Origin of the sequence: Bradyrhizobium sp. AUGA SZCCT0283, assembly GCF_018130385.1 — a bacterium.
Taxonomy (GTDB): domain Bacteria; phylum Pseudomonadota; class Alphaproteobacteria; order Rhizobiales; family Xanthobacteraceae; genus Bradyrhizobium.
The window spans coordinates 108,759-166,429 of the sequence record NZ_JAFCLU010000015.1; the positions used below are offsets into that span (position 1 = coordinate 108,759).

The window sequence follows — 57,671 nt, forward strand, 5'->3', positions numbered from 1 at the left end:
CCGGTCTGCTTCTTGTGCGTGTACTTGACTTCAGCGCGCTTGGTGACCCGCTCGCGGAACGCCACCTGCGGCGCACCGATGTTGGCGTCGACCTTGTAGGTGCGGCGGAGGATGTCGACCTTGATGTCGAGATGGAGTTCGCCCATGCCCTTGAGAATGGTCTGGCCGGACTCCTGGTCGGTCGACACGCGGAACGACGGATCTTCGGCCGCGAGCTTCGCCAATGCCACGCCGAGCTTTTCCTGGTCGGCCTTCGACTTCGGCTCGATCGCGATTTCGATCACCGGCTCCGGGAATTCCATCTTTTCAAGGATCACCGGCTTGTCGGGATCGCACAGCGTGTCACCGGTGCGCGCTTCCTTCAGGCCCGCCAGTGCCACGATGTCGCCGGCATAGGCTTCCTTGATATCCTCGCGGTTGTTCGCATGCATCAGCAGCATGCGGCCGATACGTTCTTTCTTCTCGCGGGTCGAATTGATCACGCCGGTGCCGCTGGCAAGAACGCCGGAATAGATGCGGCAAAAGGTGATGGTGCCGACGAACGGGTCGTCCATGATCTTGAACGCGAGCAGAGCCAGCGGCTCCTTGTCGTCGGCCTTGCGGACGACTTCGTTGCCGTCATCGTCAATGCCCTTGATCGCGGGCACGTCGATCGGCGACGGCAGATAATCCACCACCGCGTCGAGCAGCGGCTGCACGCCCTTGTTCTTGAAGGCCGAGCCGCACAGCACCGGATAGAAGGCGCCAGTCAGCACGGCTTTACGGATCAGCCGCTTCAGCGTCGCCTCATCGGGCTCCTTGCCGTCGAGATAGGCCGCGAGCGCGTCGTCATCGAGTTCGACGGCGGCTTCCAGCATCTTCTCGCGGTATTCCTTCGCCTTGTCGGCGAGGTCGGCCGGAATATCGATGTCCTTGAAGTTGGCGCCGAGCGCCTCGTCTTCCCAGACCACGCCCTTCATGCGGACGAGATCGACCAGACCCTTGAAGTTGTTTTCGGAGCCGATCGGAAGCTGGATCGCAATCGGCTTGGCGCCAAGGCGGTCGACGATATCGTCGAGACACTTGTAGAAATCGGCGCCGGTCTTATCCATCTTGTTGGCGAAGACGATGCGCGGAACGCGGTACTTGTCGCCCTGACGCCACACGGTCTCGGTCTGCGGCTCAACGCCCTGGTTGGAATCGAGCACGCATACCGCGCCGTCGAGCACGCGCAGCGAACGTTCGACTTCGATGGTGAAGTCGACGTGGCCGGGGGTGTCGATGATGTTCAGACGCTTGCCGTTCCAGAACGCGGTGGTCGCAGCTGAGGTGATCGTGATGCCACGCTCCTGCTCCTGCTCCATCCAGTCCATCGTCGCGGCACCTTCGTGCACTTCGCCGATCTTGTGGCTCTTGCCGGTGTAATAGAGGATGCGCTCGGTGGTCGTGGTCTTACCGGCATCGATATGCGCCATAATACCGAAGTTGCGGTAGTTCTCTATGGCATGAACGCGGGGCATGGGCTGTTCCTTAAATCCGTTCTTCGCCGTTACCAGCGATAATGCGAGAAGGCACGGTTGGCTTCCGCCATCCGGTGCACGTCTTCACGCTTCTTGACGGCGTTACCCCGATTGTTCGACGCGTCGAGCAGCTCGGCCGAGAGCCGCTCCGTCATCGTCTTTTCGTTGCGCTCGCGCGCTGCAGTGATGATCCAGCGAATGCCCAGCGCCTGACGGCGGACCGAGCGCACTTCGACCGGCACCTGGTAGGTGGCGCCACCGACGCGGCGCGACCGCACTTCGATGGTCGGCATGACGTTTTCCAGCGCCTGCTCGAAAACCGGCAGCGGCCCCTGCTTGGTCTTGGTTTCGATCATGGCGAGCGCGCCGTAGACGATGCTCTCGGCGGCGGACTTCTTGCCGTCGTACATGATCGAGTTCATGAACTTCGTGATGATGATGTTCCCGAACTTCGGATCCGGGTTCACTTCACGCTTTTCAGCAGAATGGCGACGAGACATCGATTCTGTTCCTGATTACTTCGGACGCTTCGCGCCGTACTTCGAACGACGCTGCTTACGGTTCTTGACGCCCTGGGTATCGAGGACGCCGCGGAGGATGTGGTAGCGCACGCCGGGCAAGTCCTTGACGCGGCCGCCGCGGATCATGACCACCGAGTGCTCCTGAAGGTTATGGCCTTCACCCGGGATGTAGCCGATCACTTCGAAGCCGTTGGTCAGGCGCACCTTGGCGACCTTACGAAGCGCCGAGTTCGGCTTCTTCGGGGTCGTGGTGTAGACGCGCGTACAAACGCCGCGCTTCTGCGGCGACTGCTGCAGCGCCGGCACCTTCTTGCGTGACTTCTGCACCGCACGCGGTTTTGCGATCAGCTGGTTGATCGTCGGCATGTCAGCCTTCACCCTTTAGTTCGCGCGAAACCTTGAATGGCTTTCGCAAATTCTTCTCGGAACTAGCCGTTCCGTTCGGCCCGCCTTGCGTGAAAAAAACTTCCACGCAAAACGAAATCACGCCAACCACTCATCGCTGAGCGGAAAGCGCTTCGACGCCACAGAGGACCGCAATTGAAGACCGATCAGCTTTCGCTGTCCGGCCTGCTACCGAGGTCATGCATCCGAATTCACTCTCAAGAGAACGTGCTCAAGAGAACTAAAATCGTCCTGGCAGTGCCTAGCAATATGATCGACAGCGTTTGAGCGGCATTCGTCGAGGTTGGTGCCCGTCCAGGTCCTTTAGGAAACTTCCGTAAGGATTTGAAAGGGTGTTCCGTTCCGACGCTGGCGTTGCTCACCGCCTGTCGTTAAGTGGCCGTCTTCTATAAGCGGTGGATAGCTAAGTCAAGCGAAACGAGAACGCTGGAAATGCCTATGGCGTCTGCGGATTCAGCGCTTCCCGCGAATTCGGGAAGTCCGAAATGGCGCCGCCCCATCCTACCCTAGAGTCGGGCCAGTAGCAAATTTTACCCGGGTAAATATATCCAGAAACAAGATTCCGGCGGGCGCCGGCCCAGAGTCGGCTGTCTGGCTAAGCCTTTATTTGCCATTCGGGGGGCAAAACTAGCAATTCGAGGCCGGGATTCCCCATGAAGTATACCGACATCGCGATCATCGGCGGCGGCCTTGCCGGCTCGACCGCGGCCGCCATGCTCGGACGCGCGGGAATTCCAACTGTTCTGATCGATCCGCATCAGGTCTATCCGTTCGACTTCCGCGTCGAAAAAATCAGCGGCGACGAGCAGCTCGGCCGCTTCTACCAGACCGGAATCGCCGATTCGGTGCTTCGCTCGGCCACCCATGACGGCGAAAACTGGATCGCGCGATTCGGCTACCTGCTCGACAAGAAGCCGAGCCGCCAATACGGCATCATGTACGACGCGCTGATAGGCGCGATTCGCGCCGAAATCGCAGCCCCCGCTGAACTCATCTGCGCCAAGGTGACCGATGTCTCGACCAGCGCGGAGCGGCAGAAGCTCACGCTGTCCGACGGCGAAACGATCTCGGCGCGCCTGGTGGTGCTGGCCAATGGCCTGAGTGTCGGGCTGCGCCGCAATCTCGGCATCGAGCGCCAGATCATCAGCGTCAGCCATTCCATCTCGATCGGCTTCGACCTGGTGCCGGTCGGCCGCCCGGCCTTCGAATTTCCCGCCCTGACCTACTTTTCGGAAAGGGTAAAGGAGCGCGTCGCCTATGTGACGCTTTTCCCTATCGGAAGCCGGATGCGGGCCAACCTCTTCGTCTACCGCGAGGTCGACGATCCCTGGCTGCGCGAGATGCGGCGCAAGCCGGTCGAGACCATGAACGCCGCGCTGCCGAGGCTGCGCCGCATCATCGGCGAATACGGCGTTGCCGGCGACGTCACGATCAGGCCTGCCGACCTCTATGTCTCGACCGGCTATCGCCAACCCGGCGTCGTTTTGGTGGGCGACGCCTTTGCGGCCACCTGCCCGGTTACCGGCACCGGCACCGACAAGGTGTTCACTGACGTCGCCCAGCTCTGCAACGTCCATATCCCCGCCTGGCTTGCGACCGAGGGCATGGGGGCGGACAAGATCGCTTCCTTCTACGACGATCCGGTCAAGCAGGCGTGCGACGCCTGGTCGATGGCAAAAGCCGTCAGCTTCCGAAAAGTCACGATCGAGAACGGGCTATACTGGCGTGCGCAGCGCTGGGCGCGCTTCCTGGCGTGGTTCGGCGAAGGCTGTTTGCGGCGGATGCGAAACGGGATCAGCGCGGGGTCAAACCGCCGCGCTCACTCCTCGTCATCATCCTCGTCATCGTCTTCATTGTCGTCGTCGGCCTGACCGTCCGCCTGGTGCGGCGTATGGCCCTGGTCGTCCCAGAGCTTGCGATAGACGCCGTTGGCCGCGAGCAACTGCGCATGCGAGCCGCGCTCGATCGCCTTGCCGCCTGAAATCACGATGATCTCGTCCATCTCGACCACCGAGGTCAGACGGTGGGTCGACCAGATCATGGTGCGCCCCTCCGCCACGTTGAGAAGCGTACGGTTGATCGCGGCTTCGGTGGTCTGGTCGAGCGCCGACGTCGCCTCATCGAGCAGCAGCAGCGAGGGATTGCGGATGATGGCGCGCGCGATCGCGATGCGCTGGCGCTGGCCACCCGACAGCGTGTCGCCGCGCTCGCCGACCGGCGTGTCGTATTTCTGCGGCAGGCTCATGATGTAGCTGTGGATCTCGGCCTTGCGCGCGGCGGCCACGACCTCCTCGTCGCTGGCGCCTTCCTTGCCGAGCCGGATGTTCTCCCGGATCGACATGTTGAACAGCATGTTCTCCTGGAACACGACCGCCATGCTCTTGCGCAGGGATTCGCGGGTCACGCGGCGGATATCGACGCCGTCGATCGCCACCCGCCCCTCGTCCGGCGTGTAAAGACGCAGGATCAGGTTGAGCAGCGTGCTCTTGCCCGAGCCGCTGGGACCGACGATCGCGATGCGCTTGCCGACATTGAGCTTGAGGCTGAAATTGTCGAGCACCGGCGTCTCGCTGCCTTCGTAGGCGAAGGTGACGCGGTCGAAGGTGATGTCGTTGGTGATGCGCGGCAAATCGGGCGCGCCCGGACGATCGGCGCCGCGCGTCGGCTCATCCAGCAGTTCCTGGATGTGCCGCACCGCCGCCGCCGACTGGATCGACACCGGAATGAAATGCATCAGATGGGCGATGTTGTAGGACACCTCCCAGAACGCGCTCTCGAAGGTGACGAAGGTGCCGATGGTGATCTGGCCCTTGGTGGCGAGATAGGCGCCGATCGCCAGCACCACGAGGTGCAGCAGCAATACCGAAATGGTGACGGTGCGCTCCACCATCGTGGAGAGGAAGACGGCGGACGCGGTCTTGATGCGCACTTCCTGGTTGCGCATGGTGAACCAGCCGAGCGTGCGGCGCTGCAGACTGAACGCCTTGACCACGGCCTGCGCCGCCACGTTTTCCTGCACCGTGCCGAGCAGTGCCGATTCATTGAGCTTCTGCTCGTAATTCGCCTGCACCGCCTTCGGCGTCAGGATCCGCGGCCCGATCAGCGTGATCGGGAATACCAGCAGCGCGACCGCCGCAAGCTGCCAGTTCAAAAACAGCATCAGGACGATGCCGGCGATCAGTTCGAAGAACGGCAAGGCGGCGCTGTTGGCGAAGGTCTTGACCGAGCCTTCGAAGGCCGCAAGGTCGATCGAGAAGCGCGAAAGGATTTCGCCGCGCTTGGTGCGGGCGAAATACGAGGACGGCAGGTTCTGGACGTGCTCGAACAGCCGGCTCCGCACGTCGGCAATGATGGACGCCGCCAGCCGCGCGTCCCAGCGCTCATACCAGACCGCGATAATCGAGGTGATGATGCCGGCAGCCGCGAGCACGCCGAGGATCTTGTAGAGCGCCTGAAAGTCCTCCTCGCCGAGCGCGTCGTCGATCAGGAATTTCAGGCTGAGCGGCATGATGACGTTGAACAGCGTCTCAACGAGAACGCCGAAGGTCACGAAGGCGAGCAGCTTCCGGTAATTGGCCAGATACGGCCGAACGAAGCCGTAGATGGTGGCCATCGCACCGGCGGCTTCCTTGGCGGTGAAGACGACAAGGTCCTCGTCATCATCATCGTCGTCGAACTCCAGCTCGTCCTCTTCGTCGTCCTTGTCATCGTCGGGGGGCACGCCGGTCGTCTTGCCACCCGCCGCGGGCGCGGCGGCAGCGCCGGGCGCGAGCTTCTTCGCAAGCTCAGGATCATCCGCTGGCGCGGGATTCTGCTCATCCGAGGGAGGAGGCTTGGGCGCCATGAAACCAACCGATGCTGCACGGCCGGCATGACCGCAAATCGAACGCGGCAGCGGCGAGCGCTACCGCTACGGATTCTATGCGATCGGGATCAATTCGGCAAACATTTGGCGCGACCGACGCTGATTCATCAGAGCCGGACGCGCCTAAAATACAACCGGTCGGACCTCAATCGTCCGACTCGACCTTGTCAAAAAACGAATAGCGCAGGCTGTCGGCGTCGGCGTACCACTGCCCCGGCCCCTTGTTGGCAGCCAGCGTCGCCGCCCACACCGCATCGGTGCAGTCGCGGCGGTGCATCGAGAGGTCGAATCCGTTGCCGAAGAACAATTCAGACCATTCCCACCAGGTGCCGAGCTTCTTCACGCCGCGCAACAGGTCATAGCGGTCGATCAGTGCGGGGGCCATGTCCGACGTCACCGACCCGAACACCAGGCCGGTCTTCACGACGCGGTTGAGCTCGCGCACCGCCCGCGGGACCTGCTTTTCGGCGACGTGACACAGGCTCGTCTCGAACACGAAATCGAATTCGTCGTCCTTGAACGGCATGTCGGCGATGGAGCCGAACTTGTTGTACTTTTTCAGCGCCTTCGGCGTTTTGGCGTGGATCGCTTTGTTGTTTTCGATACCCCAGGCATCGATGCCGCGCTCGCGGAGCGCGCCGAGCAGTTCGCCGCTGGCGGAGCCGGCAACGAGCAGCTTGTAGCCCTTGGTCCTGTTCCAGACGATCTTGATCAGGTCCGTCAGATAGGCTGGATCGGTAAACTGGCTCCAGACTTCGCTGTAGGGGCCGACGCCACGGTAATTCTCGAAATAGCTGCGGTCGATCTTGTCGGACAATACCCCCCCGCCCTGCTGCGCGCGGGCGCGGCGCAACCGCATCATCTCGGTCACAATGATATCGGTGGCGGCGTCGGAGGAGTCGAGCAGACCGTTCAGCGTCGAATCGAACAAATAGTCGCCGACCACCACGATCCCGGGGTGTTCCTTGGGCTCAGGACGGTGGTTGGTCATGACATCGCGCACCGGCAGGCCGCCCGGCAGCGCATTCACCGACGACAGCCAGCGGTGAATCTTGCCTTCCAGGAAATGCTCGCGGGCGTTGCCGAACGAAGCCGGCAGCGACTTGAGCGCGGCGTCGATCAGTTCCTGGTCGCTGAGATTGGCGAACGCCAGCGCATCCGAGCCGGCGATCAGCCAGTTGAGCACGCCGTGCCTGCCGACATCGTGGCGCGCGCCTTCGTTGTATACACAGCAGCCGCCGAACGCTTCCGACATGAACCAGGCGCCGGGGATTTTCTCGCCCCAGAACGGCTCGTCGAACAGGATCGAAACTCGCAGATAATGCGCTGGCCGGTCGAAATAGGCGACGTGCTTGACCATCGACTTGCGCAGCTCTTCGCCGTCCCAGCCCATGGTCGCGAGCCAGGAATGCGGCAGGCACATCAGCACGAGGTCGAAATCGCGCGTCTCCGGGCCCTTGCCGTTCATCATGTTGAGCTGGTAGCGGCCAGCGTCGGTCTTGCCGACCTTGAGCACGCGATGGTTGAGCTGAATGTCAGCGTCGACTTCGGAGCGCAGGCACTCGATCAGCTGCTCGTTGCCGTTCTGGATCGAATACAGGCCGATATAGCCCTCGACATCCATCACGAAGTTCTTCAGCGCATTCAGGCCGTTGGTATTGTGGCTTTCGGTCGCGATGTCCGATCGCGCCATCACCTTGAAGAAGCGCTTGGCGGTGGGATCGTCGACGAACTTGTCGAGCAATTCCTCGCAGGTCATGTAGGCCCAGGGATGCTCGTTGTCGTGCGCGCCGACGCCTTCGTAATACTCGATCGGCGACACCATGTCGGTGCAGCGCTTGCGGAATGCTTCGATGGCGGCGGCGGTCTTCGCGCCATATTTGCGGCGCATGCCCGGCACGTCGTTGAGCAACTCGCCGTCGAGGTGCACCTGCTCGGCGTCCATCGGTATCGTCTGCAGGCCGAAATGCTGGATCAGTTCCCGCAACGGATCCGGGCCGGTCATCGAATAATCGTAGATTTCGGCGACGCCGGCCTCGTACATCGCCGGCGCGGAATCGAATTTGCGCGAGACGATCTTGCCACCGACGCGGTCGGACGCCTCGTAGATCGTGACGCGGCAGAGATCGCCGAGCTTTTTCTTCAAATACCAAGCGCTCATCAGCCCGCCCGGGCCGCCGCCTACGATTGCAAGATCCAACATGTCTTTCCCGTCGCCCTCCGGCCCCCCTGCCTTCGAAGCAGCCGGTCTAAACCGCATTAGCAAAAGCGCTTTTCACCCTGAAGGGAAGATGAACAAAGCAGGTCCTCGCAACGCAGCAATGAAAGAAAGCAGCAAAATGGCCGCCTTGTGCCGGCCTTTTGTCTTCGCACCGTATTCTTGCGGAAGCCTTACTCCGCCAGCGGAAGGGCCAGCCGTTTCCGTCCCTGGAGCCGAAGCCCTGGGTGCGGCCACCTAACCGCTATGGAACGCCTTGCCGGCGAGCAGGCTGACCAGCTCCTGCTGGCGCGAGAGGCCGGTCTTGGACAGCACGGCCTTGAGCTGGCTGCGTACCGTCTCCCGGTTGACGCCGGTCGCGTCGGCAAGTGTATCGATGGTTTCGGCCTGGCCGATGCCCCGCGCCACGCGCGCTTCCGCCGGCGTCAGGTCGAATAGGCCTTGCAGGACCTCCGCGGTCGGCACCAAGGCGCGATCGACCGGCGTCACCACCAGCAGCGCGGTGGCCTGGGTGAAGATATCGCGTGCGGAACCGCGTACTGGGATGACATGCAGCACCATCGGGACATGACCGACCGTCGCGGCGACCGGTATGGACTTCACGGTCCGGCTACCGGCAAGAGGCAGCGCGCCGAGCGCTTCGGCGAGCAGCGCATCGGCGGCAACGTCCGTTATCGTCATGTGCTGGGCGCGATCCTGAAACAGCGAAGGCATCAGCGCATCGAACAGGCCGTTTGCCGCGAACACCCGGCCGGGCCCGCGCAACACCGCGCCCGGCAAACCCAGCGCCTGCAAGACGTCAACCTGAGCAAGTGCGCGCTCGAAGCCAAGGCGGTTTGCTGCAAGGGAAGCCCGGGCCAGATGCGGCCGCAGTCCATCCAGCAGATCGACGACCTCTCGCGGCACCGGGCCATGGTCCTGATGCCGCGGCATCACGATCGCGATTGAATCGCCGCTCGGCATCGGAATCAGCGTCCCCGCCCGGTAACCAATGCCGTGTTTGCGGTAGAAGTTGCAATAGACTTCGTTGGTCGCAATCTCCTCCTCCGAGAGGAGGTCATAGTCGGTGACGAAGCCCGCATGATTCAGGGCGATGGCGCGCGGCAGATTGGGATCGCGTTCGCTCCATCCGTCTTTCAAGAAAACCGGCATGAGCTGGTCATATTCGACAGAATTGACCGCGCTTGTGTAGCCGTCCCGCACGCCGAATAGAAAGCCGCCGTTGCCGCCGACCGCTGCACCGAGTTCGCCAAGCAGAGCTGGCCAAAGCGAAGGTACCAGCCCGGCTTCATAAATGCGGTCGATCAGACGTTCTGAATCAATGGATGCGTTCATGGGGAATCGAAGGGACTGTCAGGCCAGACATCACGCCGTGACTTGGTAGCACGTGTCACCCTTATGGGTGAAGCACGGGTCACGCCGTTGAAAAAGCAAAAGCCGGCTTCGCAGCCGGCTTTCTTGTTGATTGGAACTTCTTGTTGAGCAGTACCCGGCGGAACCCCTACTCCGCCGGCGGCAACGCCAGCGGTTCCGCTTCCGGCGCGGTCGGCACGATCGCAGCCTGCTTCTCGCGCTCGTCGAGGATCAGCTTGTCGCGCTTGACCGCGACTTCGCGGATCTTGGCCATCGAGGCGCCGGTGCCCGCCGGGATCAGCCGGCCGACAATGACGTTCTCCTTGAGGCCTTCCAGCGGGTCCACCTTGCCGTTGACGGCGGCTTCGGTGAGCACGCGGGTGGTCTCCTGGAACGAGGCCGCCGAGAAGAACGAGCGGGTCTGCAGGCTCGCCTTGGTGATGCCGAGCAGAACCGGCGTTCCTGTGGCGGGCTTCTTGCCCTCTTCCTTGGCCTTGACGTTGAGCGCGTCGAACTCGATCTTGTCGACCTGCTCGCCCGAGATCATGTCGGTGTCGCCCTGGTCGGTGACCTCGACCTTCTGCAGCATCTGACGGACAATCACCTCGATGTGCTTGTCGTTGATGAGCACGCCCTGCAGCCGGTAGACTTCCTGGATTTCGTTGACCAGGTAGGCAGCAAGTTCCTCGATGCCCTTGATCGCCAGGATGTCGTGCGGCGCCGGATTGCCTTCGACGATGAAATCGCCCTTTTCGACGATATCGCCGTCCTGCAGATGGATGTGCTTGCCCTTCGGGATCAGGTACTCGCGCGGCTCCTCGGTCTTGTCCATCGGCTCGATCGAGATGCGGCGCTTGTTCTTGTAGTCGCGGCCGAAGCGGATGGTGCCCGCGATTTCCGCGATGATCGCCGCGTCCTTTGGCTTGCGGGCCTCGAACAGTTCGGCCACCCGCGGCAGACCGCCGGTGATGTCGCGGGTCTTGGCGCTTTCCGTGGAGATACGCGCCAGGATGTCGCCGGCCTTGACCTTGGCGCCGATGTCGACCGACAGGATGCCGTCGACCGACAGCATGTAGCGGGCATCGCCGCCACGTGCGAGCTTCAGCACCTTGCCGTCCTTGCCCTTCACCACGATGGCCGGACGCAGATCCGCCCCGCCCCGCGACGCGCGCCAGTCGATGACGACGCGCTTGGCGATACCGGTGGATTCGTCGAGCGTTTCCGAGATCGACTGCCCCTCGACCAGGTCCTCGAACCCGATGGTGCCTTCGACTTCGGTGAGCACCGGACGGCTGTACGGATCCCATTCCGCGATGCGCTGGCCGCGCTTGACCATATCGCCTTCGTCGACGTGCATGCGCGCGCCGTACTGAATGCGGTGGGTCGCACGCTCGGTTCCGTCGGCATCGGTGATCGCAACGACCATGTTGCGGACCATCGCGACCAGGTGACCTTCGCTGTTCCTCGCGATGGCCTTGTTCTTGATGGTGACCTTGCCGTCGAAATTCGACTCGACGAACGACTGCTCGTTGATCTGCGCCGCGCCGCCGATGTGGAACGTGCGCATCGTCAGCTGCGTGCCGGGTTCACCGATCGACTGGGCGGCGATGACGCCGACCGCTTCACCGTGGTTGACCGGCGTGCCGCGGGCGAGATCGCGGCCATAGCACTTGCCGCAAATGCCGTTGACGAGTTCGCAGGTCAGGGCCGAACGGATCTTCACTTCCTGGATGCCGGCCTGCTGGATGGCGTCGACATGCGTCTCTTCCATCAGCGTGCCGCGCTTGACCACGACCTTGTTGGTCGCGGGATCGCGCAGGTCCTCGCCCGTGGTGCGGCCGAGGATACGCGACGCCAGCGACGCGACAACCGTGCCGGCATCGACGATGGCGCGCATCTTGATGCCGAGCTTGGTGCCGCAATCGTCCTGCGTGATGATGCAGTCCTGCGCCACGTCGACCAGACGGCGGGTCAGGTAACCGGAGTTCGCGGTCTTCAACGCGGTGTCCGCGAGGCCCTTGCGGGCGCCGTGGGTCGAGTTGAAGTATTCGAGCACCGACAGACCTTCCTTGAAGTTGGAAATGATCGGCGTCTCGATGATTTCACCCGACGGCTTCGCCATCAGGCCGCGCATACCGGCGAGCTGACGCATCTGGGCCGGCGAACCGCGCGCGCCCGAATGCGCCATCATGTAGATCGAGTTGATGTCGGCGTCGGCGCCCTTCGGCGTCTTCTTGGTCGAGGAGATTTCCTTCATCATCTCCTTGGCGATTTCTTCGGTCGCCTTCGACCAGGCGTCGACCACCTTGTTGTACTTCTCGCCATGGGTGATCAGGCCGTCGTTGTACTGCTGCTCGAAATCCTTCGCCAGCGTACGGGTGGTGTCGACGATCTTCCACTTTGAGTGCGGCACCACCATGTCGTCCTTGCCGAACGAGATGCCGGCCTTGAACGCGTTGTAGAAGCCGAGCGCCATGATGCGGTCGCAGAAGATCACCGTCTCCTTCTGACCGCAGTGACGGTAGACCTGATCGATCACGCCGGAGATTTCGCGCTTGGTCATCAGCTTGTTGATGATGTCGTACGAGATTTTCGGCGAACTCGGCAGCAGGTTGCCGAGCATGACGCGGCCCGCGGTGGTTTCGATCCAGCGCTTGGCCTGCTTGCCGGTCTCGTCGATGCCCTCCCACCGGTACTTGATCTTGGTGTGGAGGTGGATGACCTTCGAATGCAGGGCGTGCTCGAGTTCGGCCATGTCGCCGAAGATCTTGCCCTCGCCGGGCAGGCCTTCGCGCATGATCGACACGTAGTAGAGGCCGAGCACGATGTCCTGCGACGGCACGATGATCGGCTGGCCGTTCGCCGGGTGCAGGATGTTGTTGGTCGACATCATCAGCACGCGCGCTTCAAGCTGCGCTTCCAGCGACAGCGGAACGTGCACGGCCATCTGGTCGCCGTCGAAGTCGGCGTTGAACGCGGCGCAAACCAGCGGATGCAGCTGGATCGCCTTGCCCTCGATCAGGACCGGCTCGAACGCCTGAATGCCGAGGCGATGCAGCGTCGGCGCGCGGTTCAAGAGCACCGGATGCTCGCGAATGACCTCGTCGAGAATATCCCAGACCTCGGGACGCTCTTTTTCGACGAGCTTCTTCGCCTGCTTCACGGTGGTGGACAGGCCCTTGGCGTCGAGCCGCGAATAGATGAACGGCTTGAACAGTTCGAGCGCCATCTTCTTCGGCAGGCCGCACTGATGCAGCCGCAGTTCGGGACCGACCACGATCACGGAGCGGCCCGAATAGTCGACGCGCTTGCCGAGCAGGTTCTGCCGGAAGCGGCCCTGCTTGCCCTTGAGCATGTCGGCCAGCGATTTCAAGGGCCGCTTGTTGGCGCCGGTGATGACACGGCCGCGGCGGCCGTTGTCGAACAATGCGTCGACGGCCTCCTGCAGCATGCGCTTTTCGTTGCGGATGATGATGTCGGGCGCGCGCAGTTCCATCAGCCGCTTCAGGCGGTTGTTGCGGTTGATGACGCGACGGTAGAGGTCGTTGAGGTCAGACGTCGCGAAGCGCCCGCCGTCGAGCGGCACCAGCGGACGCAGGTCCGGCGGAATCACCGGCACCACGGTCAGGATCATCCACTCCGGCTTGTTGCCGGAATAGCGGAAGGCCTCGACGATCTTCAGCCGCTTGGCGAGCTTCTTGTGCTTGATGTCGGATTCGGTCTCGTGCATTTCCGCACGCAGGGACTGCTCGAGCTTTTCGAGCTCAAGCCCCTTCAACAGCTCGCGGATCGCTTCCGCACCGATCATGGCGGTGAACGAATCCTGGCCGTACTCGTCCTGCGCCTTCAGGTACTCGTCTTCCGAGAGCAACTGACGGTCCTTGAGCGCGGTCAGGCCCGGCTCCAGCACGACGTAATATTCGAAGTACAGGATCCGCTCGAGATCCTTCAGCGTCATGTCGAGCAGAAGGCCGATGCGGGACGGCAGCGACTTCAGGAACCAGATGTGGGCAACGGGCGCGGCCAGTTCGATATGGCCCATGCGCTCGCGCCGGACGCGCGACAACGTCACTTCGACCGAGCACTTTTCGCAGATGATGCCCTTGTACTTCATCCGCTTGTACTTGCCGCACAAGCACTCGTAATCCTTGATCGGCCCAAAGATGCGGGCGCAGAACAGGCCGTCGCGCTCCGGCTTGAAGGTCCGGTAGTTGATGGTCTCCGGCTTCTTGATCTCGCCGTAGGACCAGGACAGAATCTTCTCCGGGGACGCAATCGAGATCCGGATCTGGTCGAAGACCTGGGCCGGGGTCGTCGGATTGAAGAGATTCATAATTTCTTGGTTCATCGTCTTCTCCTCGCGTGCCGATCGTCACCGGCAGCAAATTCGAAATTCTTATTTGGCCGCGCCCCGCTCAACGTCCGAGCAGAGCGCGAATGTCCGGCCCATCTGCGAAGTTGCCTTCGCGGTTCGGGCCGGACATGGAATCCTTGCCGTTACTCGGCCGCCTCGGACGTCGGCGCCGGTCCCACCTTGGAATTGTGCAGGTCGACGTTGAGGCCGAGCGAGCGCATTTCCTTGACCAGCACGTTGAACGATTCCGGAATACCGGCCTCGAACGTGTCGTCGCCGCGCACGATCGCCTCGTACACCTTGGTACGGCCGGCGACGTCGTCCGACTTCACGGTCAGCATTTCCTGCAGCGTGTAGGCCGCGCCGTAGGCTTCCAGCGCCCACACCTCCATTTCGCCGAAACGCTGGCCGCCGAACTGCGCCTTGCCGCCCAGCGGCTGCTGGGTGACGAGCGAGTACGGACCGATCGAACGCGCGTGGATCTTGTCGTCGACCAGATGGTGCAGCTTGAGCATGTAGATGTAGCCCACCGTCACCTTGCGATCGAAGGCGTCGCCGGTGCGGCCGTCATAGACGGTCGACTGGCCGGAGGCGTCGAAGCCCGCGAGCTTCAGCATCTCCTCGATGTCGGCTTCCTTGGCGCCGTCGAACACCGGCGTAGCAATCGGCACGCCGTGGCTCAGGTTCTTGCCAAGCTCCATCAGCTCGTTGTCGTTCAGCGTCTTGATGGTCTCGTCGTCGCCATAGATCTTCTTCAGGGTCTCGCGCAGCGGCTTGAGATCCTGCTTCTGATAGTAGGCGTCGATGGTCTGGCCGATGCGCTTGCCGAGGCCCGCGCAGGCCCAGCCGAGATGCGTCTCCAGAATCTGGCCGACGTTCATGCGCGAGGGCACGCCGAGCGGATTGAGCACGATGTCCGCATGCGTGCCGTCCTCGAGGAACGGCATGTCCTCGATCGGAACGATCTTGGACACCACACCCTTGTTGCCGTGACGGCCGGCCATCTTGTCGCCGGGCTGGATCTTGCGCTTCACCGCGACGAAGACCTTGACCATCTTCATCACGCCGGGCGGCAATTCGTCGCCACGCTGCAGCTTTTCGACCTTGTCGAGGAAGCGCTGTTCAAGGCCCTTCTTCGATTCGTCGTACTGCTTCCGCATCGCCTCGATTTCGCTCATCAGCTTGTCGTTCGGCGAGGCAAACATCCACCACTGCGACTTCGGATACTCCTCGAGCACCGCGCGCGTGATCTTGGTGTCCTTCTTGAAGCCCTTGGGACCCGCGATGCCCTGGCGGTTTTCCAGCAGCTCCGCGAGGCGGCCGTAGACGTTGCGGTCCAGAATCGCCTGTTCGTCGTCGCGGTCCTTGGCCAGACGCTCGATCTCTTCCCGCTCGATCGCCAGCGCACGTTCGTCCTTGTCGACGCCGTGACGGTTGAACACGCGCACTTCCACGATCGTGCCCTGCACGCCAGGCGGCACGCGGAGCGAGGTATCGCGGACGTCGGAAGCCTTTTCGCCGAAGATGGCGCGCAGGAGCTTTTCTTCCGGCGTCATCGGGCTTTCGCCCTTCGGCGTGATCTTGCCGACCAGGATGTCGCCGGCGCGGACTTCGGCGCCGATATAGACGATGCCGGCTTCGTCGAGGTTCTTCAGCGCTTCTTCCGAGACGTTCGGAATGTCGCGGGTGATTTCCTCAGGTCCGAGCTTGGTGTCGCGGGCCATCACCTCGAACTCCTCGATGTGGATCGAGGTGAAGACGTCGTCCTTCACGATTCTTTCCGAGAGCAGGATCGAGTCTTCGAAGTTGTAGCCGTTCCACGGCATGAACGCGACCAGCACGTTGCGGCCGAGCGCGAGCTCGCCGAGATCGGTCGAGGGACCGTCGGCGATGATGTCACCCTTCCTGACGATGTCGCCGACCTTCACCAGCGGACGCTGGTTGATGCAGGTCGACTGGTTGGAGCGCTGGTACTTCATCAGCCGGTAGATATCGACGCCCGACTTGGTGGGATCGAGATCTTCGGTGGCGCGGATCACGACGCGGGTGGCGTCGATCTGGTCGATCACGCCGGAACGGCGGGCGGCGATCGCAGCACCGGAGTCGCGGGCCACCACGCCTTCCATGCCGGTACCGACGAACGGCGCCTCGGCGCGAACCAGCGGCACTGCCTGGCGCTGCATGTTCGAGCCCATCAGCGCGCGGTTGGCGTCGTCGTTCTCGAGGAACGGGATCAGCGCCGCGGCCACCGAAACGAGTTGCTTCGGCGACACGTCCATATAGTCGACCTTGTCGGGCGTGATGGGGAGCACTTCGCCGGCGTGACGGCAGACGATCAGGTCTTCGGTGAAACGGCCCTTGGCGTCGAGCGGCACGTTGGCCTGCGCCACGCGATAGCGGCCTTCCTCCATCGCCGACAGATACACGACCTCGTCGGTGACGCGGCCGTCCTTCACCTTGCGATAGGGCGTTTCGACGAAGCCGTACTTGTTGACGCGCGCAAACGTCGCCAGCGAGTTGATCAGGCCGATGTTCGGACCTTCCGGCGTTTCGATCGGGCAGATGCGGCCGTAATGCGTCGGATGCACGTCGCGCACCTCGAAGCCGGCGCGCTCGCGGGTCAGACCGCCCGGGCCAAGCGCCGAGAGACGGCGCTTGTGGGTGATCTCCGACAGCGGGTTGGTCTGGTCCATGAACTGCGACAGCTGCGAGGAGCCGAAGAACTCGCGCACCGCGGCAGCCGCCGGCTTGGCGTTGATCAGGTCCTGCGGCATCACGGTGTCGATGTCGACACTGGACATGCGCTCCTTGATCGCGCGCTCCATGCGCAGCAGGCCGATGCGGTACTGGTTCTCCATCAGTTCGCCGACCGAACGCACACGGCGGTTGCCGAGATGGTCGATGTCGTCGATCTCGCCCTTGCCGTCGCGCAAATCGACCAGCGTCTTGATAACGGCCAGGATGTCTTCCTTGCGCAGCGTGCGATGGGTGTCGGGCGCGTCGAGTTCGAGGCGCATGTTCATCTTGACGCGGCCGACCGCGGACAGGTCGTAGCGCTCACTGTCGAAGAACAGCGACTGGAACATGGTCTGGGCCGAGTCGATGGTCGGCGGCTCGCCCGGACGCATCACGCGGTAGATGTCGAACAGCGCGTCTTCACGCGTCATGTTCTTGTCGGCATGCAGCGTGTTGCGGATGTAGGCACCGACATTGACGTGGTCGATGTCGAGCAGCGGCAGCTCCTTGTAGCCCTGCTCGTTGAGCGCCTTCAGCGACTTCTCGGTGAGCTCCTCGCCGGCCTCGGCGTAGATTTCACCGGTCTTCGGATTGACGAGATCCTCGGCGAGATAATTGCCGACCAGCTCTTCGTCCGACAGACGCAGTGCCTTGAGGCCCTTTTCCTGCAGCTGGCGCGCCGCGCGCACGGTCAGCTTCTTGCCGGCCTCGAGCACGACCTTGCCGGTATCGGCGTCGATCAGATCGTTGATGGTCGAATAGCCGCGGAAACGGGCGGCATCGAACGGCACGCGCCAGCCTTCCTTGGCGCGCTTGAAATTGATCTTCTTGTAGAAGGTGGACAGGATCGTCTCGCCGTCGAGACCGAGCGCGTACATCAGCGAGGTCACGGGAATCTTGCGGCGGCGGTCGATACGCGCGAACACGATGTCCTTGGCGTCGAACTCGATGTCGAGCCAGGAACCGCGATACGGAATCACGCGCGCGGCAAACAGTAGCTTGCCGGACGAATGGGTCTTGCCCTTGTCGTGGTCGAAGAACACGCCGGGCGAACGGTGCATCTGGGAGACGATGACGCGCTCGGTGCCGTTGACGACGAAGGTGCCGTTCATGGTCATGAGCGGGATATCGCCCATGTAGACGTCCTGCTCCTTGATGTCCTTCACCGACTTGGCGCCGGTTTCCTCATCGATATCGAACACGATCAGGCGCAGCGTCACCTTGAGCGGCGCAGCATAGGTCATGCCGCGCTGGCGGCACTCGTCGACGTCGTATTTCGGCGGCTCGAATTCGTAGCGGACGAATTCCAGCATCGAGGTGCCCGAGAAATCCGAGATCGGGAACACCGAGCGGAACACCGCCTGCAGGCCCTCGTCCAGCCGGCCGCCCTGGGGTTCGTCAACCATCAGGAACTGGTCATAGGACGCCTTCTGAACCTCGATGAGGTTCGGCATCTCGGCAACTTCCTTGATGTGTCCGAAGAACTTGCGAACGCGTTTGCGACCGGTGAATGTCTGCTGCGCCATTGTGGCCTCTCATTTTCGTCGCCCTTGTGGGCGAACCTTCCGAAGCGCGACTGCCGTCGCCCCCGGGTTGAATTTCGAATCGCTCAAAAGGAACAAAGCTCAATTTCAGGAATTAAGTCCTGAATCCGCACTTTAGACCTTCAAAACGCAAAACGACGCGCGGGGCGCATGACTGCACCCGCCCGTCTCAACTTGCCGCTTCACGGACTGAAAAAGCCCGAAATCTGACTGTCTCCCAACGGCTTACGCCGGGAACCCTGCCGTTCCCACCGCCTACCGCGTTTTCCTGCTGCCGCTCCGATATGGGGCGGAATCGTGGAGATTCGAGGGGCTAACCCCGCGAATCCCCACACTTTTCTGTGTAGTACGCTTACTTCAATTCGACCTTCGCGCCAGCCTTTTCGAGCTGGGCCTTGATCTTGTCGGCCTCTTCCTTGTTCACGCCTTCCTTGACCGGCTTGGGCGCGCCTTCGACGAGGTCCTTGGCTTCCTTGAGGCCCAGGCCGGTGATGGCGCGGACTTCCTTGATGACTTCGATCTTCTTGTCGCCGGCGGCAGCGAGAACGACCGTGAACTCGGTCTTCTCTTCAGCCGGAGCGGCAGCAGCGGCAGCCGGACCGGCGACCGCAACGGCGGCAGCAGCGGACACGCCCCACTTTTCTTCGAGGAGCTTGGCGAGCTCGGCAGCTTCGAGCACGGTCAGGCTCGAGAGGTCGTCGACGATTTTCTGTAGGTCAGCCATTGATCAGTTTCCTTAAACGTTTGGTTCGAACCAGGTTTGATTTGCGAAGGGTCAGGCCGCTTCGCTCTTTGAGGCATAGGCCTGGACGACGCGCGCGAGCTTGGCCGCGGGCGCAGTCGAGAGCTGAGCGATCTTGGTCGCCGGCGCCACCAGGAGGCCGACAAGCTTTCCGCGCAGTTCATCGAGTGACGGCAGCGAGGCAAGCGCCTTCACACCGTTCACATCCAGGACGGTTTTACCCATGGAGCCGCCGAGAATGACGAACTGCTCGTTCGCCTTGGCGAATTCCATGGCAACCTTCGGCGCCGCTACCGGATCTTTTGAAGTCGCGATCACGGTCGGTCCCTTCAGCAGGGAACCGATGGCAACGACGTCCGTGCCTTCAAGAGCAATTTTGGCGAGACGGTTCTTCGAGACCTTCACCGACGCGCCCGCCTGCTTCATCTGCATGCGCAGCTTCTGCATCTGGGCCACGGTGAGGCCGGAATAGTGGGCGACGACTGCGACACTGGTGGTCTTGAAGACCTCGTTCAGCGCCTCAACCGCGTCCTTTTTTGCCGCTCTTTCCACAGCAAGCTCTCTCCGGTTGGCGGCCTTCGCTTAAGAGCGAGACCGCCGGGTTACACCCATCGTCCCACCCAAAACCTGACCTCTAGACACCAGTCTCAAGGACACGCCGGGCAGGACGACATTGATACGCCTGCCCTCCCGAACCAGATGGCGCGGGGTGTCGAGGTTCGAACCAAATCAGCCATGGCGCCGCGCGAGGCAGCGTTGAAGCGAAATCCGGTCTTCACCCGTCTATGCAGGCTGTAAGATTAAGCCGTTGGAGAAATTTGTATTTCCATGCAAATTTCGACTCGGGCGCCTGCAGTCTCGGACAGGATCGAGGCCATCCGGCAAGCCGAAAGACCCCTGCCGCAATCCACCGAAGCGATGAGTTTTCCTTCCTTTCGAGCAATCCATGCGGATGTCCTGAAAGGAATGATCTCCTACCGTATCGGATTTTCGGAATGCGAGCACGGACGTGCCAGCAACCGCCAGCACGCCCGGAAGCCGCTGTTTACCGAGTCTCGTCCGACTTGCCAAGAGCAAAATTCAGACCAGATCGCGAACCGCTTTGGCCGCGAATTTGGGCCCGAAATGGCCCGGAAATTTTCTTTGGCCAGTTCCGTCACACCCGGGCCGCCTCGCTCGTCTTGGCCACAGGAGGTTCCCATGCGGCGTCTGATAGCAGCCATTCTCGCGATACCCACCCTCTTCAACGGGCTCGCGATGCTCATTGCCGGTCCCCTCTGGTACGAAACCGTTCCGGGGCTATCCGAAACCGGTCCATTTAACCCGCATTTCGTCCAGGACATCGGCGTGGCGTTCCTCGTGGCCGGCCTCGCGCTCGCCGCGCGGGCATGGCGCCCCCGATACTGGCCGGCTGCCGTTGCCGGTGCCGGCTTCCTGGCCGCGCACGCTCTGATCCACCTCGTGATGATTGCAGGCGGCCACGACCATCACGCCGCGTTCGACCTCGTGGCCGTCGTCCTGCCGTCGGCAGCCGCCCTCTATTCCGCCTTCCCCAGCCAAGGAGAAAATCATGCGTAGTTGGATCGCGCGCCGCACGCTGCGCGCATTTGCCAAGCGTTACGGGTACGACGTCAGCTATCTCCAGATGATGCTGGACCAATCCCCCGCCGCCTTCTTCAAGTTCGCGCCCGTCATGAAGGCGGCCGCCCATCGCGAGGCGGTCCCGATCGACGCCAGTTTCGCAGCCAAGATCGTCGGCGCATTGGCCGAGGATTGCGGCCCCTGCACGCAACTGGTCGTCGACATGGCGCTGGAAGCCGGCATGGCGAAGGACCAGATCGAAGCCGTTCTTCGTCGCGATGCGCGCGCGATGAACGACACGACCCGTCTCGCGTTCAAATTTGCGGATGCCGTAGCGCGCCGTTCCACCGACGACGAGGAATTTCGCGACGCCGTCCGCGCCCAATGGGGCGAGAAAGGCGTTATCGATTTGACGCTGGCGTTACAACTGGGCCGCATGTTCCCGATGGTGAAGGCGGGACTCGGCTATGCCAAGGAGTGTCGCCGCGTCACGGTGGATGGACATAATGTCGATGTCGTCAAACAGGCCGCATGACAACGACCCGCTGGCGCCCCATCGCGGGCGCCTGCTCGGGCTCGCCTATCGCATGCTCGGAAGCCGCAGCGACGCGGAAGACGTGGTGCAGGACGCCTATCTCCGCTTTGCCGGCGCGCAGGACGTGCACAACGCGGAAGCCTTTCTCGTCACCGTCGTGACCCGGCTTTGTCTCGATCGCCTGAAGAGCGCAAGAGCGCAGCGGGAAGTCTATGTCGGGCCGTGGCTCCCGGAGCCGGTGTGCGACGCGGAGGGCCTGTCTGCCGATGCCGCCACCGAACTCGCCGACGATCTCTCCTTCGCGCTGCTGCTGGCGCTGGACCGGCTGTCGCCGCTGGAACGCGCGGCCTTCCTGCTTCACGACGTCTTCGACACGCCATTCCCCGAAATCGCCGCCATGCTCGACCGCACCGAGGCATCCTGCCGGCAACTGGCCTCGCGGGCCCGCCGCGCGGTGCGCGACAACCGCCCGGCGCCTGCGAAGGCGCCGGGCAATCACGCCCGCCTGCTGCAGGCTTTCGGCGAAGCGGTGGCCAGCGGCAATGTCGCGCGCCTCGCCGAACTTTTGCGCGCAGATGCGGTGGCGCTCACCGACGGCGGTGGACGCAAGACCGCGGCACGCAATCCGATCATCGGCGCGGAAAAAATCGCGCGCTTCTTCATCGGCATTGCCGCCAAGAACGCCGGTCACGACATCCGCATCGAGCCTGCGGTCATCAACGGCGCCGTCGGCGCCCTGCTCTATCTCGACGGCGAGCTCGATCACACCATGAGCATGGCGATCGACGGCGAAAAGATCGCCGCGATCTATATCGTCCGAAATCCGGACAAGTTGCGTCATCTCCCTGCTGCCGGGATGCACTGCTGCCGTCAGCCGAGCGGCACCTCGTGAGGCAGCGGCTTGCCGGCGAAGAACGCGTCGAGATTGGCCAGCACGCAGTCCTGCATCGCCACATGCGACTCCAGCGTATGGCCGCCGATATGCGGCGAGAGCACGACGTTGGGCAGCGCCGTCAGCGCATCCGGCGCATGCGGCTCCTTTGCGTACACGTCAAGGCCCGCGCCGGCGATGGTCTGGTCGGTCAGCGCCGCGACCAGCGCCTGCTGGTCGATGACAGAGCCGCGCGAGATGTTGACGACGTAACCGTCCTTGCCGAGCTTCTTCAGGATACTGGCATCGACGGCGTGATTGGTATCCGCGCCCGCCCGCACTGCGATCATCAGGACGCTGCACCATTCGGCCAGCGCATCGAGCGTCGGAAAATACCGATAGGGAACATCGTGCCTGCTGCGGCTGAAATAGCCGACTTCGGTCTCGAACGCGGCGACGCGCGCCGCAATCTTGCGGCCGATCTCGCCCATGCCGTAGACGCCGATTTTGCGGCCGAGCATCCCGGCTTGCGGGCGCATCATCGGCGACGGTTTTGCAGCCGCCCAGCTCCCGCCCCGCACATAGTCGTCCGCCACGAGCAGTCGCCGCGTGGCCGCCAGCATCAAGGTGACCGCGATGTCGGCGACCGACGCCGCGTTCGCCCCCGGGCTGTGACCGACCGCGATGTTGCGTTTCGCCGCCGCCGCCAGATCGACGCCGTCATAGCCGGTGCCGTAGCAGACGATGGCGCCCAATTTCGGCATCATGTCCATCGCGTCGCCGCGAAGCGGCGTGCCGCCCGCGGTGATCATCGCGCGAATGTCGGCGAGCTGTTCGGCGGAAAACATTTCATCGGGCGGCTTGCCCGCAGCGTTCAGGAGCTCAAACCGTTCGCCGAAACGCTCCATCTGGGCCTTTGGAAAACGCGAATAGATCAGGACCTTCTCGGGCATTGTTTTTCCTTCTTGGCAAGTCCGGCGCTGCGACGATTACGCAAATGCCACATCAAACGCAAAGGGCGGAATCGGTCACCCGATTCCGCCCTTCTTATTCACGTTGGCCGCAAGGGCTTAGCCGAGCAGCGTGCCCGGCTCTACCTTGACGCCCGGGCCCATGGTGGAGGAGACCGCCACGCGCTGGATGTAGGTGCCCTTGGCGCCAGCGGGCTTTGCTTTCGACACCGCATCCGCAAGCGCCTTCACGTTCTGCACCAGCTTTTCCTCGGAGAACGAGGCCTTGCCGACGCCAGCCTGCACGATGCCGGCCTTCTCGACGCGGAATTCGACCGAGCCGCCCTTGGCGCCCTTCACGGCGGTAGCGACGTCCATCGTCACGGTGCCGATCTTCGGGTTCGGCATCATGCCGCGCGGACCGAGCACCTTACCGAGGCGGCCGACCAGCGGCATCATGTCGGGGGTGGCGATACAACGATCGAAATCGATGTTGCCGCCCTGCACCTTCTCGACCAGATCTTCGGCGCCGACGACGTCAGCGCCTGCCGCCTTGGCTTCTTCCGCCTTGGCGCCACGGGCGAACACGCCGACGCGCAGCGTGCGGCCGGTGCCGTTCGGCAGGTTGACGACGCCGCGAACCATCTGGTCGGCGTGACGCGGGTCGACGCCGAGATTGATCGCGATCTCGATCGTCTCGTCGAACTTCGACTTGGCGCGTTCCTTGACCATCTTGATGGCATCCGCGAGCGGATAGAGCTTCTCGCGGTCAACACCCTCGCGGGCCTTCTTCAAACGTTTTCCGATTGCCATGGCCCGTTACCCCGCAACTTCCAGACCCATCGAACGGGCGGAGCCCTCGACCATCTTCATGGCCGACTCGATGGAATCACAATTGAGATCCTTCATCTTCTTCTCGGCGATCTCGCGCACCTGCGCTTTGGTCACCTGGCCGGCCTTGTCGCGGCCCGGAGCTTTCGAACCGGACTGGATCTTGGCAGCCTGCTTGAGGAAGTGGGACATCGGCGGCGTCTTCATCTCGAAGGTGAAGGAACGGTCCGCATAGATGGTGATGATCACCGGGATCGGGGTGTTCTTTTCTTCCTTCTGCGTCTGGGCGTTGAACGCTTTGCAGAATTCCATGATGTTGAGACCGCGCTGACCAAGCGCGGGACCGATCGGGGGCGAAGGATTCGCAGCACCCGCCGGCACCTGCAATTTCAGGTATCCGGTCACTTTCTTTGCCATGTATCGCTCCTGTTGTGCCGGCCGGGGCCGGCTGTTTCAGGGTCCGTGGTTCGGTTGAAGAGCGGCTGGCGACCGCCCTCTCCCTCCCACGGCCTCAATCAACGCGAGACAGAGCCTCGCGCCTTTCCGGTCAAACCTTCTCGACCTGACCGAATTCCAGTTCGACGGGCGTGGCGCGGCCGAAGATCGACACCGCGACCTTCACGCGCGAGCGCGCCTCGTCAATTTCTTCAACCACGCCGGAGAACGACGCGAACGGGCCATCGGCCACGCGGACGTTCTCGCCGATTTCGAACGACACCGACGCCTTCGGACGTTCGACGCCTTCCTGCACCTGGTGCAGGATCCGCATCGCCTCGGATTCGGAGATCGGCATCGGCTTGTTTTCGGCGCCGAGGAAGCCGGTGACCTTGGGTGTGTTCTTGATCAGGTGAAACGCCTCGTCGGTCAGTTTCATCTTCACCAGCACGTAGCCCGGGAAGAACTTGCGTTCGGCGTCGATCTTGCGACCGCGGCGCACCTCGGTGACCTTTTCGGTCGGCACCAGCACCTGTTCGAACAGATCCTCCAGCCCGCGCTGCTTCGCCTGTTCGCGGATCGATTCCGCGACCTTCTTCTCGAAATTCGAATAGGCGTGAACGATATACCAGCGCTTGTCCATCGTAAGGGTTCCGGTGCTCATCAGTGGACGCCCAGCAGGAAGGTGACGACGTAGCGGATGATCAAATCCGACATGAAGAAAAAGATGGACGCCAGCGCAACCATCACGAACACCATGATCGTGGTGATCGTCGTCTCGCGGCGCGTCGGCCAGGTGACCTTGGCGGTCTCCGAGCGCACTTCCTGCAGGAATTTGAACGGGCTGAAAGCCATCGTTGGTTACCGCGTCCTTCGTGAGACGATTGTGATTTAAGCGAAATCCGAACAGCCCTCTAGCGCCCAGCCCTCTCTCGAAGGATGAGCCGCACAGCGGGCTCGATTGTTCGGGGGAATTCAAAGCCGCGCCGGATATCCGCATTAACGGGCCAGCAGCAGGTGGCGGGTATCTACTGCCAGTCGGGCAAAAGGTCAAGGTACGGGGTGCCGCGGGGCTTCAAATGGCCCCTTTCGGGGGACCGACGAAAAAGACCACGAACCATTGGTTAATCCCCGGGTACAACCTTCCCTCAAATGCCCACAAGCCCGCGATCTGGATTTTAAAAGCTCCCTTCTATCCTGTGCGCTCCATAGGGGAGCAAGACGACCATGGCTCTGTTAGGCCAAGACCAGGAAAGACCCTCGGGCGAGACGGCATGGACCGTTCTCGACGCGGCGAACGACCTCGGCGACATCACCACGATCGATGCGTGCCGACGGGTAATCGACGCCGATCTGCGGGGCGAGCCTCCCGCCCGATCGGACGTGGCGGTCCTTACCGCATTCTTCAGCTAGCTTCGGGCCGGCGGCAGAAAATCTCGTCAACCCACTGATCGATCAATGAATTTTCCCAGATGAGCTACTGCCGTAGCTTCTCCTGGCCCGCGTCGAGGGCATCCCGGCCGGCCTGTCGAACCCGGTCAGCATATTCGGCACCGGCGTCAGCGAACTCGGCTTTGAGCGTATCGGACGCCTCGCGGACGCTTTGCGACACCGCCCCGGCACGCTCCTTCAGGTCTGCCTTCAGGCCGTCGCTCAAGTCGCCGACCCACTCGTCTTCGAGGCTGGACTTAGCCAACGCACCGGCCACCGTCGCGCCGATCGCAAGGCCTACGGCGCCGAGCACCAGCGGTTGCCTTTCGAGGAGGTCGGAAAGCGAGGACTGCGCCTGCTTCAGAGTTTCCTTCCTCGGCAAGACCCGGCCCATCCGGTCGAACATTTCCCGGGCGCCGGCCATGCCTTCGTCGAACCGCTCGCTCATCGTTTCCGCCGCGCCTGACATCGCATCGGAAGCGGCCGTTCTGGCGTCACGGACGGTCTCATTGATGCCGCGGGAGGCTTCGTCCTGCATTCGGGAGGCGCGGTTCCGCATGGAACCGTAAGTGTCGTCCCAACTAGAGGCCGCGGACCTTTGTGCGCGGGCGCCAAGATCGGCGAGCGGCGCGGCCGCTGACGTGACCGAACCGGCGGCGTTCTTCAGCTTGTCGCTGCCGATAAGCAGCCACAGCGCGCCACCTCCGATCAGGGCTGCGGCGAGCGGGTTTTCCCGGGCAGCGGCGGTCAAAACATCTATGAAACTACCTTGTGAAACGTTCATCGCACCATTCCCTTCACGGTGTCCTTGTCCTTTTCAAGCTGACGCAACGTTTCACGCGGCGCCAGATGGCGTGCGTCGAGCCGGCTCATGCCCACCGCAAACAAGATGGCTGCGAGCACCGCGGCAACAATCGCCGAGATCAGATAAGCGACCGGCTGCGACCATCCGCCGGCGATCAAAGCGGCGGATAACGCAAACAGCGCCATGACGATCGCGGGAATGACCAGGACAGCGCCGGCCGCAATGAGGCCGACGGCGCCACCGATTTGCTGAACCTTCTCGCCGAGTTCGGCTTTGGCAAGATCAACCTCGTTCTGGAACAGTTTTGCGAATTGCGACAGCGCATCGCCGAGGAGATGCGAGATCGTCCGAAGATCGGTTTTGGTGCTCATGACGCCTCACCTTTGTAGGATCCCGAGCTGTAGGACGACGGGTTGTAGGATGACGGGCTGTAAGAGGATGGCGCGTCCGATGATGGCGAACCTTGGCCCGAAGAGCTCTGGCTTCCCGATGCCTTCAGGAAGCGGACAGCGGCGAAACCAGCGAGCACCGACAGTCCGAGAAATGCCGCAGGCTGCCGCCTTGCAAAGTCCGTCGCGCCATCAACGAGATCGCGGAAGCTTCCGTTGCGGATTTTGTCCGCGGCATCGTCGACATATTCGGCCGCCGAATTGATGCCGCGCGCTGCGAACGGCACGTCGTTTTCGAATGCACGTGCCGCATCCCTGATATTGCCGGCGAAGCGGCCGACGAAATCGGCGCCCGAGCGCTGTTGTTCACGCGCCTGATCCTGGAAACGATCCGCAGCTCCAGCTGCAGCCTCCTTGGCGGCATCGGCCGCCTCCTTGAATGTCTCGCGTGCAGTGTCCGTCGATGCCCTCAGTACATCGCCGGCGCGCTGCTTGATCTCAGCGCCGGCGTCCGCCACTTGATCCTTCAGGTCCTGGGACGAGCCGGTATTCTGGTTCTGGGAAAAATTGGTATTACGGGTATTGAGGTCGAAATCGCTCATGGCGGTGTCTTTCTTAGATATGCGGGTTTCGGGAAGGATCGAAGGCCGTCGTCACAACATCGTCGGCCACCTCTTTCAGCCTCTCGGTTACGCCCTCGGTGATCCGGCTGGCGTGACCGCCGAGATCGGCCTCGGAAACGCTTCTTGCCGCGGCATCCGCCGCCGACAGCACCGTGTCCTTGGCCGCCTCAAATCCGGATTGCGCTGCGGTGCTGGCCGCGCGCTTGACGCGGTCGCTGGCTTTGCCGGCCATGCGCGCCTCGGCTGTAGTGCTCGGAAGGGAAGCGGCAAGGATCGCACCGATTGCTATGCCGAGGCCGCCGATCAAGGCAGCGTTATCCCGGATCACCTTGCTTGCCGTCGCAGGAGCAGCTGTCGCGGCGTTCTTCGCCGTCAAGCGAGCACGCTCCATACTCTCCTTTGCCATCTCCGAAGCGGCGTCCATGCCGGACCTGACCTTGCCGGCGACGGCATCGGCAGCCTGCGTCGCACGGTCCCTCAGATCATCAGCCATTTCGCTCGCCGCATCTGCCATTTCGCCTGCGGTTTCCTGAGCTTCACTGGCCATACCGGCGGCCTGACGCTCGGCATGGGACATTGCTTTGCGCATACCGTCGCCGAGGGATTGCGCGCGTTCCGTTGCCTCGTCGATGACCTCCCTCGCTTTCTCAATTCCCGGCGCTGCCGCTTCCGCGGCGCGATCGCGAACCGTCTTCGAACTCAAGGCAAGGCCGGCGCCGATCATCAAGAGCGGCAGCGGGAAGCCGCGGGCCAGGCGCATCGCGGGCACGGCGATCGCGGTGCCGGCGGCGATTGCCCGCATCGGATTATCCATGGCTTGTTGCTTCAGCGCATCCAGCCAGCCGTGGGTCTTGTGACTGATGAAGCCGCTTACCTCAGCCTTGATGTTCTCCGGTGAGACCTTGTAGCGGATGTCTTCTGCGGTGTCGGCGATCTGTTCTCGCAATCGGTCGACGGTTGCCGCAAGCTGCGCGCGGCTTTGCTCGGAGTCCCGTCGTAGCTCCTCCACGGATCGTGTCATGTCGTCACCGCCTGTGCGTTCGTGTTGTTTTGAGAACGAACTCAGGCGCTATTGAATGGTTCCTAACGCTCCTCGCGCGCCGCTGGATTGCGCGCGTCATCGATCGCCTTCGTCAGTTCGGCGCCGAGCAGGAAAATCTGCGCGGAGTAGTAGACCCAGAACATCAGGACGATCAGCGCACCCGCGGCGCCATAGGTCGAGTTCGGGGCCGCCTGACCGAGGTACCATCCGATCAGCGACTTTCCGGCGGTGAACAGCAGGGCTGTGACAAAAGCGCCCAGCAGAAGATGGCGCCAGCAGATCGTCGTATCCGGCAGCACCCTGTAGATCGCTGCGAACAACAGCGTGAAGATGACGAGTGACACGACCGTGTTAAGCGCACTGAGCACGACCTGGCCGGCAGACCAGTGTTCCAGGGCCGACAGCCCGGCGCTCGCGGCCAGCGAGACGATCAGCATGAAGCCCAGTGCGGCGACGAGGCCGAGACTGGCTGCCCGGCTTCGGATCATCGAGAAGATTGGCTCGTCCGTCGATTTGGCCTTGAACGTTGCGTTCAATGCCGTGCGCATCTCGCCGAACACCCCGGATGCCGTTACCAGCACCGTGACGATGCCGACGGCGGTCGCGGTCGCACCGGACGTTGGATCGCTTGATCGCGCCAGGATGGATTTAATGAAGTCGGCGCCGGTCGGCCCCAACAACCGGCCGAGTTCCTCACTGATCGCGGCGCGAGCGGCGTCCTGACCGAACGCCAGGCCAGCGATCGCAACGACGATCAAAAGCACGGGTGCCAGAGACGTGGCGGCATAGAAGGCAATGGAAGCCCCCCGGCTCAAGGCGTCGTTGGCCACAAAGCCCGCGACGGCGGCCTTCAATATCCGCAAGAGTCTCATTGGCCTTCCGTGACCTCCTTGAAAGCGCAGCAAGCCCGCAGCGCTGCAACGGATGGAGTTCATGGAAGGTTTCCTTACCGCACCAAAACTCGTCGATAGACGGCGGCCAAGGCGCCCGACCGCCTGGCCTCGGTCGACGGGAAAATTCGCCCCGGTCGTTCCCGAGCACCATGGTCCTCCGCGGCAGGCATGGCGGCCGGCCGGGCCCGGGCCCCCTACCTCGCGTCCGTTAGTTTGACATGGCTCAACCGGTCCCTTGGCGTCGCCCCCTACCATTGCACTCTGTTTGCCGGAATGGCATTGAGCGGCAGTCGGACCGCTGCGGAAAACTCGACACTTGTCGGACGTGGGCTGAGAGCAATGAAGGTCGAGCTGGCACTTCCACCGTCGAAGCGGGATTTGCGGCTGGACCTGTTCCGCGGCCTCGCCAACTGGCTGATGTTCCTCGGCCATGTCTCCACCAGTGTGCTGGCCTGGTTCTCATTCCGAAATTACGGCTTCAGCGATGGCGCCGATCTGTTCGTGTTCATTTCCGGCTACACCTCGGCGCTCGTCTTCGGCAGACGAATGATCGAGGGCGGCTTCGTCTTCGGAACGACGAGGCTGTTACGCCGCGTGTGGCAAATCTACGCCGCCCACATCCTGCTGTTCGTGTTCTATCTGGCTTCCGTCCATTTGCTCTCAAACGGCTTCAACTCGCCCGATCTCGTCGACCGATTCAATGTTGCCCCGCTGTTGAACGCGCCGGTCGAAACCATCACGCAAGGGCTGTTGCTCCGCTACAAGCCGGTGAACCTCGACGTGCTGCCGCTCTACGTCGTCCTGATGGGCGCCTTTCCGCCGGTGCTCTGGCTGATGCTCAGGCATCGCAACTGGGTGATGCTGGGATCTGTATTGCTCTATCTCGCGGCCCGGCAATTCGGCTGGAACCTGCCCTCCTATCCGTCGGGCGTTTGGTATTTCAACCCGTTCGCGTGGCAGCTTCTTTTCGTGCTTGGCGCATGGCTGGCGGTGGGCGGAGCCAGTACGCTGCATTTCCTGGTACGCTCCAGGGCAGTCCTCGTGTTCGCGCTGGCTTATTTGCTCTTTGCGGCCGTCATGACGCTATCCGGACTGATACCGGAGCTTGAGAAGTTGTTTCCGCGCGCTCTGTTCGAAGCCTTCAACCCGAACGACAAGACCAATCTGGCGCCCTATCGGTTCCTGCATCTCGCCATCGTGATCATCCTGGGCGCGCGGTTCATACCGATCGATGCGGCAGGGCTCCAGGCTGTCATCTGGAAACCACTGATCAAATGCGGCCAGCAATCCCTCGAAGTGTTTGCCGTCGGCATCTACCTCGCGTTCATCGGGTATTTTATCCTGAAGACGACTTCTGACGGGATTATCGCTCAATTGCTGGTTGGAATCGCCGGCATCGCAATCATGACGGCCGTCGCCTATTATCGGTCGTGGTCGAAGCGCGTTGAAAAGACGGCCCATGCCCACGTTGGTCCGCCGAACGTGGACAAATCCCAGGCGACCGCCGGCGAGCAGGTTCGGCCGGCTGAACGAGCAGTTGTTGGCGTCGCATGATAACGCGGGACGATGCGGCGTATGGGTTGATCGCCCGACAGCCCCTGAGAGGGTCCACCGGTGCCGTCGAAAATCGGCTTAAGTATTTGATTTAGCTGGCAGGAGTGGCAGGGCTCGAACCTGCGACCCCCGGTTTTGGAGACCGGTGCTCTACCAATTGAGCTACACTCCTGCAGGGAACCGGCGCATGCGCCGCTTCGCGCCGTTTCAAGCATAGGGCATGCCCCGATTGCAAGGGCGAAGCTGCTTTGCGCCCTATCCAAAGCAGAGCTTCTCAGCCAAACTTTGTCCTCGCCACAACAACAAGAGCAATCGGGAGAAACCATGAACGCGCAGACCGCCGCCCGGCCAACATCCGCCCCCCGGACCCCTTCTCTCCCCGACGCCAAGCCGGAAACCATCGGGCTCTCGAGCGTCCGCCTGCAGCGCATGTCGGACGCCTTCAAGCGCGAGGTCGACAAGGGAACCCTGCCCGGCGCGACGGTCATGGTGGCGCGGCGCGGCCAAATCGGCTGGTTCGATGCGATCGGCCGCCAAAATCCTGCGGCAGCCACGCCGATGGCGCATGACAGCATCTTCCGCATCTTCTCGATGACCAAGCCGATCGTTTCCGTCGGCATCATGATGCTGGTCGAGGACGGCCACTTCGTCCTGGGCGATCCCGTCGCAAAATTCATTCCGGAATTTGCCGAGCAGAAGGTCGGCGTCGAGAACAACGGCAAGCTCGACCTGGTGCCGGTGAAGCGGCAGATGACCGTGCAGGATCTGCTGCGGCACACCTCGGGCCTGACCTACGACCACACCGGCAACAGCCTCGTCCAGCAGCTCTACCAGCAGTCGCGGCTGCGCAGCCGCAAGATCACCAACGCCGAGCACGCGACCATGATCGCCGGCATGCCGCTGATCTGCCAGCCCGGCGCTGAATGGAACTACAGCCGCTCGACTGACGTTTTGGGACGCATCATCGAAGTCGTTTCCGGAAAATCGCTCGGCGCGTTTCTCACCGAACGCATCCTGGCGCCGCTGCAGATGGCCGAGACCGCCTTCCATACCTCGGAAGCGAGTGCCGGCCGCCTCGCCGAGCCGTTCCCGACCGATCCCTGGAACGGCGACAAGGTGCAGCTCTTCAACATGCTGGAGAAGCCCGCGATGGAATCCGGCGGCGGCGGGATGGTCTCGACATCGATGGATTATGCGCGCTTCTGCCAGATGCTGCTCAATGGCGGCGCGCTCGACGGCAACAGGATCATCGGCCGCAAGACGCTGGAGCTGATGGCCTCAGATCATCTCTCCGCGAGCGTGAAGGTCGACTCGCCGCTGATGCCGCCCGGCCACGGTTTTGGGCTCGGCTTCGCTGTCCGCACCCACCGCGGCATCGCGCCGTTCCCGGGTTCGCTCGGCCAGTTCTTCTGGAGCGGCATGGCCGGCACGTTCTTCTTCATCGACCCCGCCGAGGACCTGTTCACGGTGTTCATGATGCAGGGCCCCGGCCAGCGCGAGTATATCCGCAACATGCTGCGGGATCTGGTGTACGCCGCGGTGGAGTGAAGCCTCGCGCCCTGGGACGCGAGATCAACTGATCGTCGCACCGCCGTCGATCACGATGGTCTGGCCGGTCATGAAGTCGCCGGCCTTCGAGCCCATCAGCACCGCGGCGCCCGCGATCTCGTCGGGCACGCCGATGCGGAGCAGCGGCGAGCGAGCAGTTGAGGCTTTCAGCGTTTCCGGATTGTCCCACAGCGCTTTCGCGAAATCGGTCTTGATCAAGCCGGGCGCGATGCAGTTCACGCGGATATTGTGCTTGCCGTATTCGCAGGCGAGGTTGCGCGCGAGCTGCATGTCGGCGGCCTTCGAGATCGCGTAGGCGCCGAGCACGGTCGAACCCTTGAGGCCGCCGATCGACGACACGATCACGATCGAGCCGTCCTTGCGCTCAATCATCTGCGGCACCACCATGTTGATCAGCCAGTTGTTGGCGACGATGTTATTGTCCAGGATTTTCCGAAACTGGTCGTCGGAAATGCCGCCGAGCGGACCGTAATAGGGATTGGACGCGGCGTTGCAGACCAGCACGTCGATCTTGCCGAACGCACGGTTGGATTCGTCGACCAGGTTCTGCAAATTTTCCTTGCTGGAAATGTTCGCCGCGATCGCGACCGCCGTCCCCTTGCCAAACTTTTCGTTGACCTCCTTGGTCACCTGATCGCAGACGTCCTGCTTGCGCGAGGAGATCACGACCTTGGCGCCGTGTTCGGCCATGCGCTCGGCGATGGCACGGCCGATGCCGCGCGTGGAGCCGGTGATGACGGCGACTTTTCCCGACATATCGAACAAGCTCATGTCTCTCTCCCCAATGTTGGTCCAGCGCGATGCCGGTTTCATCTTGAATTCGAACTAAGCAGCGTTTGTTGTCCTCGACAACTCGAGGCTCAAGCGAGTTTCGTCGCCGGCGGCTTCACTTCAGGCCCTGCCGGCTGATGCATCGCGTTGTGCGAAGCGTCCGCGATCCAGGGCTGCTGGTTGACCATCGGCAGCCGCCAGCCGGTGTAATTGGCGCTTGAGAGATGATCGAGCCGCGTCACCGAACAATTGTCGATGTCGAATGCGAGGCCCTGTCCGGGCAACCCGCCAAGTGCGAGGCCGACGGCCGCCCTGATCGTGCCGCCATGCGCGACGACGATGACGTCCCTGCCCGCCTGCTCGGCGTTGATGCTTTCGATGGCGGCGCAGACGCGGTTATAGAGGTCCATGAAACTCTCGCCGCCGGGCGCGGGCTGGTCGACAGCAGTAAGCCAGTGGCTGCCGACCGGCAGGCTCGCGTAAAATGCCGCGCGATTCATGCCCTGCAATTGGCCAAGATGCTGTTCGGCGAATGCGTTCACGTGCGGCATGTCTGACGGCCTGGGAAAGCCCGCGGCCCAGATCGCCTGCGCGGTCTGGTGCGTGCGCTTCAGATTGCTTGCATACCAGACCGCATTGCGCGGCAGGATCTTTCCGACCGCCTCGAACACCACGCGATCGCTGGTGTCGCAGCCCAGATCCTTCTGCCCGTAAATGCAGCCGCCATCCTCGCGAACCGGCGCATGGCGGACCCACCACCATCGCGTCGCAATTACCCGCGGTTTGTCTGGATTGGACATCGCCAAAGCCCTTCAATACTGTTCGTTGTCGCTGTACGTCAGAGTACTCGTCGCCTCAAGTGACTTTGGCAGCCAAAGATTCTTGAGCGTTGATTCTTGGGCGTTTGAAATCTTGTTTGAATTCCGCAAGGCGGCAGACGCCGACGCGCATAACACGATCAGGGAGAAGCTCATGGGCCGCCTCGAAGGCAAATCCGTCGTCATCACAGGTGCTGGAAGCGGCATCGGCCGCGCCGCGTCGGTGCTGTTCTCCAGGGAAGGGGCGAAGCTCGTCATCGTCGACCGCACCGAGGGCGTGAAGGAAACCGCCAAGCTCGTCAGCGATGCCGGCGGCACGGTCGAAGCCGTGATGGCAGATGCCGGTTCGGAGACCGACGTGAAGGCCTTCATCGACAAGGCAGTGGCGAAATACGGCAGGCTCGATGCGATCTGGGCCAATGCCGGCGTCAGCGGCGGACTGGTGCCGATTCCCGAGCAGACCGTCGAGCACTGGCAGGAAGTGTTGCGTATCAATTTGATCGGACCGTTCCTCGCGATCAAGCATTCGATGCCGCACATGATCAGGCAGAAGTCCGGCTCGATCGTCTGCACCGCCTCCGTCGCAGGGCTGAAGGCCGGCGCCAGCGGCCACCCTTACGGCGCCAGTAAGGCCGGCGTCATCAGCCTGGTGCAGACCACCGCCTATTCGCTGTCCGGCACCGGCGTGCGCATCAACGCGGTTTGCCCCGGCCTGATCGAAACCGGCATGACCAAGCCGGTGTTCGACCGCGCCAAGGAGCGCGGCACCCAGGACAAGATCGGCCAGCTCAATCCCCTGAAGCGCCCCGGCCAGCCGCACGAGCTCGCGGCGATGGGATTGTTCCTCGCCAGCGACGACGCCTCCTATGTCAACGGCCAGGCGATCCCGGTCGATGGCGGCCTCACCGCGTCGATGCCGTATACCGGAAAGCCGATCTGATTTTCGTCGGCTCATGATCACAACCCGTCGGGCGGAAAGCCGGATGATTCCGCCGCCAGCGCGCGGTGGCGGATGCGTTCGCGATAGAAGGCGTAGAGGCCGGACAGCACGATGATCGAGGCGCCCGTCACCATCATCGCATCGGGCACGTCGCCGAACACGAGATAGCCAAGCAGCATCGCCCACAGCAGCGCGGAATAGCGGAACGGCGCCACCGCGGAGATGTCGCCGGTGCGCAACGCCGTGATGATGCATTGGTAGCCGATCAGCAGCAGCACGGCGGCCAGCGCCTGCAGGCCAAGCGCGCCCGTCGATGGCGGCGTCCAGCCGCCGAGCGGAACCAGGATGACGCCGCCGGCGGCGGTCACGGTCACGGTGGTCAACAGGGTGATGAACAGTGACGGAATCTGCGCGGGGATCTTTCTCGTCGCGAGATCGCGCAGCGCGCAGAAGGCGACCGACACCAGCGCGAACAGCGAATACTGGCTGAAGCCGGCAAGCCCCGGCCGCACGATGATGAGCACGCCGATGAAGCCGGCCACGATCGCCGACCAGCGCCGCCAGCCGACCGGCTCGCCAAATAACACCGCGGCGCCGAGCGTGATGGCGAGCGGTAGCGCCTGGAAGATCGCCGAGGTGTTGGCGAGCGGCAGATGCACGACCGCCGCCATGAACGAGATGGTGCCGCCGATTTCGCCGAACACCCGCAGCGCCACCGGCTTTTGCATCAGCGTGCGCAGCGGCCGCAATGCGCCTTGATGCCACGCGAACGCCGCGACCAGCACGATCGCAAACAGCCCGCGCACCAGCATCACCTGGCCGAAGTTCATCTCGGACGACACCACTTTGGTGATGGAGTCGTTCGTGGTGAACGCCGCCATGGACACCGCCATGAGCAGGCTACCGCGGATATTCGGGGAAAGTGCCAATTCGTTAGGTCGCGCCGGCCTTCTGCGCGTATTCCCACGATGCCTTCGACAGCGGCACGGTGCGCGCCGCCGACTCGAGCGCCTTGGCGTTGGCCGCGGTGCCGTCGCGAACGCGCCCGGCGATGCCTTGCGTGATGCCGGCCAGGCGGAACAAATTATAGGCAAAATACCAGTTCAGGTCCGGGACGGCGCTGCCGGTGACGTTGCAGTAGATCTGCGCGGCCTCTTGCAGGCTCGGAATGTTGAGCGCCTTGAGATCGGCATTGGCGAGACCCGGCATGGTCCACTGCATCAACAGATAGGTGAAGTCGGCCATGGGATCGCCGAGCGTCGACAGTTCCCAGTCCAGCACCGCCTGCACGCGCGGTTCCGTCGCATGGAAAATCATGTTGTCGAGGCGGTAGTCGCCGTGGACGATCGAGGCGCGCGCCTGCGCCGGCACGGTCTTCGGCAGCCATTCGGCGAGCTTCTCGAATTCCGGAATGTGCTGCGTCTCGGAGGCGCGGTATTGCTTGGTCCAGCGATCGACCTGACGGGCGAAATAATTGCCCGGCTTGCCGAAATCGCCGAGCCCGATTTTTTCGGGATCGAAGACGTGAAGCTTGGCCAGCGTCTCGATCTTGCTGGTGAAGATCTTGCGCCTGTTGTCCGGCGTCTGGCTCGGCAGCGTCGGATCCCAGAACACCCGGCCCTCTTCCATCGACATGATGTAGAAGGCGGCGCCGATCACGGCATCGTCGGTGCATAGCGCATAGGCCTTGGCGACCGGAAAGCCCTGCTTGCCAAGCGCTGCAATGACGCGGAACTCGCGATCGACCGCATGCGCGGACGGCAGCAGTTTGCCGAACGGTTTTCGGCGCATCACGTACGAGCGAGCGGGCGTCTCGAGCTTGTAGGTGGGGTTTGACTGGCCACCCTTGAACTGCAGGACGCTCAGCGGCCCCTGATAACCCTCGACATGCTCGCGCATCCAGCCATCGAGGCTCACCTCGTTGATGCGATGACGCTCCTCGACTTCCTTGGTGCCCGAGAACTCTTCGTCTTTCCTGACGCCGTCCGCCACGATGACGCTCCCTCAAATTTCTTCTTGAACCTTGGGGAGCGCCATCAGAGCGTTCCCGTTAATGCGTAGCGTTTGCATACTTCCGAAGTTCAAGTCTGGCAATGGCGCGGTTATGGACCTCGTCGGGACCATCAGCCAGGCGCATGGTGCGCATGGAGGCATAGTCCCGCGCCAGGCCGGCATCGTCGGAAACGCCGGCGCCGCCGAACGCCTGAATGGCGTTGTCGATGATCTTCAGCGCCATGTTCGGCGCCGCCACCTTGATCATGGCAATCTCGAGCTGCGCGGTCTTGTTGCCGACCTTGTCCATCATGTCGGCGGCCTTGAGGCACAGCAGGCGATTCATCTCGATATCGGTGCGGGCTTCCGCGATGCGCTGTTCCCAGATCGAATGCTCGATGATCTTCTTGCCGAAGGCGGTGCGCGACGACAGCCGGCGTACCATCTTCTCCAGCGCCTCTTCGGCCTTGCCGATGGTGCGCATGCAGTGATGGATGCGGCCCGGACCGAGACGGCCCTGCGCGATCTCAAAGCCCCTGCCCTCGCCGAGCAGGATGTTCTCCTTGGGAACGCGGACGTTCTCCAGCAGCACCTGGGCGTGGCCGTGCGGGGCATCGTCGTAGCCGAACACCGGCAGCATTTTTTCGACCTTGATGCCGGGGGTGTCGAGCGGAACGATGATCTGCGACTGCGCCTGATGCTTGGCTGCCTTCGGATCGGTCTTGCCCATCAGGATCGCGACCTTGCAGCGGGGATCGCCGACGCCCGACGACCACCATTTGCGGCCGTTGATGACGTAATGATCGCCATCCTTTTCGATGCGGGTTTCGATATTGGTCGCGTCCGACGACGCCACGGCCGGTTCCGTCATCAGGAAGGCGGAGCGGATTTCACCGTCCATCAGCGGACGCAGCCATTTGCGCTTCTGCTCCTTGGAGGCATACCGCATGAACACTTCCATGTTGCCGGTATCGGGTGCGGAGCAGTTGAACACTTCCGAGGCCCAGCCGATGTGGCCCATCTCTTCGGCAAGCGGTGCGTATTCGAGATTGCTCAATCCCGCGCCGCGGAATTCGTCGTCCTCATGCGACGACGGCGGGATGAACATGTTCCAGAGGCCTTCGGCGCGCGCCTTCTTCTTCAGCTCTTCCAGGACCGGGATCACCTTCCAGCGAGGACCTTCCTCGTCCTGCTTCTTGTAGATCGGCACCGCCGGGCGGACATGCGTATTCATGAACGCCTGCACGCGGTTGAGCCATTCTTTCTGGCGGTCTGACATATTGAAGTCCATGGGACGCTCCTCACCTTCAGCTTCTGAAATCGTTGGGCCGCACTGTCCGCCCGCCTCGCATTCGCCGCAAGGCATTTTGCGGCTTCGCTGATGAGGGAGATGGTACGGATCGGGCCGGAAATGCGACACGTTCGCAAACGTGAATTGACTTTTCCAGCTCTTCAAACGATAGTTTCATACAACTGTTTGAATTGCAACTCCCCGAACGGGACCCAGCCATGTCGAGCGATCGGACCCGGTCCGCCATCCTTGCCGCCGCCGAACGGCTTTATGCCGATCGCGGCTTCGGAGACGTGACGCTGCGCGACATCGTCGCCGAAGCGAACGTCAATCTCGCCGCGGTGAATTATCATTTCGGTTCCAAGGACGAATTGATCGCGGAACTGTTCGTCACCCGCAGCCTCGCCACCAACCGCGAGCGGCTCAACGAGCTGAAGGCTGCCGAGGAAAAGGGCGGCGGCCACGCGCCGATCGACGCCATTTTGCACGCGCTGGTGGGCCCTACCCTGCGCGGCTGCCTTGGCCCCGACCGCGAAGGCTCGACGGCGGCGCGCTTCATGATCCGCGCCTCGATTGAATCGGTGCCGCCAATCCGCCGCATCAAGAACCGCGAGGTCGATCATTTGCGGAAATTCATCGCCGCGATGCGCCGTGCGATGCCCGGCCGCGACGACGCCGATCTCTATTGGGGCCTGCACTTCGCGCTCGCGATGTCGCATCACACCATCCGGGAAAAAGAGCGGCTGACGAAATTGTCGGAAGGACGATGCGACCTCAACGACGTCCAGGCGATCATCGACCGCGTGGTTTCGGTCTCGGTGATGGCGCTCACGGGCGGCGAGACGCCGGCAAAGAAGGCGCCCGGAAAAGTGGTGGCGCGCGAAGCGCGGTGAGGCAACTTCTCCACGTCATTGCGAGCGAAGCGAAGCAATCCATCGCTCAGCGCGGGGATGTGGATTGCTTCGTCGCTTCGCTCCTCGCAATGACGGCTGGACATACATTCGCCTTCTCGCGACATGAACTGCCCGAGGTTTGCATCTTCTTTCGCCCTCTTGATCAGAGGGCGCAGGGAAGACCGGGTGCACGCCGCACCCGCGGTCTCGCGTGCCAATGCACACGGCAAAAGCGCACACGAGCATACAGGTTCGGCGGAAACACTCCGGCCTTCCCTGCGCAATGGCTTTACGGCTTACTTCGAGCTCTCCCCGGTGAACGGCTCTTTTGCCACCGTCGCCACGCAGGAAATCAATCTTGCGCAACTTGACGCCAGCACCGCGGCGTCAGGACCACACGACTTCGCCGTACGCGATAGGCCACACACGTCAGTCGCAGCTCTCGCGTCCATCGCATCTCACCGCACGTTCGTGACGATGGCCAACGCCCCTCATCCGCCGTGAGACGGGCGGAGTTATGCGACTGATTTGCGTGAGAACGAAAGCGGAATATTTTTGAGTCCCGGGCTTGACACGATTTCTGAAAATCAGAAGTGATTTGCCCGTCGTGCCAATTGGTCGCGGGTTAACGCGACGTACCCGCCATCCGTCCGCAATAATCCCCCGCATGGTGGGCACACTTCCGCCTTCGCTCGATGAGCCAAGGCGGACCGTCTCCGCAAGTCGCGCTATGGATTGCTCGCTGCGCTCGAAATAACGATGTGGGGGCATCATGCTCCTTTGCCCACTCTACGCGGCTTACATCAAGGCGACGCAATCGATCTCGATATCGAACGGCGCGAACCATTCCGGGACGCAGACGAAGATGCGCGCCGGCGGATCTTCCGGAAAATAGCGCGCGTAGATCGCGTTGACGGCGGCGAAGTGGCGTGCCGAGGTGCAGTAAACATTGCACTTCATGACATTCTGCAGCGATGTGCCCGCAGTCTCCAGGCACAGTTTCAATTGCTCGAGGACGAGTTCGGTCTGACGCTCGATCGGGCCGGCGAAGAGCACGCCGGTATCGGGATCGAATGGCGGCAGGCCGGAAACGAACACCATGCCGCCGCCGCGCGTCACCGGCGAGACCGACGCGTTCCGCTTCGCAAGCCAGGACGACATCGGCTCGACGCGAATGACTTCCCGCTTCATCGTTGCGCCTCTCGAACGGACCGATCGAGGGTGCAGACTAGCGCAATCCGGCGCCAACATGCTTCGATTATGATGGAAGTGTCGATGTCGAGATCAGACGATCTTCTTTTCCTTCAGCGCTTCCACCTTGGCGTCGTCATAGCCGATCGTCGCCAGCACATCCTTGGTGTCCGCGCCCAAGAGCGGCGGGGCGCGATAGTCCTTTACCGGGGTGCCGGAGAAGGTGATGGCATTGCGGATCAGCGACAGGTCGGGCTGCAGGGGATGATCGACCTTGACCTGCATGCCGCGCGAGCGGACATGCGGATCGGCGAACACCTGCGCGAAATCGTTGATCGGGCCCGAGGGGACGCCGGCCTTCTCCAGCTCTTCCAGCCAATAGGGGACCGGCTTCTTCAGGAACAATCCGGCGAAGATCGCCATGATTTCCTTGCCGTGGACGACGCGGTCGTTGTTTTTGACGAAACGCGGATCGGTCGCGAGCTCGGGCGCGCCGAGCACGGCGCAGGTGCGCTGGAACTGGCCGTCATTGCCGACCACCAGCATCAACTCGCCGTCGGTGCAGCGGAACACGCCGGCCGGCATGCCGCCATTGCCCCAGGTGCCGCGCCGCGGCGGGGTCTGCCCGTTGACGAGAAAGATCTGCGCGTAATGCGACAACGAGGCGATCACGGTGTCGAACAGGCAAACGTCGACATGCTGCCCCTCCCCGCCATTGGCCTTGCGGTGATAGAGCGCGGCCAGAATGCCGATCGAGGAGTTCATGCCGGTCATGTAGTCGACGATGGAGGGACCGACCTTCATCGGGCCCGCGCCGGGCTCGCCGTCGAGATGGCCGGTGACGCTCATCAAGCCACCCATCGCCTGCAGGATCGCGTCGTAGCCGGCGCGCGGCGCGTAAGGCCCGGTCTGGCCGAAGCCGGTCACCGAGCAGTAGATGATGCCGGGGTTGATGGCCTTGATCGATTCATAATCCAGCCGGTAACGCTTGAGATCGCCGACCTTGTAATTCTCCATCATCACGTCGCAGGATTTGGCCAGATCACGGACAATGTCCTGCCCTTCCGGCGTCGCGATATTGACGGTGACCGATTTCTTATTGCGGTTGGCGCAGAGATAGAACGAGTTGTTGTTGTTCGCCTTGCCCTCGGGATCCCTGAGGTAAGGCGGGCCGAAGGCGCGCGCGTCGTCGCCGCCGCCGGGGCGTTCGATCTTGATCACCTCGGCACCGAGATCGGCCAGCATCTGCGCCGACAAGGGGCCTGCAAGCACCCGCGTCAGGTCGAGAATTTTGATGCCCGAAAGTGGCAGAGCCGACATGAACTTCCTCCGAATTTTTTGGCGTGGTCGCGCGGGAACGTGTCCGGGCGCTGCGAAGCCAAGCCGATACACTATTTTATGTGATTGAGCCCTGCATTACCGGCATGACGCCATCCGTTCGGCGCCCGCTTTACGCGCAGGTGGCCGAACGAGCCGTGGGTTTTCGGGGTCTTGATAAGGAAGCGGATGCGGCATTCCAGGCAGGGGGAACAGCCTGGACATCCCAGAAGCACGACGGCCCGCCGAAGCGGGCCGTCTTATCGTCAAACCGAGTTACCAGCCGGCCTCATTACCTGTGGGTGCCGGCCTTGGTGCGGCTGGCCCGCCACTCCAGGAATTCGCGATACAGGGGATCGCGGTCCTGCGGGGCAAGGGCGGCGGCCGGTGCAGCAACCGGAGCCGGCTGCGGTAGCGCGGCGCCTGATGCCGCGGCCGCGCCCGCGGGCAGCGGCATGTTGCGATCGAGCCATTCCTGCGCCGCCTTGAAGCGCGTCCAGCCCGACACCGTCGCACGTGGCGCCATTTCCTTCCACTTCGGATGGAACGGCGGCCGCTGCAACTGCGCGACCTTGTCGAACATGGTGTCCACCAGAAGCGACAGGCGGCGGTAGCGGTCGCTGTTCGGCGCCCAGTTATACGACGCCAGCACGGCTTCGGCGGCGACCGTCTCGACGTAGCCACCCTCCGCCACCAGGCCCGGGTAGTCCGCCGACGAAAGCTTGGACGGCAGATATTCCTCTTGCAGCGGCTTGGCATAGTCGACCGGCACCAGATGCAGATTGCGGTCGTTGATCTGATTCAGCCATTGCAACGGCTTGCCCTCGATCGCCACGATCGCGTCGACCTCACCCTTGCGCAGCATGTCCACCGCCAGCCGCGGCTCTTGATAGATCAGATGCGGCCTGATCCCGAGCCGGTCGAACACGTTGATCGCCGTCACGAAGGTCGAGCTGTCGGGCAAATCGACCACCACGGTCTTGCCGTCGAGCTCCCGCATGCTGGTAATCGTCCTCGGCGCCAGGACGTGCATCTCCTCGTTGAACATCTTGGCCACATAGACAAACTGGTTGCGGATGTCCTTGGCGAAGTCCTTGCGGTCGAGATAGGCGAGCGTGTCCTTGCGCACGATACCGGCGTCGACGCCCCGCAGCAGCAGAATATCCGCCACCGCCTGCACCGATCCACGGCCCATCACCGGCAGGATGCGCAGCGCCGTGCCGTTGTCGAGCACGGAGGCAAGATCGGCACCGACCTGGGCGTAGGTAGAGCCGAACGAGCCGGTCATCAGGCTCACGGTGTTGGCGTTGAGCTGGTTCGCCAGATCGCGCTTGGTGGCGGTGCCGTACTTGAAGATGGTCTTGAAGGAATCGCTGACGGCGCCGGCATCGACACCGCTTCGCACCGGGCCGAAGTGCTGCCATTGGCCGTTGGTGAAGCGCATCATCCGCATCTGCTCGATTGGCGCATGGTCGGACGGGCTGGTGTTGATCTGAATGCCCTGCACCATCATGGGAAGCTGGATACCTTTGAGCAAACGGGCCTGCCTCATGATGTTCTCGCGCGACAGGTCGTCGCCGCAGTTCTTCAGGACCTCGACCGTCAACTTGCCGACCAGATAGCCGAGGACGGCCTGGCCGTTGGTCTTGCTCACGCTCGGGACATAGCGCGCCATGAAGGCGCTCCATTCCCGGAACACCGCGTCGCCGGCCGACGCCGCGTCTTCGCCCTCGAGCCTGTATGCAGCCGACAACAGGCCTTCCGCATTTTGCGGGCCCGCCGGCTGAATCACGGCCGAGTACGAATTGGCGATCGAGGCGGCGAAATGGGTCGGCCTCCAGCCGAGTTCGGCGGTTCGCCGGATCGCCATGATCGCGAATTTTGGCGTGGTGAACTCAATGAATACGTCGGCGCCGGAGGCCTTGAGCTTGGCGAGCTGCGCATCGATATTGGTGTCCGTGACCTTGTATGGAGCCTCGGCCACGATCGCAATCTTGCCACCCAGGCCGTCCTTCAGGCCCTTCAAATATTCCTTGCCCATCCCATCCTCCTGATAGAGGACGGCGACCTTGCTGCGGGGATGGTTCTCCAGCAGATACTGCGCAAAAATTTGCGCTTCAGCCGTGTAGGTCGGCAGGAAGCCTATGGTCCAGGGAAACTCGTGCGGCTGGTCCCAGGCCGCCGCACCCGACAAGGCAAAAAGTTGCGGGACCTTTTTTGAGTTCAAATAGGGCTGGATCGCGGCGTTCGTGTTCGTGCCGATGGTCCCCAGGGCGAGGAGAACGTTGTCCTCCTCGACCAGCTTGCGGGTCATCGCCATGGTTTTGGTGGGCTCGTAGGCGTCGTCATAGGTGATCATATTGACCTTGCGGCCGTTGATACCGCCTTCGGCGTTGATCTTGTCCAGATACGCCGCGATGACCTTGGCGATAACGCCGTAGGCGGAGGCCGGACCGGTATAGGGCGCGGTGTTGCCGATCCGGATCTCGTTGGCGCCCGGGCTCGCCGCCAGGCCCTGCCCGAAAGCCGGCCCCGCCATCGCGGCCAGCACCAGTGCCGTTGCAGCGCCGCGCCGAGGCGCAGTGAAAAGCCGGCGCAATGCGTCACGGGCCACAGACCCGGACAATTGCACCGCCCAACGAGTATCGATCAAAGCCCGCATCTGCCTGCACCCCTAGAGCAATAAACCTGCGATTTTTCGAGCAGCGAGACGGATAACGTTTCAGCCCTACTCGCTGACATTGTGTCTCAATCGGATTGATTTTGTGTCAAGGCCAGTCGTTTACCAGAGCGCGGTTAGTCGATTGTGTGTTCTGCCGCGACAATGCAGCACATTAGCGTTACCGAATCGGGACTCGGTTGAGCCCGCGGATGTCGATTCGTCCTATGGTTGTAAACACGATACGCGTTGCGCCGCCGCTCAGCCCTGAAAGCACGACGGCCCGCCGAAGCGGACCGTCTTGTCGTCAAACCGTGTTACCGGCCGATCCGATTACCTGTTGGTGCTGGCCTTGGCGCGGCTGGCCCGCCACTCCAGGAATTCGCGATACAGGGGATCCTGCGGGGCAAGTGCTGCGGCCGGAGCAGACGGCGACAGTGCGGCGCCAGAGGCCGCCGACACGGCCGCGCCCGCCGGCAGCGGCATGTTGCGATCGAGCCATTCCTGCGCCGCCTTGAAGCGCGTCCAGCCCGACACCGTCGCACGCGGCGCCATTTCCTTCCACTTCGGATGGAACGGCGGCCGCTGCAACTGGGCGACCTTGTCGAACATGGTGTCTACCAGAAGCGACAGGCGGCGGTAGCGGTCGCTGTTCGGCGCCCAGTTATACGACGCCAGCACGGCTTCGGCGGCGACCGTCTCGACGGAGCCGCCCTCCGCCACCAGATTCGGGTAGTCCGCCGACGAAAGCTTGGACGGCAGATACTCCTCTTGCAGTGGCTTGGCATAGTCGACCGGCACCAGATGCAGATTGCGGTCGTTGATCTGGTTCAGCCATTGCACCGGCTTGCCCTCGATCGCCACAATCGCGTCGACCTCGCCCTTGCGCAGCATGTCTACCGCCAGCCGCGGCTCTTGATAGATCAGATGCGGCCTGATCCCGAGCCGGTCGAACACGTTGATCGCCGTCACGAAGGTCGAGCTGTCGGGCAAGTCGACCACCACGGTCTTGCCGTCGAGTTCTCTTATGCTGGCGATCGACTTCGGCGCCAGCACATGCATTTCCTCGTTGAACATCTTGGCCACATAGACAAACTGGTTGCGAATGTCCTTGGCGAAGTCCTTGCGGTCGAGATAGGCGAGCGTGTCCTTGCGCACGATACCGGCGTCGACGCCCCGCAGCAGCAGGATATCCGCCACCGCCTGCACCGATCCGCGGCCCATCACCGGCAGGATCCGCAGCGCCGTGCCGTTGTCGAGCACGGAGGCAAGATCCGCTCCCATCTGGGCATAGGTAGAGCCGAACGAACCGGTCATCAGGCTCACGGTGTTGGCGTTGAGCTGGTTCGCCAGATCGCGCTTGGTGGCGGTGCCGTACTTGAAGAGAGTCTTGAAGGACTCGCTGACGGTGCCCGGATCGATGCCGCTTCGCACCGGTCCAAAGAACTGCCAGTGGCCGTTGGTGAATCGCATCATCCGCATCTGCTCGATCGTCGCGTGGTCGCTCGCGCTGGTGTTGATCTGGATGCCCGGCACCATCATGGGAATCTGCAAGCCCTTGATCGAGCGGGCCTGCTTCATGATGTTCTCGCGCGAGAAATCGTCACCGCAGTTCTTCAGGACTTCGATAATGAGCCTGGAGTTCAGATAGCCGTAGACGGCCTGGCCGTTCGACTTGCTGACGCTCGGAACATAGCGCTCCATGAAGGCGCTCCATTCGCGGAACGCCGCGGGGCCGGCGCCCTGCGCATCCTCACCCTCCACCCGGTACATGGCCGACATAATGCCTTCGCCGTTTTCCAGGCCCGCCGGGGCCATCACGGCCGACACCGATTCAGACACCGAGGCGAGGAAATGCACCGGCTTCCAGCCGATTTCGGCATTTCGCTTGATCGCCATGGTAGCGAATTTCGGCGTGGTGAATTGCATGAAGATGTCGGCGCCCGAGGCCTTGAGCTTGGCGATCTGGGCGTCGATGCTGGTGTCGGTCACCTTGTATGCCGCCTCGGCCACGATCGGAACCTTGCCGCCGAGGCCGTCCTTCAGGCCCTTGACGTAGTCCTTGCCGAAACCGTCGTCCTGATAGAGCACCGCGATCTTGCTGCGCGGATGGTTCTCCAGGATATATTGCGAATAGATGTGCGCTTCGGTCTGGTAGCTGGGCAGGAAGCCCATGGTCCAGGGGAACTCGCGCGGCTGGTCCCACATCGAGGCGCCCGAGGCGACGAAGAGCTGCGGGATCTTCTTCGAGTTCAGATAGGGGTGGACTGCCTGGCTCGTGTTGGTGCCGAGGCTCGCCAATATAAAGAGAACATTGTCTTCCTCGACGAGCTTGCGGGTCGCCTCCATCGTCTTGGTCGGATTGTAGGCGTCGTCATAGGAAATGAAATTGATCTTGCGGCCCCTGATGCCACCCTCGGCGTTGACCTTGTCGAAATAGGCCGCCATGACCTTGCCGATCACGCCATAGGCGGAAGCCGGACCGGTATAGGGCATGGTATTGCCGATCCGGATCTCGTTGTCGGCCGGCCCCGCAAGCGCCCGCTCGGTCAGCGCCGGCGCCGCCATCGCAGCCAGCATCAGCGCCGTTGCCGCGTTGCGCCGGGGCGCGGTGAAAAGCCGGCGCATGGCCTCTCCTGTCCGAAACCGGGACAATTGCCCGATTCGCGGACGAGTAACGTCGATCGCAGTCATTGCAGGTCCCCCCTGTGAGCCCAGATTTTTTTTAAAATTATTTGAACGCGTGATGCGAGCGGGCAGCATTTCAACCCTACTCGCCTACTCGCCGACAATGTGTCTGAATCGGATTGATTTTGTGGCGACTCCACGCGTTCCGTAAGGCATGGTTAATCACCGCGCATTTCACCCTCAGAAATGCCCAGAAATTGACGTCAACGCATCACCGCGCGATCGCCCCCACCACCGAGCCGAGCGCAATGACGGCGGCCAGTGCTACGAGGGCGCCGACGATGCCGACCATAACGATGTCGCGGTAGCTGTCCCGGTGCGTCGATCCGCAGACCGCGAGCAACGTGACCACCGCGCCATTGTGCGGCAGGCTATCGAGCGTGCCTGCACCGATCACCGCGACGCGGTGCAGCAGCGCGGGATCAAGTCCTATCTCCGCCGCGCGCGTCATATAGGTCGCCCCGAGCGCGTCGAGCGCGATGGTCAACCCACCCGACGCCGAGCCGGTGAGGGCCGCGAGCACGTTGGTGGCGACTGCCAGCGATACCAACGGTCCTCCGCCGATGCCGAGCACGGCGTCGCGCACCACGGTGAAAGCAGGCATCGCCGCCACCACGGCGCCGAAGCCAACCAGGCTTGCCACGCTCATCGCCGGCAATACCGAAGCGTTGGCGCCAGCGTCCATGGTCGCGCGCAGGTCCGGCAGTCGTCGATGGCTGACCGCGAGCACGGTCAGAATCGCGCAGGCAAGCGCCGTGATCACGGCCCACACGCCACCGACAGCGGCGAGCGACGTCCCGCCCCAGCGGGCTTCGGCGAGAAAACGGGTGTCAAGTGCCGGCAGGATCAGCAACGACATCGCGAGATTGACGGCAATGACCATGACAAGGGGCAGCGCGGCGAACATGGCCGGAGGCGGCACGTCGGTCGTCTCGCCATGCCCGATCTCCGCCGGATCGAACTCGCGCGCGGTGGTGGCGCGTTCGCGTAACTTTCCGTCGGCGGCGAGACGGTCGGACGGCATCGGCGCGCCCTCGCCAAAGCCTTCGCCGTTCCTCCTTGCGATCGCCTTCTGGCGATTGAGCCACCACAGGCCGAAGCCAAACATGATCAGCGATGCCAGGATACCGAGGCCGGGCGCAGCAAAGGGCGTGGTGCCGAAGAACGGCATCGGTATCGCGTTCTGGATCGACGGCGTGCCAGGCAGTGCCGACATGGTGAAGGTCGAGGTGCCGAGCACGATGGCCGCCGGCATCAGACGCCGCGGGATGCCGGCCGCACGAAACAGCTCCTGCGCCATCGGCGCCAGCACGAAGAAGGCGACGAACAGACTGACGCCGCCATAGGTGACGAGCGCGCCGGCGAGCACGACCGCCAGCACCGCCCGCTGCGGGCCGAGCCGGTCGGTCATGAAGCTCGCGATCGCGGCGACCGATCCGCTGTCCTCCATCAGCTTGCCGAACAGCGCGCCAAGCAGAAACAGCGGAAAGAACTGCGCCAGGAAGCCTGCTGCACTGACCATGAAGGTCTGGGTCCAGTGGGCGAGCAGCGGCTCGCGGGAGAACAGCGCGGCAATCAGGGCCGCGAGCGGCGCCAGCAGCAGCACGCTCCAGCCCCGGAAGGCGAACGCGATCAAAAGGCCGAGCCCGATCAGGATGCCGAGAAGCCCTGACACCGTCATGACCTCAGCATTCCGCCAGCAGCGCGTCGAGATCGGTCGTGGATTGCTTGCCGATATCCTCGCCGTGGGCGTCGAGGAATGCGTCGGCGCTCTTGCGGCCCTCTTCTTTCAGCAGCGAGACGAACGCCCACTCGGCGTTCATCTTCGACGACGCACCGAAGTCCGCGAGCGCGTCGGTCATGATCCGGTGTGTGCGCATTCCGGCCCAGCGCGCGCCCTCGCCGTGTCCGGGGTCCGCCACCTGGCGCAGCAGCGCCATCATGCGCAATTCCTTCATCAGCGGCGAGTTGAAGGAAATCTCGTTGAGCCGGTTGAGGATCTCGTTTGCCGTGCGCGGCAGGTCTTGCCGTTCGCGCGGATTTATCTGCACCAGAATGGTATCGTGCGCATCGCTTTCGCGGACCAGCGGCGTAAGGGTCGGATTACCGGCATAGCCGCCGTCCCAATAAGGTTCGCCGTCGATCTCGACCGCATGGAACATGGTCGGCAGGCAGGCCGAGGCAAGCAGGACGTCGGCGGTGATCTCCTTGTTGCGGAAGATGTGGCCGCGGCCGGTCCGCACATTGGTCGCGGTGACGAACAGCCTGATCGGTGCGCGGGCCAGCCGATCGAAATCGATGCTCTCGTCGAGTATTGAACGCAGCGGGTTGAGACCGAGCGGATTGAGATCATAGGGCGAAACCACGCGGGCCATCAGGTCCATGGCGACATAGGCGGGCGACGTGTCGAGCGTCCAGCGGCCCATCAGGCGGTCGAGCGGCGAGCGCTGCAGCGGGCTGAACGCCGCAGCCTGCGACACGCGCCGCCAATAGGTATCGAGCGCGGCCCGCGCGCCTTCGGCGCCGCCTTGCGTCCATCCGTCCGCCATCAGGGCTGCATTCATCGCGCCCGCCGACGTGCCGGAGATCGCCTCGATCCGCAGCCACGGCTCCTCGATCAGCCGATCGAGCACGCCCCAGGTGAACGCGCCGTGGGAACCGCCGCCCTGCAAGGCGAGGTCCACAAGAACCGGCTCGCGCGCTGTTTTGTCCATCGTCATCCTCCTCGGCCGGAGATGAAACGACACCTTGGGTCAGGGCGAGCCCACAATGCCTCGTCTCGCCCCTTCGTACGATCGACGCAGCAGCGCGAACAGGCTGCCGCCCGTCGCCGCGCCCAGGAGGTAGGCGACGGCGACCAGCAGCGCGAGCGGCACGCGGGCATTGAAGCCGAGGAAGGACATGGTGACGATCTCGAAGTTCTGCAGCGCGAAAACGATCGTCGCGGCGGCGAACAGAATGATGACGGCGAGGTAGATCCAGCGCATGGGAACCTCCTGATCGTCGATCAACCGCGTGGCGCGCAGGTCCGCCGCCACCACCAGCTCAACGAACGCGGCGCAGGCCGAAGCCCAATCCGAGCCAGCCAGCGCCGGCCATGATGAGATCGATGCCAAGGAACAGGCCGAGAATATAGAGGCTCGAGACCGGCCATCGCGCCAAAATCAAGAGGCCGAGCAGCAGCGTGATCACACCGGACAGCACCACCCAGATCCATGGCGTTTCCCGTTTCATGCTGAAGGCCAGGAAGATCCGCATGATGCCCGAGGCCACCAGCGATGCACCGAGAATGAGGGTGAGCAGCACGGCCGCGAGCAGCGGATTCTGGAACGTGACGAAGCCGGCGACAATGTAGAGCGCACCGAGCAGGACCCAGAGCAGGAATTTGCCCCAGCTCTTGATCTGGAAGGCGCTGAACACTTCGGCGACGCCGGCGATGATCATCATCACACCGACGATGAGGACGCTCGCGACGGTAGCCATCATAACGCTGCCGAGCGCGATAAACCCGGCGATGAGATAGACGACGCCGAGTGCGATGATCCAGCCCGACTTGGCGCGGAGCGGCGCTGTATCCGAACTGGCTTGGGGATCTCCTATCGTGCCTGAAGTATTGGTCATGACGGTCCTCCGATGTGAAAACCTATCCGACGTTCGTCTCCAAGGGATGGAAGATAATAGCAGAATTGGAAGAGGTATTCAGTCGAATTACACGGGACCACACCTGACGGTTGTCAGAATGAGATCGAGAGTTGTGGACTAAGTCACTGAAATTGCTTGGAGCGGGTGAAGGGAATAGCCCCCCCTCGGCGTGGCAGACAGCCGCCCAGGCGCTCATGACAGCACGCCAAAGCGTGACGTCTCTAGCCGAGATCGCAATGCCCGCGGCGATCAATGGCCCCCAAGCAGGTGTTCGATCCGAATGCGAAAAGGACGCATGGGGTGAGCGGTGGAAAGAAGATCCCTGGCGCAAAAAGCCCGGCACAAGGCCGGGCGTTTCGCAACCAATAGCGCTGGATCAGAACTTGTAGCTCAAACCCGCGCGCAACGTGTGAATCTGGGTATCGCCCCAGCTGAAGCGAACCGGAAATGCGGGGAACACCGCACTATTGAAGAGCGAGGACGCGCCGTCGAATCTGTAATAGAGATACTCACCACGCAGCAACCAGTTCTGCGACAGCGCCCATTCAGCGCCAGCGCCTGCCACCCAGCCGGTTTTGGTCTCATTCAACGAGACGTTCGCAAGATACGTGAGGCTGTTGTTGTTGAACCGGCCATTATAGTCGATGTCGGCGACGGCCAAGCCACCGGTGGCATAGAGCATGAACGACGGCGTCGCCAGCAGCCCGACCCGAGCCCTGAAGCTGGCGAGCCAATTGACGTCACGGCTCAAGGTGGTGCTTGCCGGAGGAGCCGGGGCGCCGCCGAAGAAGTTAACCCCCTGCGTTTGCGACTCGCCAATACTCGTCGATGTCCAATCGGCCTCAACGCCGAGCAGCCACTGCGGCGCGAATTGCCAGTTGTAGCCCAGGTGAACACCGCCGACGAAACCGTCGCCTTTGAGGTTGCGAGCAACGGGGTCTGCGTTGAAGGCGGCCGGCGACGGCAGCGGATCCCAGCGCGCATCAGTGTCGCCCCAGCCGTAACCGGCATGCCCGCCGATGTAGAAGCCGGACCAGCTAAAAACCGGCGCCGCCATGATTGGCGCCTTTGTCGGCATCCGCATATCGGCCGCGGAGGCGGCTGCCGTGCCGCCGATGATCATTGCTGCCCCCAGAATCAACTTTCTCATATCAAAATCAACTTTCCCAAATCCAATTTCCGGAGGATGCGAACTCGATGGATAAAAATAGACTATTCCGAGCCAACATCATGTCACCCAAAAACCACATTGGAACTCGAAATGCGCAGCACAAGCTTTACAGCATGACCTCGACCCGAGAGGCGGTCCGCCGCTTGTTCAACGTCGAGCACGACCGCGCCGGCAAAAACCGATCGCGGAATTCTGCTGGGCTGTACTTGAAAAGTTTGGAGCGGGTGAAGGGAATCGAACCCTCGTATTCAGCTTGGAAGGCTGCTGCTCTACCATTGAGCTACACCCGCGCTGGTGTTGAACTAACACGCCGTGCAGGCGCCCTCAACCCGCCCCGCCGACCCCCGTCCGAACATCCTGCGGGGCGCGGCCGATCGGCCGGTCCGGGCCCTTAACAGGGGCCGATTCGCCGCCTATATTGATATTTCCATCAACAATGAAAGGAGGTGATCCAGTGTCTTATACCAAGCGCTGTCACCTCGCTGGGATCGCCCGCTAGGCCTTGAGTTTATGGGTCTGGCATCGGGGCGCTCTCAGCCCTGGACCAGCGAGCACAACAATTGGGGCGCGACGGGAGCCATCCCGCCGCGCCTTTTGTTTGTTCGCGGCCTATGGCTGACCGCCGGCCAGCACCTCGCGGATCTTCCGCGCCAGATCTGCCTTCCGGTATGGCTTTCTGAGCAGGGCCACGCCGGGATCGAGATGGCCCTCATGCACGATCGCGTCGTCGGTGTAGCCGGACGTGTAGAGCACCTTCATTCCCGGACGGCGCGCAATCACAGCTTCCGCCAATTGGCGGCCGTTCATTCCGCCGGGCATGACCACGTCGGTGAACAAGAGATCGAATTCGGCGCCCTGGTCGACCAGCGCGAGCGCCGCCGCACCGTCGCTGGCGACCAGCGTGCGATAGCCGAGGCCGCCGAGCTGGGCGATCACGTAGCCCCGCACCAATGCGTCGTCCTCCACCACCAGGATGGTCTCGTGCCGCCCGAGCGGCGCGGCCGGCGCCGATAGCGGCTCGTCGTCCGTGCGCGCCGCCACGCCTTCCGCGCGTGGCAGATAGAGCTTGACCGAGGTACCGCGCCCCTCCTCGCTATCGATCCTGACGGTGCCGCCGGTCTGCTTGGCGAAGCCGTAGACCATGCTGAGGCCGAGCCCGGTGCCGCGGCCTACCCCCTTGGTGGTGAAGAACGGCTCGAACACGCGATCGCGGATGTCGGCCGGAATGCCGTGACCGGTATCGCCGACGGCGATCATCACGAACTGCCCGGGCTTCATCTCGCTGTCGGCGGAAGCCGAGGCCTCGTCGAACGTCACGTTGGCGGTCTCAATCGTGAGCTTGCCACCGCCGCGCATGGCATCGCGCGCATTGACCGCGAGATTGACGATGGCCGCTGAAAGCTGCGAGGGATCGGCCTGCACAGCCCAGGCGTCGGGTGTGAGCACCGTCTCGATCTCGACGTGCTCGCCGAGCATCGACGTGAGCAGCTTGGCGGTCTCCATCACCAGGCCGTTGATCTCGATCTCGCGCGGCTCCAGCGGCTGGCGCCGCGCGAACGTCAGGAGCTGCGAGGTGATCGACGCGCCGCGCGTCGCCGCGTCGTCGATCAACTGGGCGATCGCGGCGAGTTGCGGCTTGTCCGCCAGGCCGTCCTGCAGGATTTCGATCGTGCCGGTGATCACGGTCAGCACGTTGTTGAAGTCGTGGGCGACGCCGCCGGTGAGCTGGCCGATCGCATCCATCTTCTGCGATTGGCGCAACCGTTCCTCGGCCTCGTGCTGCTTGGTCAGATCGGTTGCCGTGCCGCGATAGCCGAGGAAACGGCCGTCGGCGGCAAATACCGGCCGGCCGTTGACGCTGACATGACGCGCCCGCCCGGCGGAATCGCGATGGTCGTACTCGAAATTGCGGAACGGCTCGTGCCGCTCCAGCAGCGCCATGTGCGCGCGCCATTTCAGCGGCTCGGCCTCTGGGTCGACTGCGACATCGAAGCGGCGCTTGCCGATCAGCGCGGCGCTATTCATGCCGAACGCGTCCAGCCGTTCCGAGACATAGGTGAAGCCGTGATCGGGCCCGGTTTCCCAGAACCAGTCGGAGGCGGTCTCGGCGTAATCGCGAAACCGCTGCTCACTTTGCCGCACATCCTCTTCGGCCTGCCGGCGGACGGAAAGATCCCGCTCCAGCCTTGCATTGGCCTGACGCACGTCGCCATAGGCATGCTGCAGGCTGGTGCAAAGGCCGTTGAACGCCTCGATCACCTTGTCGAGTTCATCGGCTTCGCGCGGCGGCCGGCGATCCAGCCGCAGCGGCGGCGGCGGCCGCGCCAGATTGTAGCCGCTGACGAAGTCGGCGACGGCGACCAGGTGCCGGGTCACCAGCAGGTGGAACAGATAGAGGATGAAGAAGGAGACCAGGAACGTCTTGGCCGCCTGGCTCGCCAGGATGACCAGGGTCTTGTTCAGCAATTGACGATAGACTTCGGTCAGCGTCGCCTCGACGCGGAGAACGCCGATCTGGCGGCGACTTCCCTGCATGACGTAGTCGAGCGGATATTCCCGCGCGATCACCGACCGGGTGGCGCGCTGGCCAAGTGCAAGCCGCACCGGATTCGGGCGGCTGGCGATCTCGCGGATCTCGACGGACTGGACATCCGGCAGGCTGAGGATGCCCTTGAGCTGCAGCTCGAGCTGGTTCTGATCCAGATTCCACAGGCTTTCGCCGAGGCTGTCGGGATAGCTGCGGCCGATTTCATCGAGCCGCGACTCGATCACGCTGACCTCGCGTTCGTATTCGAGATAGAGCTGCAGCGCAGTGAGCGTAAGCGTCACGGCCGAGCTGAACAGCAGCACGCCCGCCAGGAGCCGCAGGCCGATGCCGCTTCGCGACCTGCCAAAGATCCGCGACAGGCCGGAGCCGAAAATCGGCGGCGGCGGTATCGGGTTCAGTTCGTTCTTTGCGGCGACGGGCGACATCGCGCGGTCGCGGCGAAAATCGTTCTCACCGTTGCCCATGCAGCACTTCCCCCGGATCGCGGCACACTCTGCTCCGGCCATTTCTGGAGCCACAGCCGTCCAGGCCAGTCGGCCTTTCGTTCGACCTGATCGACCCTCTCGCGCAAGCCGCCCTGCGCGGTTCTGTTCGGGCGGCGCGAGCCAAATTACGCGTTATGCGCCCTGCAACGGGAATCCGGGGCAGGCTAGCACGCCCTATGCTAAAATGACACCGGTCGACCCGCGCCTTGCGCCGGGCGGGCAGATTGGTGTCAGGCTACGGCGGCGGAAGGCTATGGCCTCGGGAGGCGTGGCTCATGCGGCGGATACTCTTCATCTGTATTTCGATGCTTGTGACCGGCATCCCCTGCCACGCGCAATCGGTCATCAAGCTCGCGAGAATAGCTGACATTCCCGACCAGTTCGTCGGCGGCGAAATATTGCGGGCGGTCTATGCGCGGCTGAATATTTCGATCGAGTTCGCCGACGTCCCCGGCAAGCGGGCCCTGGCGCTCTCGAGCGCCGGCGAACTCGACGGCGAGGTGCACCGGATCGCCAACCTCGCGCAGACCTATCCGACGCTGGTGCAGATCTCGCCGCCGATCAATTACATCGAGCCGTCCGTATTCACGACAACGCTCCGATTTGACGTCAAGGGCTGGGATTCGATCAGGGATTACAGTGTCGGCATCGTGCGCGGCGTCGGCTCATCGGAAGCCGGTACGCGCGGCATGAGCCGCGTCACCGCCGCGACCAGCCTCGAGAACATGATCCAGATGCTCGATGCCGGCCGCTTCGATCTGATGGTCACGGATCTGTTCAGCGGACGCGCCGCCGTCAGGAAATTGAAGCTGCAATCGCGCATCGCCGCGCTGTCGCCGCCGCTGGAACGGATCTACATCTATCATTACCTGCATCAGCGGCATCGCGATCTCGCCAGAAGGGTGGAAGCCGTCGTGCAGGAAATGGACGCGAGCGGCGAACTGGCCCGGTTGCGCGAGACGCTCGTCAAACAGGTGCTGAGCGAGCCGTGACGGAATTGGCGCTGGTTGGGCGCGATCGCGGTTCTGCGCCGGCGGCCTGAATGCGCGATCAGAAACCGCAGAGATTGACGAAGCGCGGACGCGGGCCGCGGCGGTCTTCGACGATGCGCTCGCCGCCATTGACGGCCGAGCTGCCGTAGTAGCGGTGGTGGCCGGTGACGTCATGCCAATCGCCTGCCTGCGACGACGCCGGCTGTGGTGCACGCCATCGGGCGGCATCGCAGATGATCGTGGCTGGCTGGCGTCGCATGACCGTCTCCTTGAATGGGGCGCGTTGGCTCGCGTTCTGCTCATCAGTCGAGCGCCTGCCGGGCGACGTTCAAGGGCCATCCGATATATCGTGTTTCCGGACTGTTTCGCGGGGCCCTCCGTTTGTCGGAATCGACCACCCCCGAACGTCCTCGAAAGGCGGCCAAATCCGGCCCCGCGCATAAAGGAGAAAGCGATGCTCTACGCCATGCTGGCCTATCACGTCGAAGCCGAGGTCACGTCCTGGACCCCGGAGGAGGACGCGGCCCTGATGACCGAACTGCTGGCCGTGCATGACCGGTTGAACGCGAAGAAGCTGCTCGGGCCGGCGGCGCGGCTGGGCGCGACGGCAGAAGCCCGCACCTTGCGAGGTCCGGGCGCCGGAATGGTCATCGACGGGCCGTTTGCCGAGACCAAGGAGCAGTTGCTGGGTCTATATGTGTTGAATTGCGCCGACGAGGAGGAAGCGATCGGGATCGCCCGCGACCTGCGCCGGGTCAATCCGTCAGCCGTCTACGAGATCCGCCCGATCAGGCTCTATCTTCCCGGCGAGGCCTTGCCGGAAACTTCAAATGAACCGGGTCAGGGCTGAGGCAGCCGCACTCGATCGCGCGCTTGAGCCCCGCCGTACTCGGCCGGGCTGCCGCCATCGCGGAACAGACGCTGATTTGGCTTCTGCCATAGCATCATTTCACTACCAGCACGGGGCAGCGAGCCATCTGCACGATGCGGTCTGCCCGGCTGCCGATCATCCGTTCATAGAACGCCGAATGGCCGGTAGCGCCGATCACCAGAAGATCGGCCGAAAGCTGATGCGAAACTTCAATAATCATTCGCACGGGATGACCTGCCAGAACGTGAGGCTGGATTGTCAATTGATGTTGCTCGGCAACCGCGCGGGCCCTCTGAATCACCTGATGATAACGGCGGCCGGCGGTTGCGGTCGTCTCCCTGATTTCCTCGATGTAGTCCGGCATCGAGGGCACTTCCTCCACCAAGACCATGTGGAGGTTGGATTTGTTCTGCTCGGCGATCTGAACCGCGAGCCGCAAAGCCTTGAAGGCCTGCTCGGAACCGTCGTTTGCGTGAAGAATCGTCGCGAACATCGGACACTCCGACTTATTCAGCCTGACCGGGGATTGTTTGAATGGTGTCGTGACTTCGTGTTGAAGCCGACTGGGGTCGGGACTCAGGAAGCAGGTGGCGCGGCAGATAGAATGCGTTAGCGATGATCGTTGGGATCACCGCGCTTCCGATCACCGCGGCGAC

General features: G+C 62.8%; 49 protein-coding genes and 2 tRNA genes (2 of these 51 cut by a window edge). 11 read left to right on the forward strand and 40 right to left on the reverse strand.

Going from position 1 to position 57,671, the window contains the following annotated elements; translation table 11 throughout:
- The 3 genes in view from fusA to rpsL are tightly spaced (at most 29 nt apart) and all read right to left on the reverse strand, a layout consistent with a single transcriptional unit that may run on beyond the window.
- Window positions 1-1,499, reverse strand: partial view of an elongation factor G gene (gene fusA / locus JQ624_RS21240; protein ID WP_212420849.1) — the 5' portion only. It extends 574 nt beyond the left edge of the window; 1,499 of the gene's 2,073 nt are visible here — the first part of the coding sequence; it begins with the start codon at window positions 1,497-1,499; the stop codon falls past the left edge of the window.
- 29 nt (window positions 1,500-1,528) lie between these two features.
- Entirely contained in the window at window positions 1,529-1,999 is a 471-nt protein-coding gene (gene rpsG, locus JQ624_RS21245) for a 30S ribosomal protein S7 (protein WP_212420850.1), read from the reverse strand.
- Window positions 2,000-2,014: 15 nt separating this feature from the next.
- On the reverse strand, window positions 2,015-2,386 hold the full coding sequence (gene rpsL, locus JQ624_RS21250) for a 30S ribosomal protein S12 (protein WP_108518071.1): 372 nt from the start codon (window positions 2,384-2,386) through the stop codon (window positions 2,015-2,017).
- Window positions 2,387-3,078: 692 nt separating this feature from the next.
- Between rpsL and JQ624_RS21255 the strand changes: the two genes are divergently transcribed.
- On the forward strand, window positions 3,079-4,296 hold the full coding sequence (locus JQ624_RS21255) for an NAD(P)/FAD-dependent oxidoreductase (RefSeq protein WP_212420851.1): 1,218 nt from the start codon (window positions 3,079-3,081) through the stop codon (window positions 4,294-4,296).
- Here the strand turns inward: JQ624_RS21255 and JQ624_RS21260 are convergent.
- The 7 genes from JQ624_RS21260 to rplJ form a co-directional block, all read right to left on the reverse strand.
- Window positions 4,245-6,269, reverse strand: a complete 2,025-nt coding sequence (locus JQ624_RS21260; protein ID WP_212420852.1) for an ABC transporter ATP-binding protein — start codon at window positions 6,267-6,269, stop codon at window positions 4,245-4,247. The genes JQ624_RS21255 and JQ624_RS21260 overlap by 52 nt on opposite strands.
- 166 nt (window positions 6,270-6,435) lie before the next feature.
- Entirely contained in the window at window positions 6,436-8,493 is a 2,058-nt protein-coding gene (locus JQ624_RS21265; protein ID WP_212420853.1) for an FAD-dependent oxidoreductase, read from the reverse strand.
- 252 nt (window positions 8,494-8,745) lie between these two features.
- Window positions 8,746-9,843: a helix-turn-helix transcriptional regulator gene (locus JQ624_RS21270; RefSeq protein WP_212420854.1), complete on the reverse strand. Its 1,098-nt coding sequence runs from the start codon at window positions 9,841-9,843 to the stop codon at window positions 8,746-8,748.
- A 166-nt stretch (window positions 9,844-10,009) separates the two neighbouring features.
- Entirely contained in the window at window positions 10,010-14,209 is a 4,200-nt protein-coding gene (rpoC, locus tag JQ624_RS21275) for a DNA-directed RNA polymerase subunit beta' (protein ID WP_212420855.1), read from the reverse strand.
- A gap of 149 nt (window positions 14,210-14,358) precedes the next feature.
- Window positions 14,359-18,477 carry a DNA-directed RNA polymerase subunit beta gene (gene rpoB / locus JQ624_RS21280; protein ID WP_212420856.1) on the reverse strand — a complete coding sequence of 1,373 codons (4,119 nt, stop codon included), beginning with the start codon at window positions 18,475-18,477 and terminating at the stop codon, window positions 14,359-14,361.
- A 370-nt stretch (window positions 18,478-18,847) separates the two neighbouring features.
- Entirely contained in the window at window positions 18,848-19,219 is a 372-nt protein-coding gene (gene rplL / locus JQ624_RS21285) for a 50S ribosomal protein L7/L12 (RefSeq protein ID WP_212420857.1), read from the reverse strand.
- A 51-nt stretch (window positions 19,220-19,270) separates the two neighbouring features.
- The gene (rplJ, locus tag JQ624_RS21290; RefSeq protein WP_212420858.1) at window positions 19,271-19,789 is read right to left on the reverse strand and encodes a 50S ribosomal protein L10; all 519 of its coding nucleotides are present in this window, start codon (window positions 19,787-19,789) and stop codon (window positions 19,271-19,273) included.
- A 648-nt stretch (window positions 19,790-20,437) separates the two neighbouring features.
- On the opposite strand from rplJ, the gene JQ624_RS21295 reads away from it, so the two are divergent.
- Genes JQ624_RS21295 through JQ624_RS21305 form a run of 3 tightly spaced genes read left to right on the forward strand, consistent with a single transcriptional unit; the run spans window position 20,438 to window position 22,245 of the window.
- The gene (locus JQ624_RS21295) at window positions 20,438-20,815 is read left to right on the forward strand and encodes a hypothetical protein (protein ID WP_212420859.1); all 378 of its coding nucleotides are present in this window, start codon (window positions 20,438-20,440) and stop codon (window positions 20,813-20,815) included.
- Entirely contained in the window at window positions 20,808-21,353 is a 546-nt protein-coding gene (locus tag JQ624_RS21300; protein WP_212420860.1) for a hypothetical protein, read from the forward strand. The genes JQ624_RS21295 and JQ624_RS21300 overlap by 8 nt, the downstream gene beginning before the upstream one ends.
- Window positions 21,325-22,245 (forward strand): sigma-70 family RNA polymerase sigma factor, encoded by a 921-nt coding sequence (locus JQ624_RS21305; protein ID WP_312014459.1) that lies wholly within the window; start codon window positions 21,325-21,327, stop codon window positions 22,243-22,245. The genes JQ624_RS21300 and JQ624_RS21305 overlap by 29 nt, the downstream gene beginning before the upstream one ends.
- Here the strand turns inward: JQ624_RS21305 and JQ624_RS21310 are convergent.
- The 5 genes from JQ624_RS21310 to secE all read right to left on the reverse strand — a co-directional run bounded on the left by JQ624_RS21310 (window position 22,224) and on the right by secE (window position 25,295).
- Window positions 22,224-23,177, reverse strand: a complete 954-nt coding sequence (locus tag JQ624_RS21310; protein ID WP_212420861.1) for a 2-hydroxyacid dehydrogenase — start codon at window positions 23,175-23,177, stop codon at window positions 22,224-22,226. The genes JQ624_RS21305 and JQ624_RS21310 overlap by 22 nt on opposite strands.
- A 117-nt stretch (window positions 23,178-23,294) precedes the next feature.
- Window positions 23,295-23,987 (reverse strand): 50S ribosomal protein L1, encoded by a 693-nt coding sequence (gene rplA / locus JQ624_RS21315; protein WP_025588712.1) that lies wholly within the window; start codon window positions 23,985-23,987, stop codon window positions 23,295-23,297.
- A gap of 6 nt (window positions 23,988-23,993) precedes the next feature.
- Window positions 23,994-24,422: a 50S ribosomal protein L11 gene (gene rplK, locus JQ624_RS21320; RefSeq protein ID WP_108518044.1), complete on the reverse strand. Its 429-nt coding sequence runs from the start codon at window positions 24,420-24,422 to the stop codon at window positions 23,994-23,996.
- Window positions 24,423-24,552: 130 nt separating this feature from the next.
- Complete coding sequence (nusG, locus tag JQ624_RS21325) at window positions 24,553-25,083, reverse strand: transcription termination/antitermination protein NusG (protein ID WP_025588716.1); 531 nt, start codon at window positions 25,081-25,083, stop codon at window positions 24,553-24,555.
- Between the two features lie 20 nt (window positions 25,084-25,103).
- Window positions 25,104-25,295, reverse strand: a complete 192-nt coding sequence (secE, locus tag JQ624_RS21330; RefSeq protein WP_025588718.1) for a preprotein translocase subunit SecE — start codon at window positions 25,293-25,295, stop codon at window positions 25,104-25,106.
- Between the two features lie 372 nt (window positions 25,296-25,667).
- Between secE and JQ624_RS21335 the strand changes: the two genes are divergently transcribed.
- Window positions 25,668-25,853: a hypothetical protein gene (locus JQ624_RS21335; RefSeq protein ID WP_212420862.1), complete on the forward strand. Its 186-nt coding sequence runs from the start codon at window positions 25,668-25,670 to the stop codon at window positions 25,851-25,853.
- A gap of 64 nt (window positions 25,854-25,917) precedes the next feature.
- Here JQ624_RS21335 and JQ624_RS21340 read toward each other — a convergent pair whose 3' ends face one another.
- From JQ624_RS21340 to JQ624_RS21360, 5 genes are all read right to left on the reverse strand, one after another.
- Window positions 25,918-26,655, reverse strand: a complete 738-nt coding sequence (locus tag JQ624_RS21340) for a hypothetical protein (RefSeq protein WP_212420863.1) — start codon at window positions 26,653-26,655, stop codon at window positions 25,918-25,920.
- A complete protein-coding gene (locus JQ624_RS21345) occupies window positions 26,652-27,047 on the reverse strand; it encodes a phage holin family protein (RefSeq protein WP_212420864.1) in 396 nt (131 codons plus the stop codon). Before JQ624_RS21345 ends, JQ624_RS21340 begins: the two co-directional genes overlap by 4 nt.
- Entirely contained in the window at window positions 27,044-27,667 is a 624-nt protein-coding gene (locus JQ624_RS21350) for a hypothetical protein (RefSeq protein ID WP_212420865.1), read from the reverse strand. The genes JQ624_RS21345 and JQ624_RS21350 overlap by 4 nt, the downstream gene beginning before the upstream one ends.
- A 13-nt stretch (window positions 27,668-27,680) precedes the next feature.
- Window positions 27,681-28,709 (reverse strand): DUF3618 domain-containing protein, encoded by a 1,029-nt coding sequence (locus tag JQ624_RS21355; protein WP_212420866.1) that lies wholly within the window; start codon window positions 28,707-28,709, stop codon window positions 27,681-27,683.
- Window positions 28,710-28,771: 62 nt separating this feature from the next.
- On the reverse strand, window positions 28,772-29,602 hold the full coding sequence (locus JQ624_RS21360; RefSeq protein WP_212420867.1) for a YihY/virulence factor BrkB family protein: 831 nt from the start codon (window positions 29,600-29,602) through the stop codon (window positions 28,772-28,774).
- A gap of 360 nt (window positions 29,603-29,962) precedes the next feature.
- On the opposite strand from JQ624_RS21360, the gene JQ624_RS21365 reads away from it, so the two are divergent.
- Window positions 29,963-31,177: an OpgC domain-containing protein gene (locus tag JQ624_RS21365; RefSeq protein ID WP_212420868.1), complete on the forward strand. Its 1,215-nt coding sequence runs from the start codon at window positions 29,963-29,965 to the stop codon at window positions 31,175-31,177.
- 96 nt (window positions 31,178-31,273) lie between these two features.
- Here the strand turns inward: JQ624_RS21365 and JQ624_RS21370 are convergent.
- Window positions 31,274-31,349, reverse strand: a tRNA-Trp gene (locus JQ624_RS21370).
- Window positions 31,350-31,501: 152 nt separating this feature from the next.
- On the opposite strand from JQ624_RS21370, the gene JQ624_RS21375 reads away from it, so the two are divergent.
- A complete protein-coding gene (locus JQ624_RS21375) occupies window positions 31,502-32,725 on the forward strand; it encodes a serine hydrolase (RefSeq protein WP_212420869.1) in 1,224 nt (407 codons plus the stop codon).
- Window positions 32,726-32,749: 24 nt separating this feature from the next.
- On the opposite strand, the gene JQ624_RS21380 is transcribed toward JQ624_RS21375, so the two are convergent.
- Window positions 32,750-33,517: an SDR family NAD(P)-dependent oxidoreductase gene (locus JQ624_RS21380; RefSeq protein WP_212420870.1), complete on the reverse strand. Its 768-nt coding sequence runs from the start codon at window positions 33,515-33,517 to the stop codon at window positions 32,750-32,752.
- Between the two features lie 89 nt (window positions 33,518-33,606).
- A complete protein-coding gene (locus tag JQ624_RS21385; protein WP_212420871.1) occupies window positions 33,607-34,317 on the reverse strand; it encodes a histidine phosphatase family protein in 711 nt (236 codons plus the stop codon).
- Window positions 34,318-34,489: 172 nt separating this feature from the next.
- On the opposite strand from JQ624_RS21385, the gene JQ624_RS21390 reads away from it, so the two are divergent.
- Window positions 34,490-35,275, forward strand: a complete 786-nt coding sequence (locus JQ624_RS21390; RefSeq protein ID WP_212420872.1) for an SDR family NAD(P)-dependent oxidoreductase — start codon at window positions 34,490-34,492, stop codon at window positions 35,273-35,275.
- A gap of 17 nt (window positions 35,276-35,292) precedes the next feature.
- Here the strand turns inward: JQ624_RS21390 and JQ624_RS21395 are convergent, their stop codons facing one another.
- From JQ624_RS21395 to JQ624_RS21405, 3 genes are read right to left on the reverse strand one after another with little or no spacing between them, the layout of a single operon-like run.
- Complete coding sequence (locus JQ624_RS21395; protein WP_212420873.1) at window positions 35,293-36,204, reverse strand: DMT family transporter; 912 nt, start codon at window positions 36,202-36,204, stop codon at window positions 35,293-35,295.
- A 4-nt stretch (window positions 36,205-36,208) separates the two neighbouring features.
- On the reverse strand, window positions 36,209-37,267 hold the full coding sequence (locus JQ624_RS21400; RefSeq protein WP_212420874.1) for a phosphotransferase family protein: 1,059 nt from the start codon (window positions 37,265-37,267) through the stop codon (window positions 36,209-36,211).
- 58 nt (window positions 37,268-37,325) lie between these two features.
- Entirely contained in the window at window positions 37,326-38,558 is a 1,233-nt protein-coding gene (locus tag JQ624_RS21405) for an acyl-CoA dehydrogenase family protein (protein ID WP_212420875.1), read from the reverse strand.
- A gap of 218 nt (window positions 38,559-38,776) precedes the next feature.
- Between JQ624_RS21405 and JQ624_RS21410 the strand changes: the two genes are divergently transcribed.
- A complete protein-coding gene (locus JQ624_RS21410; RefSeq protein ID WP_212420876.1) occupies window positions 38,777-39,451 on the forward strand; it encodes a TetR/AcrR family transcriptional regulator in 675 nt (224 codons plus the stop codon).
- Between the two features lie 798 nt (window positions 39,452-40,249).
- On the opposite strand, the gene JQ624_RS21415 is transcribed toward JQ624_RS21410, so the two are convergent.
- From JQ624_RS21415 to JQ624_RS21465, 11 genes are all read right to left on the reverse strand, one after another.
- The gene (locus JQ624_RS21415; protein ID WP_212420877.1) at window positions 40,250-40,642 is read right to left on the reverse strand and encodes a RidA family protein; all 393 of its coding nucleotides are present in this window, start codon (window positions 40,640-40,642) and stop codon (window positions 40,250-40,252) included.
- A gap of 93 nt (window positions 40,643-40,735) precedes the next feature.
- Window positions 40,736-41,962: a CaiB/BaiF CoA-transferase family protein gene (locus tag JQ624_RS21420; RefSeq protein ID WP_212420878.1), complete on the reverse strand. Its 1,227-nt coding sequence runs from the start codon at window positions 41,960-41,962 to the stop codon at window positions 40,736-40,738.
- A gap of 289 nt (window positions 41,963-42,251) precedes the next feature.
- Window positions 42,252-44,612, reverse strand: a complete 2,361-nt coding sequence (locus JQ624_RS21425; RefSeq protein WP_312014460.1) for an ABC transporter substrate-binding protein — start codon at window positions 44,610-44,612, stop codon at window positions 42,252-42,254.
- Between the two features lie 339 nt (window positions 44,613-44,951).
- Window positions 44,952-47,246, reverse strand: a complete 2,295-nt coding sequence (locus JQ624_RS21430; protein ID WP_212420880.1) for an ABC transporter substrate-binding protein — start codon at window positions 47,244-47,246, stop codon at window positions 44,952-44,954.
- A 271-nt stretch (window positions 47,247-47,517) separates the two neighbouring features.
- Window positions 47,518-48,987 carry a GntP family permease gene (locus JQ624_RS21435; RefSeq protein ID WP_212420881.1) on the reverse strand — a complete coding sequence of 490 codons (1,470 nt, stop codon included), beginning with the start codon at window positions 48,985-48,987 and terminating at the stop codon, window positions 47,518-47,520.
- Window positions 48,988-48,991: 4 nt separating this feature from the next.
- Window positions 48,992-50,020, reverse strand: a complete 1,029-nt coding sequence (locus JQ624_RS21440; protein ID WP_249129966.1) for a patatin-like phospholipase family protein — start codon at window positions 50,018-50,020, stop codon at window positions 48,992-48,994.
- 39 nt (window positions 50,021-50,059) lie between these two features.
- Entirely contained in the window at window positions 50,060-50,344 is a 285-nt protein-coding gene (locus JQ624_RS21445) for a hypothetical protein (protein ID WP_312014461.1), read from the reverse strand.
- A gap of 7 nt (window positions 50,345-50,351) precedes the next feature.
- Window positions 50,352-50,927, reverse strand: a complete 576-nt coding sequence (locus JQ624_RS21450) for an HdeD family acid-resistance protein (protein ID WP_212420883.1) — start codon at window positions 50,925-50,927, stop codon at window positions 50,352-50,354.
- Window positions 50,928-51,324: 397 nt separating this feature from the next.
- Window positions 51,325-52,071: an outer membrane protein gene (locus JQ624_RS21455; protein WP_212420884.1), complete on the reverse strand. Its 747-nt coding sequence runs from the start codon at window positions 52,069-52,071 to the stop codon at window positions 51,325-51,327.
- Between the two features lie 264 nt (window positions 52,072-52,335).
- A tRNA-Gly gene (locus JQ624_RS21460) sits at window positions 52,336-52,409 on the reverse strand.
- Between the two features lie 319 nt (window positions 52,410-52,728).
- Entirely contained in the window at window positions 52,729-55,131 is a 2,403-nt protein-coding gene (locus JQ624_RS21465; protein WP_212420885.1) for an ATP-binding protein, read from the reverse strand.
- Window positions 55,132-55,427: 296 nt separating this feature from the next.
- On the opposite strand from JQ624_RS21465, the gene JQ624_RS21470 reads away from it, so the two are divergent.
- Complete coding sequence (locus JQ624_RS21470) at window positions 55,428-56,144, forward strand: ABC transporter substrate-binding protein (protein ID WP_212420886.1); 717 nt, start codon at window positions 55,428-55,430, stop codon at window positions 56,142-56,144.
- Between the two features lie 58 nt (window positions 56,145-56,202).
- On the opposite strand, the gene JQ624_RS21475 is transcribed toward JQ624_RS21470, so the two are convergent.
- Window positions 56,203-56,403, reverse strand: a complete 201-nt coding sequence (locus JQ624_RS21475) for a hypothetical protein (protein ID WP_212420887.1) — start codon at window positions 56,401-56,403, stop codon at window positions 56,203-56,205.
- A 195-nt stretch (window positions 56,404-56,598) separates the two neighbouring features.
- Between JQ624_RS21475 and JQ624_RS21480 the strand changes: the two genes are divergently transcribed.
- Complete coding sequence (locus JQ624_RS21480; RefSeq protein WP_212420888.1) at window positions 56,599-56,994, forward strand: YciI family protein; 396 nt, start codon at window positions 56,599-56,601, stop codon at window positions 56,992-56,994.
- 94 nt (window positions 56,995-57,088) lie between these two features.
- Here the strand turns inward: JQ624_RS21480 and JQ624_RS21485 are convergent, their stop codons facing one another.
- Window positions 57,089-57,508, reverse strand: a complete 420-nt coding sequence (locus JQ624_RS21485) for a universal stress protein (RefSeq protein ID WP_212420889.1) — start codon at window positions 57,506-57,508, stop codon at window positions 57,089-57,091.
- 13 nt (window positions 57,509-57,521) lie between these two features.
- Window positions 57,522-57,671 carry the end of a cation:proton antiporter gene (locus JQ624_RS21490; protein WP_212420890.1) on the reverse strand. Its footprint extends 1,068 nt past the window's final position, so 150 of the gene's 1,218 nt are visible here — the last part of the coding sequence; its start codon lies off the right edge, out of view — the gene reads right to left on this strand; it ends in the stop codon at window positions 57,522-57,524.

Coding starts and splice junctions, on each gene's coding strand:
- rpsG (WP_212420850.1), bottom strand. CDS start 1,999: ATGTCTCGTCGCCATTCTGCTGAAAAGCGTGAAGTGAACCCGGATCCG.
- rpsL (WP_108518071.1), bottom strand. CDS start 2,386: ATGCCGACGATCAACCAGCTGATCGCAAAACCGCGTGCGGTGCAGAAG.
- JQ624_RS21255 (WP_212420851.1), top strand. CDS start 3,079: ATGAAGTATACCGACATCGCGATCATCGGCGGCGGCCTTGCCGGCTCG.
- JQ624_RS21260 (WP_212420852.1), bottom strand. CDS start 6,269: ATGGCGCCCAAGCCTCCTCCCTCGGATGAGCAGAATCCCGCGCCAGCG.
- JQ624_RS21265 (WP_212420853.1), bottom strand. CDS start 8,493: ATGTTGGATCTTGCAATCGTAGGCGGCGGCCCGGGCGGGCTGATGAGC.
- JQ624_RS21270 (WP_212420854.1), bottom strand. CDS start 9,843: ATGAACGCATCCATTGATTCAGAACGTCTGATCGACCGCATTTATGAA.
- rpoC (WP_212420855.1), bottom strand. CDS start 14,209: ATGAACCAAGAAATTATGAATCTCTTCAATCCGACGACCCCGGCCCAG.
- rpoB (WP_212420856.1), bottom strand. CDS start 18,477: ATGGCGCAGCAGACATTCACCGGTCGCAAACGCGTTCGCAAGTTCTTC.
- rplL (WP_212420857.1), bottom strand. CDS start 19,219: ATGGCTGACCTACAGAAAATCGTCGACGACCTCTCGAGCCTGACCGTG.
- JQ624_RS21295 (WP_212420859.1), top strand. CDS start 20,438: ATGCGGCGTCTGATAGCAGCCATTCTCGCGATACCCACCCTCTTCAAC.
- JQ624_RS21300 (WP_212420860.1), top strand. CDS start 20,808: ATGCGTAGTTGGATCGCGCGCCGCACGCTGCGCGCATTTGCCAAGCGT.
- JQ624_RS21305 (WP_312014459.1), top strand. CDS start 21,325: ATGTCGATGTCGTCAAACAGGCCGCATGACAACGACCCGCTGGCGCCC.
- JQ624_RS21310 (WP_212420861.1), bottom strand. CDS start 23,177: ATGCCCGAGAAGGTCCTGATCTATTCGCGTTTTCCAAAGGCCCAGATG.
- rplA (WP_025588712.1), bottom strand. CDS start 23,987: ATGGCAATCGGAAAACGTTTGAAGAAGGCCCGCGAGGGTGTTGACCGC.
- rplK (WP_108518044.1), bottom strand. CDS start 24,422: ATGGCAAAGAAAGTGACCGGATACCTGAAATTGCAGGTGCCGGCGGGT.
- nusG (WP_025588716.1), bottom strand. CDS start 25,083: ATGGACAAGCGCTGGTATATCGTTCACGCCTATTCGAATTTCGAGAAG.
- secE (WP_025588718.1), bottom strand. CDS start 25,295: ATGGCTTTCAGCCCGTTCAAATTCCTGCAGGAAGTGCGCTCGGAGACC.
- JQ624_RS21335 (WP_212420862.1), top strand. CDS start 25,668: ATGGCTCTGTTAGGCCAAGACCAGGAAAGACCCTCGGGCGAGACGGCA.
- JQ624_RS21340 (WP_212420863.1), bottom strand. CDS start 26,655: ATGAACGTTTCACAAGGTAGTTTCATAGATGTTTTGACCGCCGCTGCC.
- JQ624_RS21345 (WP_212420864.1), bottom strand. CDS start 27,047: ATGAGCACCAAAACCGATCTTCGGACGATCTCGCATCTCCTCGGCGAT.
- JQ624_RS21350 (WP_212420865.1), bottom strand. CDS start 27,667: ATGAGCGATTTCGACCTCAATACCCGTAATACCAATTTTTCCCAGAAC.
- JQ624_RS21355 (WP_212420866.1), bottom strand. CDS start 28,709: ATGACACGATCCGTGGAGGAGCTACGACGGGACTCCGAGCAAAGCCGC.
- JQ624_RS21360 (WP_212420867.1), bottom strand. CDS start 29,602: ATGAGACTCTTGCGGATATTGAAGGCCGCCGTCGCGGGCTTTGTGGCC.
- JQ624_RS21365 (WP_212420868.1), top strand. CDS start 29,963: ATGAAGGTCGAGCTGGCACTTCCACCGTCGAAGCGGGATTTGCGGCTG.
- JQ624_RS21375 (WP_212420869.1), top strand. CDS start 31,502: ATGAACGCGCAGACCGCCGCCCGGCCAACATCCGCCCCCCGGACCCCT.
- JQ624_RS21380 (WP_212420870.1), bottom strand. CDS start 33,517: ATGAGCTTGTTCGATATGTCGGGAAAAGTCGCCGTCATCACCGGCTCC.
- JQ624_RS21385 (WP_212420871.1), bottom strand. CDS start 34,317: ATGTCCAATCCAGACAAACCGCGGGTAATTGCGACGCGATGGTGGTGG.
- JQ624_RS21390 (WP_212420872.1), top strand. CDS start 34,490: ATGGGCCGCCTCGAAGGCAAATCCGTCGTCATCACAGGTGCTGGAAGC.
- JQ624_RS21405 (WP_212420875.1), bottom strand. CDS start 38,558: ATGGACTTCAATATGTCAGACCGCCAGAAAGAATGGCTCAACCGCGTG.
- JQ624_RS21410 (WP_212420876.1), top strand. CDS start 38,777: ATGTCGAGCGATCGGACCCGGTCCGCCATCCTTGCCGCCGCCGAACGG.
- JQ624_RS21415 (WP_212420877.1), bottom strand. CDS start 40,642: ATGAAGCGGGAAGTCATTCGCGTCGAGCCGATGTCGTCCTGGCTTGCG.
- JQ624_RS21420 (WP_212420878.1), bottom strand. CDS start 41,962: ATGTCGGCTCTGCCACTTTCGGGCATCAAAATTCTCGACCTGACGCGG.
- JQ624_RS21430 (WP_212420880.1), bottom strand. CDS start 47,246: ATGCGCCGGCTTTTCACCGCGCCCCGGCGCAACGCGGCAACGGCGCTG.
- JQ624_RS21435 (WP_212420881.1), bottom strand. CDS start 48,987: ATGACGGTGTCAGGGCTTCTCGGCATCCTGATCGGGCTCGGCCTTTTG.
- JQ624_RS21440 (WP_249129966.1), bottom strand. CDS start 50,020: ATGGACAAAACAGCGCGCGAGCCGGTTCTTGTGGACCTCGCCTTGCAG.
- JQ624_RS21450 (WP_212420883.1), bottom strand. CDS start 50,927: ATGACCAATACTTCAGGCACGATAGGAGATCCCCAAGCCAGTTCGGAT.
- JQ624_RS21455 (WP_212420884.1), bottom strand. CDS start 52,071: ATGATCATCGGCGGCACGGCAGCCGCCTCCGCGGCCGATATGCGGATG.
- JQ624_RS21465 (WP_212420885.1), bottom strand. CDS start 55,131: ATGGGCAACGGTGAGAACGATTTTCGCCGCGACCGCGCGATGTCGCCC.
- JQ624_RS21470 (WP_212420886.1), top strand. CDS start 55,428: ATGCGGCGGATACTCTTCATCTGTATTTCGATGCTTGTGACCGGCATC.
- JQ624_RS21475 (WP_212420887.1), bottom strand. CDS start 56,403: ATGCGACGCCAGCCAGCCACGATCATCTGCGATGCCGCCCGATGGCGT.
- JQ624_RS21480 (WP_212420888.1), top strand. CDS start 56,599: ATGCTCTACGCCATGCTGGCCTATCACGTCGAAGCCGAGGTCACGTCC.
- JQ624_RS21485 (WP_212420889.1), bottom strand. CDS start 57,508: ATGTTCGCGACGATTCTTCACGCAAACGACGGTTCCGAGCAGGCCTTC.